The 55,644-nt window shown below is 44.3% G+C and carries 64 protein-coding genes, 3 tRNA genes and 1 pseudogene (2 of these 68 only partly in view); 25 read left to right on the top strand and 43 right to left on the bottom strand.

All coding sequences use genetic code 11. The features are described 5' to 3' along the window. Together rimK and IPO96_02935 are read right to left on the bottom strand one after the other, a co-directional pair. Positions 1-190, bottom strand: partial view of a 30S ribosomal protein S6--L-glutamate ligase gene (gene rimK / locus IPO96_02940; GenBank protein QQS64516.1) — the 5' end (the start) only. It extends 722 nt beyond the left edge of the window; the window shows 190 of its 912 coding nt (coding positions 1-190); it begins with the start codon at positions 188-190; the stop codon falls past the left edge of the window. Further along, positions 187-684, bottom strand: coding sequence for an ATP-dependent zinc protease (locus IPO96_02935; GenBank protein QQS64515.1), 498 nt, complete (start codon positions 682-684; stop codon positions 187-189). The genes rimK and IPO96_02935 overlap by 4 nt, the downstream gene beginning before the upstream one ends. A 50-nt stretch (positions 685-734) precedes the next feature. Between IPO96_02935 and IPO96_02930 the strand changes: the two genes are divergently transcribed. After that, the gene (locus tag IPO96_02930; protein ID QQS64514.1) at positions 735-1,955 is read left to right on the top strand and encodes an ATP-grasp domain-containing protein; all 1,221 of its coding nucleotides are present in this window, start codon (positions 735-737) and stop codon (positions 1,953-1,955) included. 31 nt (positions 1,956-1,986) lie between these two features. Next, on the top strand, positions 1,987-2,769 hold the full coding sequence (locus IPO96_02925) for a Type 1 glutamine amidotransferase-like domain-containing protein (GenBank protein ID QQS64513.1): 783 nt from the start codon (positions 1,987-1,989) through the stop codon (positions 2,767-2,769). On the opposite strand, the gene IPO96_02920 is transcribed toward IPO96_02925, so the two are convergent. The 9 genes from IPO96_02920 to IPO96_02880 all read right to left on the bottom strand — a co-directional run bounded on the left by IPO96_02920 (position 2,766) and on the right by IPO96_02880 (position 11,571). Further along, positions 2,766-3,911, bottom strand: coding sequence for a DUF1704 domain-containing protein (locus tag IPO96_02920; protein ID QQS64512.1), 1,146 nt, complete (start codon positions 3,909-3,911; stop codon positions 2,766-2,768). The two genes, IPO96_02925 and IPO96_02920, sit on opposite strands and share 4 nt — an antisense overlap. Positions 3,912-4,094: 183 nt before the next feature. Beyond that, complete coding sequence (dnaJ, locus tag IPO96_02915) at positions 4,095-5,204, bottom strand: molecular chaperone DnaJ (GenBank protein QQS64511.1); 1,110 nt, start codon at positions 5,202-5,204, stop codon at positions 4,095-4,097. Next, positions 5,205-5,801 (bottom strand): NYN domain-containing protein, encoded by a 597-nt coding sequence (locus IPO96_02910; GenBank protein QQS64510.1) that lies wholly within the window; start codon positions 5,799-5,801, stop codon positions 5,205-5,207. It abuts the gene before it with no gap. A 174-nt stretch (positions 5,802-5,975) separates the two neighbouring features. Beyond that, on the bottom strand, positions 5,976-6,245 hold the full coding sequence (locus IPO96_02905; GenBank protein QQS64509.1) for a hypothetical protein: 270 nt from the start codon (positions 6,243-6,245) through the stop codon (positions 5,976-5,978). A gap of 296 nt (positions 6,246-6,541) precedes the next feature. After that, positions 6,542-8,452: a molecular chaperone DnaK gene (dnaK, locus tag IPO96_02900; protein ID QQS64508.1), complete on the bottom strand. Its 1,911-nt coding sequence runs from the start codon at positions 8,450-8,452 to the stop codon at positions 6,542-6,544. A gap of 417 nt (positions 8,453-8,869) precedes the next feature. Next, positions 8,870-9,883: an IS1249 family transposase gene (locus tag IPO96_02895; GenBank protein QQS64507.1), complete on the bottom strand. Its 1,014-nt coding sequence runs from the start codon at positions 9,881-9,883 to the stop codon at positions 8,870-8,872. Between the two features lie 78 nt (positions 9,884-9,961). Then, positions 9,962-10,582 carry an IS982 family transposase gene (locus IPO96_02890; GenBank protein ID QQS65412.1) on the bottom strand — a complete coding sequence of 207 codons (621 nt, stop codon included), beginning with the start codon at positions 10,580-10,582 and terminating at the stop codon, positions 9,962-9,964. Then, positions 10,521-10,718, bottom strand: a complete 198-nt coding sequence (locus IPO96_02885; GenBank protein QQS64506.1) for a hypothetical protein — start codon at positions 10,716-10,718, stop codon at positions 10,521-10,523. Before IPO96_02885 ends, IPO96_02890 begins: the two co-directional genes overlap by 62 nt. Positions 10,719-11,157: 439 nt before the next feature. Further along, complete coding sequence (locus IPO96_02880; protein QQS64505.1) at positions 11,158-11,571, bottom strand: hypothetical protein; 414 nt, start codon at positions 11,569-11,571, stop codon at positions 11,158-11,160. A 134-nt stretch (positions 11,572-11,705) separates the two neighbouring features. Here IPO96_02880 and IPO96_02875 point away from each other — a divergent pair, with 134 nt between their 5' ends. From IPO96_02875 to IPO96_02865, 3 genes and pseudogenes are all read left to right on the top strand, one after another. Further along, positions 11,706-11,954, top strand: coding sequence for a hypothetical protein (locus IPO96_02875; GenBank protein ID QQS64504.1), 249 nt, complete (start codon positions 11,706-11,708; stop codon positions 11,952-11,954). 100 nt (positions 11,955-12,054) lie between these two features. After that, complete coding sequence (locus tag IPO96_02870) at positions 12,055-12,675, top strand: prepilin-type N-terminal cleavage/methylation domain-containing protein (protein QQS64503.1); 621 nt, start codon at positions 12,055-12,057, stop codon at positions 12,673-12,675. A 272-nt stretch (positions 12,676-12,947) separates the two neighbouring features. Then, positions 12,948-13,851, top strand: a pseudogene (locus tag IPO96_02865) (IS982 family transposase). Between the two features lie 34 nt (positions 13,852-13,885). On the opposite strand, the gene IPO96_02860 reads toward IPO96_02865, so the two are convergent. Genes IPO96_02860 through IPO96_02835 form a run of 6 tightly spaced genes read right to left on the bottom strand, consistent with a single transcriptional unit; the run spans position 13,886 to position 17,055 of the window. Beyond that, a complete protein-coding gene (locus IPO96_02860; protein ID QQS64502.1) occupies positions 13,886-14,101 on the bottom strand; it encodes a hypothetical protein in 216 nt (71 codons plus the stop codon). Between the two features lie 30 nt (positions 14,102-14,131). Next, on the bottom strand, positions 14,132-14,599 hold the full coding sequence (locus IPO96_02855; GenBank protein QQS64501.1) for a nucleotide exchange factor GrpE: 468 nt from the start codon (positions 14,597-14,599) through the stop codon (positions 14,132-14,134). Further along, positions 14,599-14,859 carry a hypothetical protein gene (locus tag IPO96_02850; protein QQS64500.1) on the bottom strand — a complete coding sequence of 87 codons (261 nt, stop codon included), beginning with the start codon at positions 14,857-14,859 and terminating at the stop codon, positions 14,599-14,601. The genes IPO96_02855 and IPO96_02850 overlap by 1 nt, the downstream gene beginning before the upstream one ends. Positions 14,860-14,861: 2 nt before the next feature. Further along, positions 14,862-15,566 (bottom strand): HTH domain-containing protein, encoded by a 705-nt coding sequence (locus IPO96_02845; protein ID QQS64499.1) that lies wholly within the window; start codon positions 15,564-15,566, stop codon positions 14,862-14,864. A 47-nt stretch (positions 15,567-15,613) separates the two neighbouring features. Beyond that, positions 15,614-16,351: a hypothetical protein gene (locus IPO96_02840; GenBank protein QQS64498.1), complete on the bottom strand. Its 738-nt coding sequence runs from the start codon at positions 16,349-16,351 to the stop codon at positions 15,614-15,616. A gap of 20 nt (positions 16,352-16,371) precedes the next feature. Further along, the gene (locus tag IPO96_02835) at positions 16,372-17,055 is read right to left on the bottom strand and encodes a hypothetical protein (GenBank protein ID QQS64497.1); all 684 of its coding nucleotides are present in this window, start codon (positions 17,053-17,055) and stop codon (positions 16,372-16,374) included. A gap of 94 nt (positions 17,056-17,149) precedes the next feature. On the opposite strand from IPO96_02835, the gene IPO96_02830 reads away from it, so the two are divergent. After that, positions 17,150-17,419 (top strand): hypothetical protein, encoded by a 270-nt coding sequence (locus IPO96_02830; protein QQS64496.1) that lies wholly within the window; start codon positions 17,150-17,152, stop codon positions 17,417-17,419. Between the two features lie 136 nt (positions 17,420-17,555). On the opposite strand, the gene lepA is transcribed toward IPO96_02830, so the two are convergent. The 4 genes from lepA to tilS form a co-directional block, all read right to left on the bottom strand. Continuing rightward, the gene (lepA, locus tag IPO96_02825) at positions 17,556-19,352 is read right to left on the bottom strand and encodes an elongation factor 4 (GenBank protein ID QQS64495.1); all 1,797 of its coding nucleotides are present in this window, start codon (positions 19,350-19,352) and stop codon (positions 17,556-17,558) included. Between the two features lie 47 nt (positions 19,353-19,399). Further along, positions 19,400-20,983: a murein biosynthesis integral membrane protein MurJ gene (murJ, locus tag IPO96_02820; protein ID QQS64494.1), complete on the bottom strand. Its 1,584-nt coding sequence runs from the start codon at positions 20,981-20,983 to the stop codon at positions 19,400-19,402. A 66-nt stretch (positions 20,984-21,049) separates the two neighbouring features. Continuing rightward, positions 21,050-22,918, bottom strand: a complete 1,869-nt coding sequence (gene ftsH / locus IPO96_02815; protein ID QQS64493.1) for an ATP-dependent zinc metalloprotease FtsH — start codon at positions 22,916-22,918, stop codon at positions 21,050-21,052. Positions 22,919-22,951: 33 nt separating this feature from the next. After that, complete coding sequence (gene tilS / locus IPO96_02810; GenBank protein ID QQS64492.1) at positions 22,952-23,842, bottom strand: tRNA lysidine(34) synthetase TilS; 891 nt, start codon at positions 23,840-23,842, stop codon at positions 22,952-22,954. 14 nt (positions 23,843-23,856) lie between these two features. Between tilS and IPO96_02805 the strand changes: the two genes are divergently transcribed. Beyond that, entirely contained in the window at positions 23,857-24,468 is a 612-nt protein-coding gene (locus IPO96_02805; GenBank protein QQS64491.1) for an HD domain-containing protein, read from the top strand. A gap of 2 nt (positions 24,469-24,470) precedes the next feature. Further along, positions 24,471-25,442: a DUF21 domain-containing protein gene (locus tag IPO96_02800; protein QQS64490.1), complete on the top strand. Its 972-nt coding sequence runs from the start codon at positions 24,471-24,473 to the stop codon at positions 25,440-25,442. Between the two features lie 71 nt (positions 25,443-25,513). Here the strand turns inward: IPO96_02800 and IPO96_02795 are convergent. Next, positions 25,514-25,590: transfer RNA gene (locus IPO96_02795), tRNA-Met, on the bottom strand. A 161-nt stretch (positions 25,591-25,751) separates the two neighbouring features. On the opposite strand from IPO96_02795, the gene IPO96_02790 reads away from it, so the two are divergent. Both IPO96_02790 and IPO96_02785 read left to right on the top strand, forming a co-directional pair. Continuing rightward, positions 25,752-26,399, top strand: coding sequence for a hypothetical protein (locus tag IPO96_02790; protein QQS64489.1), 648 nt, complete (start codon positions 25,752-25,754; stop codon positions 26,397-26,399). A 448-nt stretch (positions 26,400-26,847) separates the two neighbouring features. Next, positions 26,848-27,840 carry a TerC/Alx family metal homeostasis membrane protein gene (locus IPO96_02785; GenBank protein ID QQS64488.1) on the top strand — a complete coding sequence of 331 codons (993 nt, stop codon included), beginning with the start codon at positions 26,848-26,850 and terminating at the stop codon, positions 27,838-27,840. A 1-nt stretch (position 27,841) separates the two neighbouring features. On the opposite strand, the gene IPO96_02780 is transcribed toward IPO96_02785, so the two are convergent. Both IPO96_02780 and IPO96_02775 read right to left on the bottom strand, forming a co-directional pair. Beyond that, entirely contained in the window at positions 27,842-28,090 is a 249-nt protein-coding gene (locus IPO96_02780; GenBank protein ID QQS64487.1) for a hypothetical protein, read from the bottom strand. Continuing rightward, complete coding sequence (locus IPO96_02775) at positions 28,091-29,299, bottom strand: DEAD/DEAH box helicase (protein QQS64486.1); 1,209 nt, start codon at positions 29,297-29,299, stop codon at positions 28,091-28,093. Between the two features lie 215 nt (positions 29,300-29,514). Between IPO96_02775 and IPO96_02770 the strand changes: the two genes are divergently transcribed. From IPO96_02770 to IPO96_02760, 3 genes are all read left to right on the top strand, one after another. After that, a tRNA-Met gene (locus IPO96_02770) sits at positions 29,515-29,589 on the top strand. A 313-nt stretch (positions 29,590-29,902) separates the two neighbouring features. After that, entirely contained in the window at positions 29,903-30,379 is a 477-nt protein-coding gene (locus tag IPO96_02765; GenBank protein QQS64485.1) for a hypothetical protein, read from the top strand. A 217-nt stretch (positions 30,380-30,596) separates the two neighbouring features. Next, positions 30,597-31,226 (top strand): class I SAM-dependent methyltransferase, encoded by a 630-nt coding sequence (locus IPO96_02760; GenBank protein ID QQS64484.1) that lies wholly within the window; start codon positions 30,597-30,599, stop codon positions 31,224-31,226. A 137-nt stretch (positions 31,227-31,363) separates the two neighbouring features. On the opposite strand, the gene IPO96_02755 is transcribed toward IPO96_02760, so the two are convergent. From IPO96_02755 to IPO96_02740, 4 genes are all read right to left on the bottom strand, one after another. After that, complete coding sequence (locus IPO96_02755; protein ID QQS64483.1) at positions 31,364-31,864, bottom strand: hypothetical protein; 501 nt, start codon at positions 31,862-31,864, stop codon at positions 31,364-31,366. A gap of 297 nt (positions 31,865-32,161) precedes the next feature. After that, on the bottom strand, positions 32,162-32,689 hold the full coding sequence (locus IPO96_02750) for a superoxide dismutase family protein (GenBank protein ID QQS64482.1): 528 nt from the start codon (positions 32,687-32,689) through the stop codon (positions 32,162-32,164). A 265-nt stretch (positions 32,690-32,954) separates the two neighbouring features. Beyond that, the gene (locus IPO96_02745) at positions 32,955-33,416 is read right to left on the bottom strand and encodes a septum formation initiator family protein (protein QQS64481.1); all 462 of its coding nucleotides are present in this window, start codon (positions 33,414-33,416) and stop codon (positions 32,955-32,957) included. Positions 33,417-33,466: 50 nt separating this feature from the next. Then, positions 33,467-33,542: transfer RNA gene (locus IPO96_02740), tRNA-Ile, on the bottom strand. A gap of 324 nt (positions 33,543-33,866) precedes the next feature. On the opposite strand from IPO96_02740, the gene IPO96_02735 reads away from it, so the two are divergent. Continuing rightward, complete coding sequence (locus IPO96_02735; protein QQS64480.1) at positions 33,867-34,199, top strand: helix-turn-helix transcriptional regulator; 333 nt, start codon at positions 33,867-33,869, stop codon at positions 34,197-34,199. A 275-nt stretch (positions 34,200-34,474) separates the two neighbouring features. Here the strand turns inward: IPO96_02735 and IPO96_02730 are convergent, their stop codons facing one another. From IPO96_02730 to IPO96_02710, 5 genes are read right to left on the bottom strand one after another with little or no spacing between them, the layout of a single operon-like run. Further along, the gene (locus tag IPO96_02730; protein QQS64479.1) at positions 34,475-35,461 is read right to left on the bottom strand and encodes a tRNA-dihydrouridine synthase; all 987 of its coding nucleotides are present in this window, start codon (positions 35,459-35,461) and stop codon (positions 34,475-34,477) included. Further along, positions 35,461-36,789 (bottom strand): hypothetical protein, encoded by a 1,329-nt coding sequence (locus IPO96_02725; GenBank protein ID QQS64478.1) that lies wholly within the window; start codon positions 36,787-36,789, stop codon positions 35,461-35,463. Before IPO96_02725 ends, IPO96_02730 begins: the two co-directional genes overlap by 1 nt. Positions 36,790-36,811: 22 nt before the next feature. Beyond that, the gene (locus IPO96_02720; GenBank protein QQS64477.1) at positions 36,812-37,108 is read right to left on the bottom strand and encodes a hypothetical protein; all 297 of its coding nucleotides are present in this window, start codon (positions 37,106-37,108) and stop codon (positions 36,812-36,814) included. A gap of 45 nt (positions 37,109-37,153) precedes the next feature. Beyond that, a complete protein-coding gene (locus tag IPO96_02715) occupies positions 37,154-38,269 on the bottom strand; it encodes an ABC transporter permease (GenBank protein QQS64476.1) in 1,116 nt (371 codons plus the stop codon). Further along, positions 38,266-39,027, bottom strand: a complete 762-nt coding sequence (locus IPO96_02710; protein QQS65411.1) for an ATP-binding cassette domain-containing protein — start codon at positions 39,025-39,027, stop codon at positions 38,266-38,268. The genes IPO96_02715 and IPO96_02710 overlap by 4 nt, the downstream gene beginning before the upstream one ends. Before the next feature lie 337 nt (positions 39,028-39,364). On the opposite strand from IPO96_02710, the gene IPO96_02705 reads away from it, so the two are divergent. Then, complete coding sequence (locus tag IPO96_02705; protein ID QQS64475.1) at positions 39,365-39,964, top strand: hypothetical protein; 600 nt, start codon at positions 39,365-39,367, stop codon at positions 39,962-39,964. 71 nt (positions 39,965-40,035) lie between these two features. On the opposite strand, the gene IPO96_02700 is transcribed toward IPO96_02705, so the two are convergent. Beyond that, a complete protein-coding gene (locus IPO96_02700) occupies positions 40,036-40,695 on the bottom strand; it encodes a hypothetical protein (GenBank protein QQS64474.1) in 660 nt (219 codons plus the stop codon). 215 nt (positions 40,696-40,910) lie between these two features. On the opposite strand from IPO96_02700, the gene IPO96_02695 reads away from it, so the two are divergent. After that, on the top strand, positions 40,911-41,108 hold the full coding sequence (locus IPO96_02695) for a hypothetical protein (GenBank protein ID QQS65410.1): 198 nt from the start codon (positions 40,911-40,913) through the stop codon (positions 41,106-41,108). Positions 41,109-41,342: 234 nt separating this feature from the next. On the opposite strand, the gene IPO96_02690 is transcribed toward IPO96_02695, so the two are convergent. Continuing rightward, the gene (locus IPO96_02690) at positions 41,343-42,569 is read right to left on the bottom strand and encodes an MFS transporter (protein ID QQS64473.1); all 1,227 of its coding nucleotides are present in this window, start codon (positions 42,567-42,569) and stop codon (positions 41,343-41,345) included. A gap of 60 nt (positions 42,570-42,629) precedes the next feature. Between IPO96_02690 and IPO96_02685 the strand changes: the two genes are divergently transcribed. From IPO96_02685 to IPO96_02675, 3 genes are all read left to right on the top strand, one after another. Continuing rightward, the gene (locus IPO96_02685; GenBank protein QQS64472.1) at positions 42,630-43,913 is read left to right on the top strand and encodes a hypothetical protein; all 1,284 of its coding nucleotides are present in this window, start codon (positions 42,630-42,632) and stop codon (positions 43,911-43,913) included. 1 nt (position 43,914) lies between these two features. Then, a complete protein-coding gene (locus IPO96_02680) occupies positions 43,915-44,124 on the top strand; it encodes a hypothetical protein (protein QQS64471.1) in 210 nt (69 codons plus the stop codon). A 214-nt stretch (positions 44,125-44,338) separates the two neighbouring features. Then, a complete protein-coding gene (locus tag IPO96_02675) occupies positions 44,339-45,073 on the top strand; it encodes an endonuclease/exonuclease/phosphatase family protein (protein ID QQS64470.1) in 735 nt (244 codons plus the stop codon). A gap of 135 nt (positions 45,074-45,208) precedes the next feature. Here the strand turns inward: IPO96_02675 and IPO96_02670 are convergent, their stop codons facing one another. Together IPO96_02670 and IPO96_02665 are read right to left on the bottom strand one after the other, a co-directional pair. Then, on the bottom strand, positions 45,209-45,553 hold the full coding sequence (locus tag IPO96_02670; protein ID QQS64469.1) for an NUDIX domain-containing protein: 345 nt from the start codon (positions 45,551-45,553) through the stop codon (positions 45,209-45,211). Continuing rightward, on the bottom strand, positions 45,550-45,882 hold the full coding sequence (locus IPO96_02665; protein QQS64468.1) for a nucleoside triphosphate pyrophosphohydrolase family protein: 333 nt from the start codon (positions 45,880-45,882) through the stop codon (positions 45,550-45,552). Before IPO96_02665 ends, IPO96_02670 begins: the two co-directional genes overlap by 4 nt. A gap of 47 nt (positions 45,883-45,929) precedes the next feature. On the opposite strand from IPO96_02665, the gene IPO96_02660 reads away from it, so the two are divergent. Then, entirely contained in the window at positions 45,930-46,835 is a 906-nt protein-coding gene (locus tag IPO96_02660; protein ID QQS64467.1) for a mechanosensitive ion channel family protein, read from the top strand. A 13-nt stretch (positions 46,836-46,848) separates the two neighbouring features. Here IPO96_02660 and IPO96_02655 read toward each other — a convergent pair whose 3' ends face one another. From IPO96_02655 to IPO96_02645, 3 genes are all read right to left on the bottom strand, one after another. Beyond that, the gene (locus IPO96_02655) at positions 46,849-47,463 is read right to left on the bottom strand and encodes a hypothetical protein (protein QQS64466.1); all 615 of its coding nucleotides are present in this window, start codon (positions 47,461-47,463) and stop codon (positions 46,849-46,851) included. Then, positions 47,463-48,113, bottom strand: coding sequence for a hypothetical protein (locus IPO96_02650; protein ID QQS64465.1), 651 nt, complete (start codon positions 48,111-48,113; stop codon positions 47,463-47,465). Before IPO96_02650 ends, IPO96_02655 begins: the two co-directional genes overlap by 1 nt. Before the next feature lie 577 nt (positions 48,114-48,690). Further along, on the bottom strand, positions 48,691-50,967 hold the full coding sequence (locus IPO96_02645) for a hypothetical protein (GenBank protein QQS64464.1): 2,277 nt from the start codon (positions 50,965-50,967) through the stop codon (positions 48,691-48,693). A gap of 82 nt (positions 50,968-51,049) precedes the next feature. Between IPO96_02645 and IPO96_02640 the strand changes: the two genes are divergently transcribed. Together IPO96_02640 and IPO96_02635 are read left to right on the top strand one after the other, a co-directional pair. Beyond that, positions 51,050-51,388 carry a four helix bundle protein gene (locus IPO96_02640; GenBank protein QQS64463.1) on the top strand — a complete coding sequence of 113 codons (339 nt, stop codon included), beginning with the start codon at positions 51,050-51,052 and terminating at the stop codon, positions 51,386-51,388. Positions 51,389-51,405: 17 nt separating this feature from the next. Continuing rightward, positions 51,406-51,600 (top strand): hypothetical protein, encoded by a 195-nt coding sequence (locus tag IPO96_02635; protein QQS64462.1) that lies wholly within the window; start codon positions 51,406-51,408, stop codon positions 51,598-51,600. A 168-nt stretch (positions 51,601-51,768) separates the two neighbouring features. Here the strand turns inward: IPO96_02635 and IPO96_02630 are convergent, their stop codons facing one another. From IPO96_02630 to IPO96_02620, 3 genes are read right to left on the bottom strand one after another with little or no spacing between them, the layout of a single operon-like run. Next, the gene (locus IPO96_02630; protein ID QQS64461.1) at positions 51,769-52,608 is read right to left on the bottom strand and encodes a hypothetical protein; all 840 of its coding nucleotides are present in this window, start codon (positions 52,606-52,608) and stop codon (positions 51,769-51,771) included. 25 nt (positions 52,609-52,633) lie between these two features. Next, the gene (locus IPO96_02625) at positions 52,634-53,125 is read right to left on the bottom strand and encodes an RNA-directed DNA polymerase (protein QQS65409.1); all 492 of its coding nucleotides are present in this window, start codon (positions 53,123-53,125) and stop codon (positions 52,634-52,636) included. Then, positions 53,022-53,615, bottom strand: coding sequence for a hypothetical protein (locus IPO96_02620; protein ID QQS64460.1), 594 nt, complete (start codon positions 53,613-53,615; stop codon positions 53,022-53,024). Before IPO96_02620 ends, IPO96_02625 begins: the two co-directional genes overlap by 104 nt. Before the next feature lie 181 nt (positions 53,616-53,796). Here IPO96_02620 and IPO96_02615 point away from each other — a divergent pair, with 181 nt between their 5' ends. From IPO96_02615 to IPO96_02605, 3 genes are all read left to right on the top strand, one after another. After that, positions 53,797-54,057: an RNA-binding protein gene (locus IPO96_02615; GenBank protein ID QQS64459.1), complete on the top strand. Its 261-nt coding sequence runs from the start codon at positions 53,797-53,799 to the stop codon at positions 54,055-54,057. Between the two features lie 191 nt (positions 54,058-54,248). Beyond that, positions 54,249-54,863, top strand: coding sequence for an excalibur calcium-binding domain-containing protein (locus IPO96_02610; GenBank protein QQS64458.1), 615 nt, complete (start codon positions 54,249-54,251; stop codon positions 54,861-54,863). Positions 54,864-54,912: 49 nt separating this feature from the next. Beyond that, positions 54,913-55,644, top strand: the 5' portion of a protein-coding gene (locus IPO96_02605; GenBank protein QQS64457.1) for an acyl-ACP desaturase. 315 nt of this gene lie beyond the right edge of the window; only the first 732 of its 1,047 coding nucleotides appear in the window; the start codon lies at positions 54,913-54,915; its stop codon lies beyond the right edge, outside the window.

The following is a 55,644-nucleotide window of genomic DNA, read 5'->3' as shown; positions in this document are numbered from 1 at the left end:
GCGGGATAACCGCATCGAATTCGGTCAAGGCCTCACCTCGGTACATCACTACTGGCTTATTTTGGGCAATCGAAGCATAGCATTCACTATATTTAACCACTACTACTTCATGCCCACGGAGGCGTGCTTCTTCTTTCAGCCTCTTAGTGCTGTAGTTACCTGGACCGTTTGAGAGGATAGCAAATTTCATATTTCTTTATTATACAACAATTCTTCGTCAAGTGGAAGTGCAATATGATTTTTCTTAAGATCTACACGATTAATAATGCTTATAGATGTATCGACAAGAAATCTCTTATTAAGTAGTTTTCTTCCCATAAGTACCGGGTATGGCTTCTTACTTCTATCGGCCAGCGTAAACGAAGTTGTAAATTTTCTACCCGCTACAACTGTTTTTAAACGTATCTCGTATCTTTTTTCACGATGCCCAAACGAGTTTTCTATCGTTACTTCTTTGAAATTTTCAGTCTTGTATGAATGATTTTGTTTTACCGATGGATGGTGGGACATGATATCTGCCACTAGATACACCCTACCCGCTTCATTAATAATCTTAATATTCTCAGCGTGTATTGCAGACCGGTATGCGCCTGTATCGGTTTTGGCTGGTATGTTGAACATACCGAGGTCGGGTAGTTTCATCACCTCTGAGCGGCCGACGGTTTTTCTTTTTGTCAGTAGCATGCCTCATATTATACGCACTATTGGCGTTTTGAAAATGATAATATGTATCCATGCATATAGCTATTGTTGGCAAAAACTACAAAGGACTAAGAAACTACCTAAAATCCAGAGGGTACACGTACACGGTATTAAGAGACAAGATCAAACAAGACGGAAAGCACAGAAAAAACACAGTCTACATAGATTTTAACGACCTAGAAAACGAAATTCGCAAGATAGAACAACTGCCAAAAATCGATGCCTGCATGGCCGTGTACGAACAATACGTCGAACCTTGCGCTGTAATAGCACGTGCACTAAAATTACCAGGTTTACCAATCGAAGCAGCCGCTGCTTGTACCGACAAGTCAAAAATGCGGGAACTATTTGCCAAAGCCCCCAAAAAAATCAGTCCAGCGTTTAAGAAAATTAGTTCGGAAAACGATCTGATAGAGTTTGCAAAAAATAGTAGCTTTCCTTTAATTATTAAACCCACAAATCTAGCCAAAAGCCTACTAGTTACAAGGTGTGATGATTTGGAAGAACTAATCGGCGCCTATAATGCGGCCAAAGAAATAGCTCCAAAGATTTACGCGAAGTATGCCCCTAGGGCTTCCTTAGAAATGATAGTAGAAGAGTTTATGGAAGGTTCAATTCATTCTATCGATGCTTACATTGATAAGAACGGTAAGGTAAGCCTTTTGGACGATATCGTTGACTATCAGACTGGTTATGATATTGGCTTTGACGACAACTTCCATTATAGTCGTGTGATTCCTAGCAAGCTAAGTCATTCGATACAAAAAGAGTTCAGAGATGTAGCAGTAAAAGCTGTAGAGGCATTGGGTATGAAAAGTTCAGCGGCTCATATAGAGATAATTGTTACCATAGAGGGCCCTAGAGTTGTTGAGATTGGTGCTCGTAACGGCGGATATCGGGAGCGAATGCATGAACTAGCCAACGGAATAGACATTCTGGGCAATCAACTATCAACTATTTTGGATCAACCCTTGGATATTACTCCGAAAAAAAACGAACCGTGTGCAGTACTAGAGCTATTCCCAAAAACACCAGGGATCTTTTCTGGAATTCAGAATGAGGATTTACTGAAAGGCTTGCAGTCGTTTAACTATTTGTCCATTAAGCCCAAGATCGGAGATTTTGTTGGTAAATCATCCCAGGGCTACAAAGCCTCGGCAGTAATTGTACTGCACTCCAACGATAGTAGCGTCTTCCAGAATGATTTGCAATTTGTGAATGATCAAGTCTGCGTAACTACCAAATTAGTTTGACTATTTTTCTTATTCATGCTATTCTATATTTATGTCCAGCCTCGATTCTTTGAAAATTGTTTCCATAGGTGGCGGAGCGAACACTGGTGAGTTACTTAAACTTAGCATAGATTTGGTTGGTAAAGAATCAAAAAAGAAGGCACTTGTTGTACCGACTGCAAGACCCAATCCTGAAGGTGTAACTAATACGTACAAAAAATTTGGCGGTTTCTACCAAGATAGGGGTATCGAGACCGCTTTAATGCACGACTTCTGGTCATTCCCAGATGACACTCGCCAACAAGAGATGCTAGATGAAGCCGATATCTTATACGTATCTGGCGGTGATACAGCCACAATGATGAGAGTATGGGAATACTTCGGCTTCACTGATAATCTGAGACACTATATCATGGCAGGTAAAGTTATTACTGGTATATCTGCAGGAGCAATAGCACCATTTAGATGGGGACACAGCGACTCAAACAGCTACCCTGAGCCAAAGAACAAACACTGGTCATTCATACCAGTTGCCAGCTTAGGAATAATTAATGCAGGCATAACGCCTCACTATAATACAACCCCTGAGGGTAAGATTACCTCGAGAGAGGATGATTTTCATCGAATGTTCAAAGAACTCGGCGAGAACTTTGGTACACGGTTTGGCTTCGGGATAGACAATGATGCAGCATTAGTCATTAATGATGGAAAAATCACTCCAGCGACATCTTCGCCGAACTGTGGAGTAAGCTTAATATCAGTCGACAACAACGGCCAACTAGAGAAACATAGGCTAGGTGAAGACGCTGGAATAATCGACTTAGCCGGTATTTAAGAATAGCGGGTTAACGCTTCAACTTTTTTTAGATGGCTGGGCAAAGTAGGGTCAAACTTTGCACAATCGACAAAATCCATTATCTGTTCAATGCTCAGACCTTTTGCAAGTTTCTTCTCTATATAGCTGCTAGCCTTGATAAAACCAGATAGATAAACAATGTCTTTAGTGTAGATTCCTACGTGCTTTTGACCGTTTACTCCTCTAAAAACTCGGTTTGTGTGAGCTATGACTTTCTTAGCCAGATCTTCTGTTGTCATCTTTTCACTTGCAGGCAACAAAGAATTTCTTACCAATTCTCTAGAGTATACAAACTCAAGTATCTCGGCTCTAGGCTTCTGGACACCATCAATTATTCCGAGGGCCAGCGCTACGTCTACATATCTATCAACGATGCGATCGGGCAGATACCCGCACACAGAAAACTCTTTTAGCATCGAAAGTCCTTCCTCGAAAACCAAATAATTTGGTAGGCCGACTCTGCATTCTTCAGATATACTAGCACCATTAACACTCCTAACAACGTGGCCTAGTAATTCATGGGCGACATTGCCAGTGAACTCCTTTTTGTGCATAGCTGCTCTACCAAGTCCAACTTTGATTAATCTATCCTGAGCATTTACAGAAATCGCGGAGCTTGTTTTTTCAATTTTTACCTTCCATCTATTCCACTCACCCGCGAAATTACTTTGTATATCTTCGAGCAGCATCTCATATCCTCTGAAAACATCTTGCGGTTTAAGCCACAGGGGCGCAATGCCTTCTGCCTTTTTAAGGACAAAACCATATTTATAATCGAGATACTCCTTTACTAAACCTGCAACTTTTATGAGATTATCGGATACGATTTCGTTATTTACCGAAGTGGCATTATATTTTCTAAAATACATATTTAGGTTTGCATACAGGGCATCATCTAAGTTCGTACTTTCGAATCTTGCTCGTTGCAAACCAAAGAGTCGAGTAGCTAAACTCACGTCAGGTAAGCCAAAAAGCCTTATGGAACTTTGTGTATATGCATTAGATTTTCGTGTTACCTCAGATCTAGTTTTAGCGAGCTTGAGTTTCTCGGCTGCTTCTATTAGTCTTTCGGAGGCTTTTTTATATTCACTACTAATATCTAGTGTCGTTTCTTGGACCATTATTAGTACTCAACTAGCGTTCTTTACTCTCTGGTATGCGAGGTAAATTACGGCTATCAATACGATCAAAATCAACGCAATCATCGTGAAAAAACCGTCTCTAATTTTTGCTTTGTTCATATATAAACTTTAGCATTATAATGATCAATTTTGAACCCTAAGTCCGCTATAATTCGTGATGTTTTAGGCGAACCAGCCGGATTTTTTGGATTTGGTTTTGAACTGCACCAAGAGTTCACGCTGTTCCCGGCTAAGATCGGTTGGGGTATCAACCACTACCGTAACTATGTGAGCACCACGCCCGTCACCACGCATGTGTGGGACTCCATGACCACTCAGTTTGAAGTCTGTACCGCTCTGCGTACCAGCAGGGACTTTCATGCGTACAAGTCCGTCGACAGTGTCAACCTCAATCTCGGTTCCAAGAGCAGCATCTATCATTGTCACGTGTTCTCGACTTAAGATTAAATCACCTTCGCGCGTGAACTTTTTGTGCGGCTTAACTCTGATATTTACGTACAGATCGCCTTTGGGGCCGTTAGCTATAGCTTCGCCGTGCTCACGTAAACGAATGGTAGCGCCGTCGTCGATGCCTGCGGGTACATTCATCTTAATCTTTTGCTCACGACGTTTGACACCAGCACCCTTACAGACAGAACAAACCTTTTCGGGTGTTTTGCCGCGGCCTTTGCAGTCAGGACAAATGCTAGCCTGCTGAATATTGCCAAAAATTGTTCTGGTCGCCGTCATAACCTGGCCGTTTCCTTTACACGTTTCGCAAGTTTTTAGTTCGTGGCCTGGCTCGGCGGTTGTTCCTTTGCAGTGTTCGCAAGTATCGTCGAGGCTCAGCTTCAGCTCGGCCTCAGTGCCAAAAACCGCTTCCTCGAAACTAAGATTTAGCCCCGTTTCTACATCGCGACCACGCGCCTGCCTTTGGCCTCGACTTGAACCGCCCATTCCTCCACCAAAAAAACTACCAAAAATATCGCCCAGCCCTAGATCACCAAAGTCAAAATGCATTTCCTGTCCGCCGGCTCCACCGAAACCGCCGCCAAAAGGATTACCACTAGCCCCGCCGACACCAGCATGACCAAACTGATCGTACCGCTGTCGTTTGGAGGAGTCTTTTAACACCTCATATGCTTCATTTACTTCTTTGAATTTGGCCTCATCACCGCCCTCTTTGTCTGGATGAAGCTCAATCGCCTTGCGACGAAAAGCCTTTTTGATCTCGTCATCAGAGGCGTTTTTTGCAACACCAAGCACTTCATAATAGTCTCGTTTTTCTGCCATTTATTGATTCCCCGTAAAGTGTTTAATTATTGTTGAGTCGTCAAATGTAATCGTCTTACTCACCTGTGCGGCAACTGATCTATTTAGACTGCCCGAATAACATAGATAGCTAACCGTAATACCTGTTTGTAATTTTGCGTTTAAGGCCGGTATCAAGTCACTATCGGATGATGCCAGTACAATTGCTTCCTTCTGCTGTGATAGAACCAAATCAGTCGCGACCCTAACATCCACACCCTTTTCTTGGAGTACTAATGTTTTTTTACCACAATGAATGCACTTGTTCGACTCTCTAACGCGTAGATAGCCCGCTTTTATAATCTTTACATTGTTGTTTGTAAGATCTGCTAGCCATTTTCGGTTCGACAGGTTGATAAGGTCAATATTATTCTTAAGCTTAATTGGTAATTTATAATTGGGTTTCTTGATCTTAGTTGTGTAATAGGCTATTTCTATGTCTTTTTGCTGCAGAACGTCTTCTATAAAAGCTCTCAAATCAAATTTGAAGTACGCATTCTTCTCGGAAATTAATGATGACTTTAGCAATACAGCAGCAATCTGATGCCGAAAGTTCTCCCCATCAACTAACACTTTCATAAAACATCCTCCAATAAAAAGCCCCGCTGAGACCGAAGTCAACACGGGGTGCTGTGACATTATGATAGCAAATTGACCCATTAAAGTCAATATTCTTGGGGCTATAGATCTTCGGTGACATACACATATTTTAGCACTTTAGACCTTCGAGTGCCAAATTAAAACCTGGGCTTTTCAACCCCGTTTTTCTACACCGTTGGCCAGCAAAATATCTGCTTGTTTGTGAGCCTCTGCCAGGATCTCCAGCTCGTCCACTTCTGGCTTTTTGTATGCCCGATCCCAATAATAAAAGAGCGCAGAAACCAGACCGATAATTAACCCGGCACCCATCACGACCGCCGAAATTACTAAACTTCGATTATTACCTGGGCTGGCAATACCACGACCGTACATCAGCATCACTATACCCAACAAACAACCAATCGAACTAAGTATTCTTCTCATGGTTATATTTTACTAAAAATTGCACAACTTTTTTTATCTGCAACATGTAGGGCTTTGTAACTACCCAAAACGGCAGACCCCCCCCCCCCCCCCCCCCCTCCATCCCCCCCTCCCCCCCCCGCCCCCCCCGGCCCGCCCCCCCTCCTTCCCTTTCCCCCCCTGTTTAATTCCCCCCCCCCCCCCTTTCTCCCCCCCCCAACTTTCACACCTTCTTTATGGTTTCCCCCCCCCCCCCCCCCCCCCCCCCCCCCCCCCCCCTGTAACAATCCTTTTCGCGGCTCTTGGACTCCAGGAGACTACTTTTCGTCTTTGTCGTCGACGACTTCGCCTTCGACGGGTTCGTCTTTGTCTTTGTCGTCAGAAGATTCCTCCTCTTGGCTCTTGTCTCCTGTCTCTTGGCTCTGATACATTTTGGCGCCAATCGGCATTATCTTGTCGTTGAGTTCTTTTAGGGCAGCTTCGAGTGCATCTTTGTCGGACTTTTCGTCGGCGCTCACCTTGCGGGCGGCTTCTACAGCCTCTTCGAGCGTCTTTTTGTCGTCATCGCTAAGCTTGTCGCCGTTGTCGTTCTTTAGCTTTTCAGCTTGGTAGGCAGAGTTCTCGAGCATGTTGCGGGCTTCTACTGCTTCGCGTTTTTTCTTGTCTTCTTCGGCGTTAGCTTCGGCTTCTTTGGCCATTTTCTCAACATCGTCTTTACTAAGATTGCCGCTGTTTTGAATGGTAATGCTCTGCTCTTTGCCAGTGCCTTTGTCTTTGGCGGTAACATTCAGAATACCGTTGGCGTCGAGGTTAAATGTTACCTCAATTTGTGGCACACCGCGCGGCGCTGGAGCAATCCCGTCTAGGATGAAGCGGCCCAGGCTTTTGTTGTCGGAACTCATTTCGCGCTCACCTTGCAGGACATGGATTTCTACCTGATTCTGGTTGTCAGCAGCAGTACTAAATGTTTCACTCTTGCTGGTAGGAATAGTAGTATTGCGCTCAATCAACTTGGTTGTCACGCCACCTAAAGTTTCGATACCCAGCGATAGTGGGGTTACATCTAGCAGCAGCACATCTTTGACGTCGCCGGCTAGTACACCGCCCTGAATTGCAGCACCGACGGCTACAACTTCATCTGGGTTAACGCCCTTCATTGGTTCTTTACCAAAAATCTCTTTTACCTTAGCTTGCACGGCAGGCATGCGGGTCATACCACCGACAAGTACTACAGAGTCTATGTCTTTGGCGGTAAGTTTGGCATCTTTAAGAGCCTTTTTGCATGGTTCGGCAGTTTTGTCGATTAAGTCTTTGACGAGACTTTCTAGCTTAGATCGTGACAGCTTGTACTCGAAGTGCTTAGGCCCGTCGGCATCGGCTGTCAGGAATGGCAAGTTGATGTCAACTTCTTGTGCGGTCGAAAGCTCAATCTTAGCCTTCTCAGCTTCGTCTCGTAAGCGCTGCATGGCAGCCGTGTCATCGGTTACATCAATGCCAGATTCCTTCTTGAACTCATCGCTTAAGTGATTGACAATGACGCGGTCAAAGTCGGCACCACCAAGATGAGTATCGCCGTTGGTACTTTTAACTTCGAAGACGCCATCACCAAGTTCGAGAACAGACACATCGAACGTACCACCACCGAGGTCGAACACCACAATCTTTTCGTCGCCTTTGGCCTCTTTGTCCAGGCCGTAAGCAAGTGCTGCTGCTGTTGGCTCGTTAATAATGCGCTTAACTTCGAGACCAGCAATTTTACCAGCATCTTTGGTAGCTTGGCGCTGACTGTCATCAAAGTAAGCGGGCACGGTGATCACTGCTTCGGTGACTGGGCCGCCCGTGAATGCCTCGGCGTCTGCTTTGAGCTTAGCCAATATCATGGCGCTGATTTCTTCTGCGCTATATTCTTTATCGCCCATTTTAACTTTTGTGCTGTTGCCGCTTTTGATAATTTCGTAACCCATGAGTTTGAGGTCTTTTTGAACTTCTTTGTCGCTAAACTTTCGACCAATGAGTCGTTTAACCTCATAAATTGTGTTCTTAGGGTTTGTTACCTGTTGTCGGCGGGCAACCTGACCGACTAGTCTTTCGCCTTTTTTGTTAACAGCTACTACACTGGGCGTCGTACGAGCGCCTTCGCTGTTAGCAATGATTTCAGACTTACCTGACTGCATAACTGCCATGGCGCTGTTAGTTGTTCCGAGATCGATACCTATTATTTTACTCATTTCGCTTCGCCTAAAGGCTTCAGAAGACAAACCTACGGTTTTTCTTCTGACCGTGCCGGGTCGAAATAAATTCGACTCGGACTACACTTTTCCCTTTAGGACTCTCCTTTCAAATATTTTAAATTAGCACTCTACTGTGTAGACTGCTAATATTGTAGCAAAAACAAAAACTAGCAGTCAAGACCTTTGAGTGCTAGCTATCATTTTACTTTTTTTAACCCCAGCTTCACATAACTCCTAATCTGTAGTCTCATCCAATTAGCAGAGGTTGCGTCAGCAGCCTCTGTTGTGGTTTTGTGTAGTGTATTGAGGGTTTCTTTGGTTGTAGCTGGTAGCATATTAATCCGCTGAGTAGGTTGACTACGAAGTTGTTAGGGCTTCGGTGTCTAGTGTGTTCGATCTGTTGGGTATTTTAGCCTACCGGCAATTTCGTGTTGGTTTTGGGCTCTCGGTTCTCGTATAAAGGTACCATTCTACTAAGCGTCTTTGATGCTCCTCTTTCATGCCTCGGTGCAATTTAAGTTTGGTTCGGAGCTGGGAGTTAATACCCCCTTCAAGGTAATTGGTTGTTCTGGGGATCGGCTGTTGGTTTGTTTGGGTTAGCAGACCGCTGTCAAGGTATGTGAATAGCTGTTGATCTCTCACAAGCTTACTAAGTTGTCGGTGGGCACTTCTCAAGCGTTCATGACTATAGCGCCATTTGCGTTGACCTGGCCTTGGATTTGGGTTGACCGTGCGCTCCCGTATAAAGTCACCATGGAGTTCTTCCCAGACTTCTAGCTTAGATTGCCAGCGAATAACATCCTCTTGAGCGTGTAGTCCTTTGAGCAGAATTTTGGTTAGCAGCAGTAAGTACTTACCAGCTTCGGTTTGAGGGAATAGAGTCAGCTTGTTTCGGACATTCTGCCAAACATGGAAGTGACAGCGCTGTATCTGTGCTGTCGGCCAGTTTCTTGCAATGGAAACCAGAATACCTTTTTGACCATCACAAACAACTACCGTTGGTGTGGGTAGTGTGCTAAGGAGCTTGTCCCAAGTCGTACCAGCTTCGTATAGCGCCCAACACCAGCTAACAACGTACTGCGGCGTACGAGCAATCAGACAAACAAGATTACCAACTCGAATACCGTCTAGTAGCAGGATTGGATAGACTTCACCACTTAGTATTGGCTTGGGGGCAACCTGCCAACACCATGCAGTCTGTGCTCGCCAGGTGCGAGCCGCTACACCAAGCTCTTCCTGAGATTGTTTACCAAGGAGCCAATTAACGAACCGCTCCAGCAGCAAGGACTTAGATAGATCTGGTCTGGCACGGATACAAGTACTAGTGCAACTTGAGCATCGCCAGCGAGATGTGCCAGCATTCGTCCTACCCCACTTTTGCAGCTTATGTTTGCAGGTGCTGCAATACCTAAAACCTCGTTGTTTCATACAATAAGTAATGTCTGACGACATTACTTATTGCTAATTAACAGAGGTAAAACTGATTAAAAACCAACACGTTTTTGCCTATAGCTCGGTATTTTTGAGCTGATCGTTGATGGTCTCGATGATGGATCGCTTTCTCAGCATCAGTTTATCCCAGAGGCTCATCAGATGATTCTTCATGTTGCGTCTAATGCCTGTGATGAGATGAACACCCTTTTGGAGTGGTGAAAGAAATAGCTCGTGTCCAATGTAACCTTTGTCAGCATAGAGTTTGCCCGTTAGCTTTTCTGTCAGTTTGAGCATCAGTGCTTGATTGTTGTCTGGGGCGTGACCTGGTGAGAGCAGGAATGAGATGATCTCACCTCGTTCATTGAAGGTCAGATGCAGTTTCAAACCAAAGAACCAGCCCATGGAGCTCTTGCCTCTGGTTGCAATGCCTTTGAAGACTCGATGCTTCCAGATCCGCTTGTTGTTACAAACATCCAGTGTCGTACTGTCCACGAAGTTGACGAGTGTGGCTGGTGCGAGAAGACTGATCATGAGAGCAAGGAGTGGCAACATACTCTCACGCATCAGTCTGAGGAATCGTGTATAGCTAACCCTGTTTGGGAAGGCATCAACCAGATGCATGCAGATATGTTCAAGGTAGTATTTCTTGAACTGACGATAGCCGCTGGCATGAAACCAGATACAGATAGTCAGTCATTACTTCAGAGAGTGTCATGGCACCCTGTTTGTTACGAACCCGTTCTCCAGATTCAATCTGTTTTGATCTCCACTCAGGCTCAAATTTCTTGCAGAACTCGTCAACGATGTAGAATAGTGTTACTAGCTCCATATACGTGTCTCCTTTTTGTTTTATGTTTTGTTACAGAAACAGAATAACAGGGCTGACGCCCTGTTATCTACAAAACAAAATGGGGACTCTTATGTGAAGCTGGGGTTATACTAGGCGGCGGGGCTTGTCTCATTCAACATTTTTCCTCAAAATAGGTTCTAGCGGAGTTGGCCTCGGACACGCAACACCCTCGGCCGAGGGGTCGGGGTGAAACGAGCCAAGGACTTACTGCAAGGCAATCAAGTCTTGAAAACTTGTTTTCAAAGATGTTATTGCGGGCCGGCTGAAAGTCGGTCGAACCTCTCACGACCCTCCGTAACTTCCGTCTTAAAAAAAGACTTTCTCTATGGTGCAGAAAGTCGAAGTATACTTCGATCTTTATCACCAAACTAAGGCTTAGATATTGTTAGTATCCGTATGCTCGAACAATCGTAGTTTTTTAATTTTTTCTTGGTTCTAAGAAAACGATTACTACGGTCAAGATCAAAATCAGCAGTCCGCTTATTAAAAATGCTTTAAAAGAAGTAGCCAGCAACTGATCGGAAGCGTTTTCGATGAAGACGAAAGCTTTACTGGGGCCATTTGATGCGACATGTGGCATACTTAAGTAATTGAATGGCACTAAGATCAAAAGCAGAATGTAAATTTCTTTAGCTGTTTTAGTAGTAGACATTTGGTTATTAATTATCTTTACGGCGCTCGACCTTGCGGCTAACAACAGTAATACTACAAATGGCAACAGAGGGATCGCAGTAAAAATAAACAAATCTTTTTGAAAAGCTATCATAGCACACAAAAACCCTACTCCAAACACTGCTAATTTTGATAAGTATAATTCTTCTTGCTGTTTCACTAGCTAATAATACACGAATTGTGTTAATGTTAATACTATAATGATTAAAAAAATACTTGTAATATTAACTATTATACTAATTATATACTTAGCCAGTTTAAGTATTACTAAATAAAGTAAAGGATAAATTAGTAATGGATATTATCGCAAAAATGACAATGTACAGTTGTTCTAGAGTACTCGACTTTAAAGATGTGATCACACTACTTTTAATATTTGTAGCTATAATAATAATTGCTAAAGAGACTAAAGCTAATAAATCAATTTCAAATCCTGAAATGAAAAAATCCTTACATCAAAAAAATGTAAGAATGATTTTAGTTTTAGCACTTATAATCGTCATTTTCAGGTCTTTTGCGCCTGATATGTATAAATGTCTTTAGAACTAAGTAATGAAACCTAGTCCTATATACAAACATTAAGCTGTAGGATTATACTGGGGGCAAACGATTTCAAACTTTAAGAAAGGTGTGGGCTGCTGAGATGAAAAATAATCAAAAGGGTTTTGGGGTTGTAGAAATACTGGTTGTTATTGTAGTGATTGGTTTGCTTGGTACTGTTGGCTGGCTCGTCTATAACCGCCAAAAAACTAAAACAACTGAATACCCAACCTCCCAAACCAACACTATTGAGCAGAAGGAAGAGGCTACTGCTGAGCCCACGAATAAAACTGACCCTAACGGGGGTTACTTTGTAGTGAAAGAGTGGGGACTGCGCTTCAAGGCCCCTAGCGGCTTGACTGACATCAAGTACACAATTCACGGTGATACATTGGCTTTCTTTGCCAAGCCTACCGGGACAGATGTTCAGTATAGGACTGATTATGACAAGTACGCTGACGGTCTTTCAGAATACGCAATAGGTAACCTATACAGATCTACTAATAGCACAAAGCCTTTTGCTGGCGATATGATCAAAGAAGGTAAGAAAGTTGGCCCCTACTATTATTACACTGGCTGGGCTTTCAGTAGTCTTGCTACAGGGGCAGCTTGTGTTGGTACATACGGTGATGCTGAAAGCAACTGTCAACCAGAAGGTACAGCGTTCCAGCTAGTCAATCAGGGCGATACAGCACTGCTTAATACGATCGAGCTAGCTCAGTAGTTTGATTTTGGTAAGATTTCGGTCAAGTCCTGGCAGCTTAATTGCTAACGTCGATAATTTTCGTAAGTCAGCATCACTCATATTGGCGGACTCATTAAAGGTGCTATTAAGTGGCTTTGGCTCAAGCGTTGATAGGCCACGCTCGATCTTTCCAGCATAGTAGGTAACCCCAGCTTCACATAAGAGTCCCCATTTTGTTTTGTAGATAACAGGGCGTCAGCCCTGTTATTCTGTTTCTGTAACAAAACATAAAACAAAAAGGAGACACGTATATGGAGCTAGTAACACTATTCTACATCGTTGACGAGTTCTGCAAGAAATTTGAGCCTGAGTGGAGATCAAAACAGATTGAATCTGGAGAACGGGTTCGTAACAAACAGGGTGCCATGACACTCTCTGAAGTAATGACTGACTATCTGTATCTGGTTTCATGCCAGCGGCTATCGTCAGTTCAAGAAATACTACCTTGAACATATCTGCATGCATCTGGTTGATGCCTTCCCAAACAGGGTTAGCTATACACGATTCCTCAGACTGATGCGTGAGAGTATGTTGCCACTCCTTGCTCTCATGATCAGTCTTCTCGCACCAGCCACACTCGTCAACTTCGTGGACAGTACGACACTGGATGTTTGTAACAACAAGCGGATCTGGAAGCATCGAGTCTTCAAAGGCATTGCAACCAGAGGCAAGAGCTCCATGGGCTGGTTCTTTGGTTTGAAACTGCATCTGACCTTCAATGAACGAGGTGAGATCATCTCATTCCTGCTCTCACCAGGTCACGCCCCAGACAACAATCAAGCACTGATGCTCAAACTGACAGAAAAGCTAACGGGCAAACTCTATGCTGACAAAGGTTACATTGGACACGAGCTATTTCTTTCACCACTCCAAAAGGGTGTTCATCTCATCACAGGCATTAGACGCAACATGAAGAATCATCTGATGAGCCTCTGGGATAAACTGATGCTGAGAAAGCGATCCATCATCGAGACCATCAACGATCAGCTCAAAAATACCCAACAGATCGAACACACTAGACACCGAAGCCCTAACAACTTCGTAGTCAACCTACTCAGCGGATTAATATGCTACCAGCTACAACCAAAGAAACCCTCAATACACTACACAAAACCACAACAGAGGCTGCTGACGCAACCTCTGCTAATTGGATGAGACTACAGATTAGGAGTTATGTGAAGCTGGTTTTTTAAAAGCCTTCTTCGCTACCGGTATTTTGCCTGTACATGTAGGCCTCTTCACGAGTGATGCTGGATGGTTTTAGTTCTTGTCTTTTAGCATCGGTGTAAGCGAAAAACTGTTCGGCAACCTGAGGACCTAGGATTTGCGCAGCCTCAGCTCTAGAAGCTTCATCGGCGGCCTCAATCTTTTTTCTTTCTTCTGGTGAAATTGGGTACTTATCCATGCTGACATTATAGCATTAATGTTTATTTTGTCAACTCTTGACTCTTACCATGGCGTGGCGGATGACTTCGTCTCCAATTAGCCAGCCGCTTTGCAGCTCTTCACTGACGACTTCGTGCTCACCTTCGCCTTCGGCACTAACGGCCTCGTGAAAAGCCGGGTCGAAGCTCTCGCCGACCGTTTTTATGCGCTGTACACCTAGTTTTTCTAGGGTGGTGCCAAACTGCTTAATGATTCCTTCAATACCTTTAACGAAATCATTGGCCGCAAGCTCTGCTGGCGTGTGCTGTAGCGCCCTCTCAAAATTATCTATTACTGGCAACAGTTCTTTGATAACAGCCGACTTGTAGAAGCTGGCCATTTTGGCACGATCCTCGTCGGCACGGCGACGTACGTTGCTAGCGTCGGCTCGTTCACGCTGTAGGGCTTCGGTGAGCTGAGCTACTTCTTGGGCTAGTTGCTCGGCAATTTCTTCGAGATTAGGCTGCTTTTTAGCCATTATGAACCCCTAAGGGCTTTATTAACAGCTGTTTCGAGCGCTCGAAAATCGCGCCCGGCAGCCTTAACAGCATCTTTTTGTGCTAGGTTCATAGTATCGGTGAATTGACCACTTAGATCTCCCCCAAATAGTTCATCTGCCGCTGCTTTTAGGTAGTTTGATGGCCTTCTTGCGCTAGCTGAGTCTAGCATCTCTGCGAGCCTTAATGTATCAAAGCACTCGCCGTATACACGATTCCTAGCTAACTTATCTCGCCCCATAGTTACAGAGCTCCTTCTAGCATTTGACCAGCTTGTGAAACCAAGCTCATCACCTCGCGGTAGTTTTGACGAGTTGGGCCGACTACACCGATGAAACTACGGTCGCTATACGGGCTTCTGAAACGACTAATGATAAGCGAAGCGCCAGCAGAGCGGCCAATTGGGTTCTCGTGGCCGATAAATACATTCAGTGGCTCATTTGGTGCTGCTTCGCGTAGCCAAGGCTCGATATTGTCGAGTAGGCGGGCGACTTCTTGAACTTGGCGCGGACTAACGAACTCTGGCTGACCAAACAAATTTGAAAGCCCGCTCATGTATAGCTGATTACCGATTGTCGCAAGACTTAAATTGTGAGTCAGCTCCACTAAAGTGTCGACTGCGTTTCTGATTATTCGCTCATTACTTCCGCCACCACCAACTCTAGCCGACAAAGCGCGATTTGAGCGTGAATCAAGCACTGGCTGCTCGCCGCCTTCGGTAATGCTGTTGACATAGTAGCGATAGCCTTTATCGGTCGGCACCCGGCCAGCGCTTGTATGGGGTTGCGCGATAAACCCTAGCTCTTCGAGCTCAGCCATTTCGGCGCGGATCGTAGCGCTGGAGACTCCAAAAACTTTGGCTAAAAGTTGGCTGCCAACTGGGCTAGCAACTTCGGCGTACTGCTCGATTATACTCGCTAGAATTTTCTTTTGACGCTCAGATATCATAAGCTGATTATACTTTATTTTGGCACTCTAGGCAACCGAGCGCCAGTCTAACGATTCGAGTGATGCTGTTTTATGTCTGCTAAGATTTCTTTGGCGGCAGCAACTGCTTCATCATGATGATCGTCAAAACGACGTCCGTGCATGATTTCATTGATCATGCTCGCCGACTTTTCACTTGAGTCATTTATCACAAAAATGAATTCATCGTGCCCCAGTCCTACTTCGAGTTCGTCGATTGCTGTAGAGATTCTTTTGGCTTTTTCTTCTTCAGTCATTACCTCACGTCCAAGCAGTCGCGACATCCATTCTTTGTAACTTGGCGGAACAATAAAAAAGAATTTGGTGTCTGGCTTATACTCAGCAATCCGCTTAGCACCCTTAATCTCGATTTCGTTGATCGGTATTTTTCCGCTTTTGGCTGCTTTCTCTAGCTCATGGCTGTTCGCACCAGAAACTTGTTGCCTATGAATAATCTCTGCTTCGATATAGTCGCCACTTCTTAGCCCATCTAAGAACGCATCCTCACTTACAAAGTTATACTGTAGCCCGTCAACTTCCATACGCCCATCACGAACTTTCGGAGGCCGAGTGGTATCAGAAACTATGATGTAGTAACCACCGATATTCATCAGCTGGTTCATGATAGTATTTTTCCCAGCACCTGTAATCCCTACCATTATGCCAAGTGGCATTGAAGCCAAAGTATTAAGAGTCGCTTTGCTAGGAGAGTAGTTTGCAAGTACGTTTTGAAAATCTGCAATTTTTGTTAGAGTAACGTCAGTCATAACTTACACTAACATATTCTCTATACCTCGCCAAGTCTTCCAATAAGCAGTTCAGCTGTTTGGCGTGCCAGAAAATCTCGGTGCTCAGCAATTGGCTTACCCTCTGCTATCAGCTTGATGTCATCTACTGCATCTTCAATATTGTCGTTCAGCACGAAGTGATAGGTAGGGTCGGCAAGAGCTATTGGCAAGCTTTCGCGCGCTTCTGTAAAACGAGCTTCTAGGTCACTACTGCGGGCTGAACCGATGCGGTGCATCCACTCGACGTAGCTCGGCGGCAAAATATAAATCGGCAAAATATCGGCAAAACCAAGTGTCCGAAACTGCGGTATGGCCTTGGCAATTATTGCCATAGCACAAACGCCACCATCAGGGTACTGGTTGGCACGCGTACCATAAAACTCGTGGTTAGTGTTGATGACAAACTGGACATATTGACCCTGCTTTATATCTGTTAAAATCTCTTCGTAATTGTTTTTGAAATGATAGTCATGGTCGTCTTTTTCACCTTCTCGCTTGTCACGTGTAACATCGCTCAAAACGTAGGGTAGACCGCTAGCATGAATCAGGGTTGTCTTGCCAACCCCAGTTGGTCCGACAAAAGAAATCACTCGAACGTGTTTCAATTTTTCTAAAACGTCAGCAGCCGGCTTGTAGTTTATCGCCAGCTGAGTTGCCCATTGAATAAATTCGGTCTTTTGCATCCATAACCATTATCGCATAAGATCATGTTTACCGGGAAAACACTTGTGCTTAAATCATGTTGATTTAATAGCTAGCATGTTTTATATTTATACTATGGATTCACCAGAAGAACTTGAATTAGCTTGGCAGATATTGAGTGATTACATGCGCCAACAAACGACAAAAACTTGGTCTGAAGTTACTATTAATCCATTTGCAAGTCCACCAAGGGTGGAGGTATTCATTAACAATGGTACTAGTAATGATGCCCGAAAAACTGCTCAAGAGGTTTTTGCAGGATTAGGTATAAGTGCTTTAGTGAGCGGTGTTCGCATTATAGAAACTTCGCCACCTGAACTTTATAATTCTGATTCTGGAAATTAAATTTGTTTCTTATTATGGGTACTGAAAGCCTCGCTAGGGATATCGACTTTACCGAAGCGCTTCATGCGGCCACACCCCAAAAAACATGTTTTTTGGGGACCCCGGCAATCAAAAGAACGCATGAAGAGCATAGCTATTAATCGCGCTTTAGTAAGACTGTGAAAGCCTCGCTAGGGATATCGACTTTACCGAAGCGCTTCATGCGTTCTTTGCCCTTCTTTTGCTTTTCGAGTAGTTTTTTGCGGCGGCTAGCATCGCCACCGTAGAGTTTGGCCGTTACATCTTTGCGGTAGCCTGAGATGTCTTCACGTGCGATAAACTTACCGCCGATACCGGCTTGGAGTGCAATCTGGAAGTTCTGACGAGGGATAATCTCTTTCAGCTTTTTAACAGTGTCACGCCCCAGTGCTTGAGATTCCGAGCGGTGCGTCATGACACTGAGAGCATCTACTCTATCCCCAGCAACATAGAAGTCTACCTTTACTAAATCTTCGGCGCGGTAACCGCTGAGTTCGTAGTTAAACGAGCCGTAGCCGCTAGTTATGCTTTTGAGTTGATCATAGAAGTCGGTCAGCAGGTTAGCGAGTGGCGCATCAAAACTTATTAGCGCCAATTGGGCGTCAACATAGGACAGATTTTTTTGAACCCCCCGCTTAGAAGATATGAGCTGAATAACAGATCCGACGAACTCTTTAGGGCAAACAACTTCGCCCTTTATCCAAGGCTCTTCGATCGAGTCGAACATGGTTTGATCCGGCAGCTCACTAGCCGACTTTATATGTAGCCGATCGCCGTTTTTCATACCTACGTAATAATCTGTTGAGGGGTTTGTGACAACCAAGCTTAGGTCATATTCGCGGGCCAAACGCTCCCGCACAATGTCCATATGCAGCAGTCCCAAAAAGCCGATTCTTACTCCAAAACCGAGCACAGGCGAATTTTCAAGACTGTATTGTAGTGCCGAATCACTGAGAGACAACTTCTCGATGGCATCTTTTAGGTTCTGGTAATCTTCGTTGCTCTCTGGGAAAAACCCAGCGTAAACAAACGGCGTCACTTCTTTGTAGCCCGGCAATGGGGACGAGGCAGGCGCCTTGACAAGTGTTACCGTATCGCCAACCTTAGCCTCACGAGTTGAACGCAGGTTAGTCACAATGTAGCCAATCTCGCCTTTAGCTAGCTGCTGGTCTGGCTTCATTTCTGGGCTCAAGTGCCCAACTTCTAAGGCCACACCATCGGCACTGCTACCGATCATATGAACTTCAGAACTCTTGCCAATTGCACCGTCGACCACTCGAACATAAAGTACAACTCCGCGATAATCATCGTAGTAGCTGTCAAAAATAAGAGCCTTTGTTTCTGGATCACCATCGTCTGATGGAGCTGGAATCCGCTCAACGACAGCGCGAAGTACTTCCTCGACGCCCAGCCCAGTTTTAGCGCTAATAAGAATAATCTCTTCCTTGGAGCAGCCAAGTAGACTTACCACCTCCGTGCTAACTCTTTCAACATCGGCGGCCGGCAGATCGATTTTGTTAAGCACGGGAATGATTTTGAGATCTGCCTCAATAGCTAAATAAACATTAGCGAGCGTCTGTGCTTGTATACCCTGCGCGGCATCCACAACCAAAATCGCGCCCTCACAAGCCTGCAGACTACGGCTTACTTCGTAGCTAAAATCTACATGACCTGGGGTATCGATAAGATTCAGCTGATACTTTTTTGCTCCGTCAAGTTCATAATCCATACGCACAGGAGCAAGCTTAATAGTGATACCCTTCTCACGTTCTAGATCCATTTTGTCGAGCAACTGCGCCTTCATATCTCGCTTCTGAACTGTTCCAGTCAACTCTAGTAGTCGATCAGCCAAAGTCGACTTGCCATGATCAATATGCGCGATAATACAAAAGTTACGAATGTGTGATTGGTTCATAATGTTATTTATACAAAATTATAACAGATTTCACCTCTGTTAGCTAATCACAATTTGATCGGTTTGAAGATGGCTCTGGCAACATCATTGATAAAAGCCCTGGCCTCTTCAATTCTTAATAGATACGAAAATACCAGATGCACCAAAATACTGACCAGTGTAATTAGTCCTAACTTAGAACCAAGCGTGACGATACCACGGTCTGCTTTATCCAAAGGCAGCAAGCTCATCATGATAAATGTTGCCGTCATGGTGAAGCCGGTAACAGAGGCGATCTTAACAATACCTTCCTGAAAATAGCGTCCGAAGATACGATGATCTCGCTTAATCATGATAATTAGCAGAACAAGCACTTCACTAGCGGCAACTATCGATTGGGCTAGCGCCAACCCTGCGACTCCGTAAGCGCTGGGACGAGCCAACGAGAACGCCAAGTAGATGTTAAGGCCAATCGCAAATAACGAAACATAAAGTGGAGTTTTAGTGTCTTTTTGGGCATAAAACCAGCGTGAAAGCATCGAATAAATAATACGGAAAAAGATAGCTCCAGTCAGGTAGCCAAAGATCAGCGCCACGTCACGGGCGACATTACCGTATATTAAACGTGCTAGATAAGCGCGGCAGAAAAAACAAATTACCAAAACTGGCATGGTCACCCAAATGATTAATCTTAAAATACTGGTAAAGTCCTTTCGAAACAGATCTGTCCGGCCACTAGCGAGCCGCTCAACTAACCTTGGAAATGCAGCAGTAGAAATTGAGTTACCAATAAGCATAACCGGTACGTTCATCAGTGTCAGCGCATAGTTGTAGTAGCTAACAGGACCTACGCCAAGCGTTTGAGCACGGTTAGTTTCGACAATCGAGTTAATCTGGTCGACACCTTGATCAAGCGAACGGGCAGGTAACTTTTGTAGCACACTTTTAAAAGATGCGCTGCGCCAATGGATTTTGCGATGATACTCAAAGTTTAGGCCTAGCAGCCCCAAAACCGCTATCAAAAGCTGAAGCGAAGCCCCCACGAGCGCGCCAATGCCCAGACCAACTATCCCAATCGAGTCCCGAAAAATAAAAATACTAGCAATGATGCTGAGGTTATAAACTATCGGCGCAAAAGCAAAAAAGAAAAACCTTCCAATCGCTTGCTGCACACTGGTTATGACTCCTGAAAGTGAAAACAAAAGCGGATTGATTGAGATAAACTGCATGATTCTAACAGCGTCGCTAAGATGGTTTTGCGGCAGATCGGGAGCTATAGCATGTACTAGCGGCTTGGCAAAAATGAACATAAAAATGGAAATAGCGCCCATTACAATTATCAACGCATTGAGCAGGCTGCTAGTCAGCTCCCAGGCTCCTCGCCTGTCGCCAGCTTCTAACTTATCAGACAAAAACGGGATAAAAGCCACACCCAGTGCTCCAGCAGCAATCGTGTAGAAAAAGAAATCTGGGATCTGAAAAGCTGCAAAAAACGCATCACTACTGCCGGGATCAACTGATGTAAAGTTGGCGCTTATAAGACGGTTACGCAAAAATCCGAGGGCCTGGCTCAGTAGCGCCGCCATTATCAATAATCCAGCTGCGCCGCCGAAAGAAACTTTTTTGTTAGCACGATTAATGATTTTTCGCATCTTACTCTAGTTTAAAGGAGATGAGTCTAATCAACAATCAATTTGTCGATTAGTTTTTTACAAAAATTAGTAAAGTTTGGCGCTAGCTGGTAGTGACGTAGTTTTTAAGATTTTCTCAACTTCTTCAGCTTCAATTGTTTCTTTAGACAAGAGTTCATTTTTTAGTGCTTCTAGACTCTTGCGGTTTGCTTTGAGTACCTGCATGGCACGGTCTGCCGCCTCTGTTATGAGAGCCTCGACTTCGTCATCAATCAGTTTAGCAGTTTCGTCAGAGTATTGCCGCTCATGCATCATCTTGTCGAATACCATTGCATCATCAACATGAAAAACTTGATTACGCAGCTTCTTGCCCATTCCTTGAGAGACGACCATTTCGCGCGCTAGTTCAGCTGCCTTTTGCAGGTCGCTGCCGGCACCAGTTGTGACGTGATCGCCGCCGTAAATTAGCTCTTCGGCGATACGACCACCGAGCATACGAGCCAAAATGTCTTTGTATTCAACGATCGAATGGTAGCTCTTGTCTTCAGGCGGAATAAACCAAGTTACTCCACCGGTATTGCCGCGCGAAATGATAGTAACTTTATGAACCATGTCACTGTCGGGCAAGACATGGCCAACCACGGCATGGCCCGCCTCGTGGTAAGCGGTCATGACTTTCTCTTTTTCGCTCATGATTTTGCTCTTGCGCTCTGGCCCGATGGCAACTTTTTCAAAGGCCGCAGTAACATCATCTTGGGTGATTGTCTTGCGGTCGTGCCGAGCAGCAAAGATAGCTGCTTCATTGGCAATATTGGCTAGATCCGCACCTGAGCTGCCAGCTGACTTTGCGGCCAGAGCGTCAAGGTCAACATTTTTCTCGAGTGGTTTTTTGGCAAAATGTACTTTCAAAATCGCCTCACGGTCTTTGCGATCAGGCAGACCGATGTTGACCCGGCGATCGAAACGTCCTGGTCGTAACAAAGCTGGGTCTAGCACATCGGCCCGGTTAGTTGCAGCCAAAACTATGACGTTTTGTCCCTGTTCGAAGCCATCCATCTCAACCAGAATCTGGTTTAGCGTTTGTTCGCGCTCATCATGACCACCACCCATACCGGATCCCCGACGCCGACCTACTGCATCTATTTCATCAATAAAAATGATGCAAGGTGAGTTTTTCTTGGCTTTGGCGAAAAGATCTCGAACTCGGCTAGCACCAACACCTACAAACATCTCGACAAATTCAGATCCAGAAATACTAAAGAAAGGTGCGCCGGCCTCGCCAGCAACGGCTCGAGCAAGCATGGTTTTACCGGTTCCGGGAGGCCCAACCAACAGAACGCCCTTGGGAATACGTGCTCCTAGGCCTTCAAACTTCTTAGGAGTTTTCAAAAACTCAACGACTTCTTCGAGGTCTTGTTTGGCCTCGTCGCTGCCTGCAATATCCTTAAAAGTAACTTTTTCTTTTTCACTGCCGTAAAGTCTGGCACTACTGCGGCCGAAACTCATGGCCTGATTGCCTTGGCCTTGTGCATTACGCATCATCCAGACCAGAAACAGCATCAAAAATACCGCTGGCAAGACTGCACTGGCGATATTTATCCATGTACTACTAGCATTATTTTGCGGCTTAACAGTGACTACAGTTTTGCTGTCCTGTTTTAGTCCCTGCTCATACAAACTAGAACCCTCGAACATAGTAGATTGCTGTGCTGGGGTCTTATCGTCCGATTTGTTGTAGATAAATAGCTTGCTGCCATCTACTTCGATTTTGCCAATTTCGCCCTTATTAGCTCGTTCGATAACTTCGGATATACCGACAGTTTGAAGCTTTTTGTCCTGCAGATCGCTACTGCCTAAATATGCCCAGCCAAGAAGCACCATAAGTAAAACGAAAATAGTAGTTTTGACCCGTCGATTTGGCTGTTTGCCGGCGGGAAGTTTCTTCTTTTTATCCATATAAGTTTTGATTATACAGATTAACCCTCGCACTTAGCTAGAGATAATTTGTAGGCTTGCTGTCTTACTGACCAACCAGTGGCTTCCATCCAAATTAATTTTCTTGCCCGCTGGTAGTGTTTTTATGGCAATTACGCTGCGCTCGATCATCTTTCGATCAGGTTCGGCAACACCGCACCTCAGCAGAATGTGACGCATTATATAATTCAGTTGAGCATAAGTAAACCAAGCTGTTCGGCTGCGGATTATTGCCCCTGTATCATCAAAGATGAAGCCACAGCACTCTGTCATTATTTCATCGATCTGATCTGACAAAACTGCTGAGTTGGCAATCAGACTCAATAGTTCTCGGCGCTTTTCGGTCAGTTTCGGCATCAATTTGAGCCGGACGTAATTACGCAGGTATTCAGTATCTAGGTTAGTTGGGTCTTCTCGCCACTTTAGATTATTTTGTAGTGCATAATCTATAATCTGCTTTTTGCTATACCCAAGTAGCGGCCGAATTACTCGCTGGTCACTGCGAAGCGAAGCTAGTCCAGCTACTCCTGTCCCGCGTAACAGATTGAGAATTGCCGTCTCTAGCACATCATCCTGGTGATGGGCAGTAACTATTTCGGCATCATATTTTAGAGCAAGCCTCTCTAAAAACTCATAGCGCAGCCTCCTTAGGCTTGCCTCATCATGATACTTGCCAGACAGTTTGGTCTTCTCAAATATCAATCCATAGTGTTCGGCTAGTCTCTTGACAAATTTGGCATCGCTTTCTGAACTTTGGCGGATATTGTGGTCGACATGCGCCACAATTAGCTTTGCTCCTTTCGAATGGTTGCTAGAATTCAGTAGATGCAACAGACTAACCGAGTCTACTCCTCCGCTGACAGCAACTATGTAAGCGCATTTATTCAGAACAACCTGCAGGTTCATGTCATAATAGTAACGTGAAATACGAGGAATCTGCTAAGAGGCTAATGGATTTTCAAAAGTTTCTGTTTGATTTTACTCAGATGGACAGGCTGATATACTTCCCCGATTCAAAGCGCCAAGATAGACTCGAGAACAATGCTGAACACTCATTTAGTTTGGCTATGGCGGCCTGGTTCTTGGGCTCAAAATACCCAGAGCTAGATACGAACTTGCTTGTTAAATACGCGCTGGTTCATGACCTTGTAGAAATCCATGCTGGCGACGTCCAAGCCATTGGCCGCAGTGAGGCTGAACAGGCCGCCAAACAAGCGCGTGAAGAGGAAGCCTTACAAAAACTAAAAGACGACTGGGCTGATTTTGCCGACATGACCGGACTAATCGAAATTTACGAAAAGCGCCAAGATCCTGAGAGTCGTTTTGTTTATGCCCTAGACAAGATAATGCCAATGATCCTAAATCTTTTAAGTAATGGCAAAACCTGGAAGAAGCGTAACTTCACAAAATCAGAAGTACTACACGCCAAAGATAGCAAGGTTGGCGCTAGCCCCGAAATTGAAAAACTCTGGAAAGTCTTCAGAAAAGTTATCGATAGTAATGATTCATACTTTAACGAAGGCAGGGCTTGATTTTGGAGATTTTACAGACTAGTCTTTTGGCCGCTGCACTGATTTTAACTTCTGCCATTTGTTCAGGGCTAAATCTTTCGTTGATGTCTTTGGACTTGAGCGACCTAAAACGCAAGGCTCGTTCTGGAAATTTGCAAGCTAAGGCAGTTCTACCACTAAGACGTAACAGTCACTTGAGCCTAGCTGCTATCTTACTTGGTAATGTTGGTATGGCCGCAGCGACTTCTTTAGTACTAGGCGATAAGCTAGGTGGCTGGGTAGCCGGTATCGTCAGTACGCTTTTGCTGGTTACGTTTGGAGAAATTCTGCCACAAGCATTGTTCATCAAACATTCTCTGACAATCACAGCTTTTTTTGCGCCATTTACCAAAATCTTAATCTTGTTAACCTACCCTATTTCCAAGCCATTGCAACTCCTACTAGATAAAATGTTTGGACGACATCGAGCGCACCTTCACACCCGAGAGGAGCTAGGTCTAATAATCGGCGAGCATGAGGAAAGCAAGCACTCAGAGCTCGATGATGACGAAGTAGAAATAATCAAAGGCGCATTAGAGTTAAGCGAGAAGAAAGTCATCCGAATCTGTACACCGATTAAAGATACATTCTTTCTTACCCCTGAGACTTTGATAGATCGCACAAAAATCGAAGAAATCAAAGACAATAACTATAGCCGTATCCCTGTTTTTAACAAGGCCAAGACTGAAAGCCATGGTCTGTTACTAATGAAAAGTTTGGTAGACATTGATTTCGACGAACGAGCCTACAGTGTTGCCGAATTGCCACTGATAAAGTTACCTGTCGTTGGCAGTCAAACAGCACTTGATACACTGTTTCGTAAGTTTATTGCTGCCAAAACTCACCTTATGGCCGTCGAGAAAGACGACAAGTTTATCGGCATTGTTACTATCGAAGATCTCATAGAAGAAATATTGGGGCACGAGATAGAAGACGAATCCGACAGTCACCGCTAAATAAAGCTTTTGGGCTTTATACTTATATCGTACCAAATAAAAATCTCACCACTGTTGGTGAGGTCTTTATTTGGTAGCAGGGACGAGATTTGAACTCGTGACCCCAGGCTTATGAGTCCTGTGCTCTAACCAACTGAGCTACCCTGCCGCTATAATATGGTGACAATTCTATACAAATGACTTTCGCCAAAAGTACAGTTTGTTTAGCCAATATAACAGATGTAAATATAGCAGAAAACAATTTAAATTCATAGTCCCCTAACTCAAAATTCTCATGGTATAAAATCAAGATAATGCTATAAATGCTCTATGGCTCGTCACTTCGAATTTCCATCTTTACCCTTTTTAGATGATACTTTTCAGAAGAGACTTTTACTCGAACTGGATGCGGGCGACATTTCGTCCGACCCAGTTGTTATGTGCGAACTTGCTTTAAGGGCTCGACCAGACATAGATATGTTCTTTCGTCGAAGAGCAAATTACTGCGTTAATACCTACGATTTTGCCTCTGAGGAACTTGCCTTAGTGTTTGCTCGAGGGTTTTTGGGTGGAGCATGCTTGGCTTTAGGCGGTATCTTAACTCTAAAGTTTTGCGATTCTGACTTCATCGAACCGGAAGCGTTCGTTGACAACATCGCACCACGACTACCACACAAAACGAAACGTGAGCGCCAGCGTTTTGGCAAAGTTATTCATGGCAATGCCATAGTTGACCTTTCAACTAAAGAAATCGAAACCAGCGCTGACCTTCCGAGACGCTATGCACAAACCTACTTAGATGATGCAATTTATCTATACGGATTGCTAGAAAAAGAAATACAGACTGCAAGACTAGATGGTAACTCTGAAGAACATTGCGACATATACGCCGATGGCGTAAATCATGGCCTTGAGACAGTGATTGCAATGTTTGTCGAATGCCATGACGAACTGGTCCTAAGCCAACTTGAAAGTTAAAGACCGCGGAGGGTTAATCCCGCGGCCTACTGTTCTTCAGTAGTTATCTACTTAAACAGTTTGTCAAAAACTTTGACCATAAAACTGGTTGAGTTAGATTTTTCGTAGCTCACTTTTGTTTTCCTTTCTTTTTAGACAAGATTTTTAAGGTCTTATCTGAAGCATCTGTACTTGCACGAACAAATATCAGATTGTTTTTAAATTTTTGTTTTTGTAAGTTTGTACTTACATTTTAAGGCTTTGCAAAGCGCTTACGCAAATAAATTTTGTTGCAACAAATGCAACAGTTAGTAATCTGTTTTAAGATTTTTACTAATTTGTTGATTTTGTTTTGCTGCACGTTTTGTTTTATCTGCAACACTATGTATTATACACGCTTATGCTTTTTTGTCAACTGTATTTTCAAATTTCTTTTGTAGACTTGCGTTATTACAGATACAATTAAGTTATGTTTGTAGCAGTTAGCTCAGCCACCCAAGAAGCCGTAAGGCTACAGATTCCTGGTTGGCACTGGGCGCTTTTGATCAGTTGGTTTGCCTTTTTGCTGCTGATTGATCTAATAGTTCACCGCAAAGATCACGCCCCGTCAATGCGAGAATCAGTGGTGCAAACCATAATCTGGGTTAGTTTAGGCGTAGGTTTGGGTTTTGTAATGTGGTGGGCTTACGGAGCTGCCGCCAGCGCCGAGTATTTTAGCGGCTTTGCTATTGAGAAATCTCTGAGTATCGATAACGTTTTTGTTTGGTCTATTATTTTGAGTTATTTCCGTGTACCTGCAAAGTATCAACACCGCGTTCTGTTCTGGGGTATCTTCGGGGCGCTTGCGTTTAGAGCAATCTTTATTTTTGCTGGTGTTGCCATACTAGACAGGTTTGAGATAGCGCTGGTGCTATTGGGTCTTTTACTTCTCTGGACTGGCTACAAGATTTTCCGTGGTGGCAGTGACGAGTTCAACCCCAAGACTAGCCGCCTGATCCATTTCGTCAAAAAGGCTTTCCCTGTCAGCCACTCGATGGACGGGCATCACTTTTTTGTACGCGAAAAAGGCATAAGACACGCCACTATACTTTTCTTGGCACTCTGTGCAATTGAGATAACAGACATACTCTTTGCGATTGACTCCGTCCCAGCTATATTGGCTGTCGCCCGTGATCCGTTCATTGTATTTGCCAGCAATGCGGCAGCAATCTTAGGCCTCCGGGCGCTATACTTCGTTTTTCATGGCATGAAGGAAAAATTCTGGTTACTCAATCGGGGCTTAGGCATTATTCTGGTGGGTGTAGGGATAAAAATGCTTATCAGCGCCGACAAGGTCTTTGGCATGAACTGGCTGGGGATTCACATCCCTACTGTCGTTAGCTTAACCTTTATCTTAAGCGTGCTACTAATGAGTATCACTGCTAGCTTTTACATACCCCAGCCCGAAAAAAAATCTGAATAACTTAGCGCTTTTTGGTCATAAGACGCAAGTTAGAGATGTACTGCTTCGGGTCAGTGCCAGGGTGGAGCTGTAGATAGGCCATGTGCTTAGCAACAAATGACATCTCGTGGTCAGGGTAAAGGTTGGTGTTGGCGCTAAAACTGGACTCGGTGTTGTAACTGACATTTTCGGCCATCGCCTCAAGAAGTTTTTTGGCTTCGATGCCCTCTTCACTCTCATAAAAGTTAATACGTTTTTTGTGGCCAGACATTTAGCCCTCCTTTTTTACGAAAGTAAGCGCATGCCCTACTTTGCCGGCTCGACCAGCTCGACCTATTCGGTGGATGTAGTCTTCATAAACTTTTGGTACTGAATAATTAATCACATGGCTAATGTCAGCCACGTCGATGCCGCGAGCTGCTACATCGGTAGCAATAAGTATATTTACTTTGTTTTCCTTGAAGCTAGCAAGCGCCCTTTTGCGTTGGCCTTGGGTTTTGCCGCCGTGGATAGACTCTGTTTTGAAGCCTCTTGCCAACAGTTCTTTGTGCAACTTTTCGACGTTGCGCTGAGTTTCGTCAAAAACAATGGCTTTACTTACTTTGCCGCTGATAAGCAGATCGTGCAAGCTTTCCATTTTTTCACTCGTACCCGAATAATGGACAACATCCTGATGGACGTTTTCGCTAGCTGAGCTGGCTTTGATCGAAACAGAAACTGGCTCGTTGCCAAATTTCTCAATTAAGCTTTGGACCTTAGCATCCATCGTCGCTGAGAAAAAGAACGACTGTTTTTGGGCGGCGGTTTCTTCTAGGATACTCTGAACATCGTTAATAAAGCCCATGTCGAGCATACGATCGACTTCGTCTAGGACAACGAGGTTAAAGTTGGCCAGTCTGAGGCTGCCTCGTCGCATATGGTCTTTGATACGACCCGGGGTGCCAATAACCACTCGCGGATTACTGCGCAATTTACCAAGCTGTTGGCCAATGCCGGTGCCACCAATGATCAGAACAGAATTCATGGGTACCCCTCGACCTAGATCGCGCATTTCTTCGTCAATTTGTTGGGCCAGTTCACGAGTTGGTGCGATTATGATTGCCTTGGCATGTTGGCTAGTAATAAGCGCCTGTAAGACCGGAAGCGCGAATGCAGCTGTTTTGCCCGTACCCGTTCCAGCTAAACCAATGACGTCTTTGCCAGCAAGACTAATAGGTATGGCCTGATCCTGGATCGGCGATGGCAACTGGTAGCCTTTGGCGCTTAGATTACGCTGCAGGACGGCATCAAGCGCAAAGTCTGTAAAAGTGTTGGTTGGTACGTACTTTTCTTCTTCTTTGACTACTGCAGTGGCTACGAAACGGCTTGGGTCGATGTATTGACCAAAACGTGGGCCGGATTTACGTTGGTTGTTGCGTGGAAAGTTTGGCCTACGACTACGCGAGGCCCCTGCTCTTTTGGAGCGGTATGCATATGACATTTATATCCTTAATTTTGGTTACTATGCTGACTCAATCTATAAGAATCAGATTGCCAGAATGAGCCGCAAGTAACTATTTTGGATAAAAGACTTACCTAAACAATGGGATCATTTAAAACAATTACTATAATATTAGCATAAAACCTCTTGATTGACAATACTTATCCGATTTGTTATCATAATACTCTAGCAAACAAATAAGCTTCACAAGTTATCGCGGGGTGGAGCAGTGGCAGCTCGCATGGCTCATAACCATGAGGTCGCAGGTTCAAGTCCTGCCCCCGCTACCAAGAAAAGAGTCCCAGTTTATCTGGGGCTTTTTTCTTGGTTGTAGGTGTAGTACTTAGCCAGCGAACTCATTGAGGCCGCAGGTGAGAAGCGCCAGTGGCGCTTCGGAAACCCGAAGTCCAGATTGGCAACTTGTTGACAGTCTGGCGAGAGCGGGTCGGGACTCGGCTGAATCCGCCAGCAGGCGGATTACCGAGATCGTGACCAAGTCCTGCCCCCCGCTACCAAGACATCCGGATTAGGACGGTTTAGAACCGTTCTTTTTGTTCTGCGCGGGCTTGTATAGTTTACTTTTTAGTATATAATATATGTAGCATGGCTGAATATTCTATTGCAAAACGTAATGCCTATTGTCCCGATGTAATCGAGGGCGTAATTGCCTACGACAATGGTATTCGTTATTCAGAGTATGAAGTACAACTAAACGATAGTTGGGAACGAATTAGACCCTTGTCATCCTCAAAAGTCATAGCACTGTTTATCGATGAATTAGACGCTCTTTTTGAAATATCTACAATCGAAGAAATGCGGGCCGAAGATAGATTCGCTGGAGTCTTGACTTTTGGAGTGCATCCAGCTAATAAAGCTGCCTCACAGCCGGTAGGGACATCACACCTAGATATAATTGCAAATGAACTACATATACCTCTGCTTCAACTTGAGCGCCCAGCAGAATTGCAGAGAATTGAAAACTGGAAGGAGTGGATCTTTAATAATCCTTTGGCATCTTTTTTTGACCAGCAGGTTAAAATAGATTTAAGTACAGAAAGTGCCCTAATCGACTTCGTGTAGAGGGCTAGCGACTTCAAAAGGTCCGATTACATCTTAAAAGAAATGGTTAATTCTTCCTTAATTTGATTCCAAGCGATCCTATCCATGCCTACCAAGAAAAGAGTCCCAGTTTATCTGGGGCTTTTTTCTTAGACTGTAAAATAAATCATGCCTAGATTCAGGGACTACATAATTCAAAGTCCATCTTTTGATACGCGGGTTTTGATATGCTGTTTGTATGGACGATTACATTTCAAAAACCATAAAAGCTTACGACGACACAACAACTTATGAAAACAGCACCAGACTTATGTTACCCAAAGGTGAAATAGATCAATTTTTGGATATGCTTGAGACCGGTTCGCTAATACTTGACGCCGGCTGTGCGTTCGGCAGAGACACAACCTACATGCAAAGCAGAGGCTACCGGTTAAAGGGCGTAGACCTTTCGGCTGCTTTAATAGAACGAGCAAAAAAGCTCTGCAGCGACGTAGACTTCAAGGTTACTGACGTCCGAGCAACAGGTTTTAATGAAAATACGTTTGATGGTATATGGTGTAACGCAACTTTACTACATCTCGATGATAGTGACGTACTGCTCGCACTTAAGGAATTTAATAGAATCATGAAACCGGGGGCCATCCTCGCTGTCTCATTCAAAAAAGGTGAAGGTACAAAAGAAATTTTAGAGAAGTTTACAAGTAACTTTACTAGGTTCTTTAATTTCAAAACCCATGAAACCTTTCTCGAGCTATTAAAAGCTGCTGGCCTCAAAGAGGTTAGCTGGCACTACGTCAATGACCTTAGTAGGTTTGGTAATGACAACAGAGATCTTGACTGGTTGTATTCTTATTCCCAGAAACAATAGCAGATAAAAATAGAACAACAAAATCTGGAGTTTTAGCATCTGAGAATTCTGGAAAAACTATGGTCTGCGGATGCACTCCGCAGACCATAGTTATCCGTAACGGCGTTCCTCTATACCTAGGCTAAGGCTGCTCTTGCCTACTGATCACCGCCCCTAAGACCGTGCCCGCCGTGGCCATGACCTCGAGCACCTCCCATGAGGAATCTTAGATACTGCTTGTCGATACCATTGTCGCTAGCCCACTTATCCAGCTCAGCTCGCTTTGCTTCCATGGCTGTCTTTCGCTCAGCTTCGGTTTTGTTCTGCATAGCTTCACGATCAGCGTCTCGCTGTTTTTGCAGCTCATCGCGCTTGGCTAGTAACTTGTCCTTCTGCTCGGCTGTCAGTTTGCCGTCAGTGACTAGCTGCTCTAGCTTAGTCTTAACTTCGGCAGTTTGCTCAGCCTCGCGAGCTGCATGCTCCTCATCAAAGACTGCTTTAACATCAACTTTATTGAGGTTAAACTTGGTAGCGATTTTATCAACCAAGCTGTCAGCACCAGTAGTAGAACTAGCCGCCGAGACCAAGCTAGCTCCCGCTACTCCAAACATACTTGCAGCCGTTACTGCACCCACCACAAACATTTTACTTTTCTTCATTTTATCCTTTCTCTATAGCCCCACTTTTTGGGACCTACGCCTTACTATGCCAGCCATATCTAAAAAGCTGCTTAGTAGACACTTAAAGTTTGCATAAATACTGTGGAAAACTCATAATATACCATCCCCCCTACGCTCCAAGACACTCCAAGGACTATCCTTGGAGTGACGTTCATTCAATACGCATGATCTGTTAAACCCTTTCCAAGGATAGTCCTTGGAAACTTGGAAAGGGTTAGAATATACTAAAACAGATCTTGATGGTAATCCCTGCGGGTTAACAATACAGGCTAAGGATTATTGACGTTCTATTTTGCCGCAAGCTAGACGAGGGCCGCCACTGTGGCCAGAACCAGACTCTCCAGGTGTATAAGGGTCCTCATTTGCATGTATCATGACGGACGTGCCTTCTGGTGCTGATTCAGCCGATAATATGGAGACAGGGCCGTCGCTTAAAGTAACACGAGTTGTAATCGTCCTCATTGTGCCGTGCCCAGATGTGTCGACTTCGAGATTTGGCAGATCGCCAGCGTGATAGCCGTGGTTGGCATCGGGGTCAGAATTGCCCGATACCCCTGGATCAAAATGCCCGCCGGCGCACTTAAATCCTTCACATTCGCAATCACCTTTTTCGTGAATATGCATAGCGTGCTTACCTTGCTTCAAAACCTCAGGATCACCACTAACATCTGCGGCTACTACTACGTACTTCCAGCCTTTTTCCTCGTATTCTGTAAAACTAACTTGACCTTCTATCCCAGGGCCTGCAACTTTGGCAATTGCTCTAGCTGTTTCTGTGGCTCGATTCAAAAAATCTAGATTCATAGTACTCCCCTAGTTTTACTTCTTACATTATAACAGTGAACGTGAGGGGAAAACTCTAAATCCTAAGCTCTAAATTATAAAATAGTCCCTAGACCCTAGTCCCTGGTCCGTAGCCTTCCTAATCACTCTAACCTCTAACCTAGCACAGTACACGGTACGTATTAGTTTCATTCGATACACAGTAAACAGTCTTCAGTAAACGGTATTCAGCAGTTTTCTATAAACCATAAACTATTAACTCAACCCCAGCCGCCCTACGCATGATCTACAAGCTATTTTGTCTACCGAAGAAAAAATCCATCCATGATTCAAAATTAGCTTGGGTTCGAGATTTTTTTACCTCAGTTTGCGGTGCAGCTTCTTCGACTTTTGCTGAGGACTCGGGTATTTTTACCTTAGAAAGCGCCAATGACTTGGGGATAATGTAAACCGTCTCTCCGGGTGCTGCCCGCCCCAATACCCTTCTGGCTTCTAGCTCTTTGTATTCATCTGTTTTAAAGTATTCGTTTTTGAGCTTCTGAGTTTGGTTCTCTAGCTCCAAAACCGCATTTTCTTGTTCGATTTTACTAGCACGTTTTGAGAGCTCATAGTTCTGCTGCACCGCTTTAGAGCCACTCCACGTCACCGCCAAAACCATGACAACAAAAACCATTAAACCAATGTTGCGTACATCGTTCAGCTCATATTTTTTGATCAGCTCATAGACTTTTTCGAATTTTTGCCGCATGTAACAGTATTATACGGCTTTTTGGCAACAGTAAGGAAATTGAATACTTTTGGTGGGGGTGGTTGGAATTGAACCAACGACCAACAGGTTATGAGCCCGCTGCTCTAACCCCTGAGCTACACCCCCAAGGCTAGAAACTTTAACTAACAGATAGAGTATAACAAAAAATGATTCAGGGGTCACTACCCAAATCTAACTGTAACTGATTTCATATTATGCTCTGTTGTTTAATAGCGTGGCCGGCATGTTATCACTTTTGATAGGAAAAAACCGACAAAAAACTTGTTTTTACTCTCTTAGCGTGAATTTTTAAAGAAAGTAAATAAAACAAACTCCTATTACCCAGCAACTTCATTTTGTATAGCTAATTAAACCTAGACACAAAATTTAATAAAACTGTTTAAATACGACTTTACAATGTATAGTATATAAGATTAATATAGAAGGGAAATGGCAATTATTACCCGACTAACCAAAGCTAAGCCCAAAAACAAACTGAACTCTATTGATGCCACTCTTCAGATTTTGGGTGACAAATGGACAGCTCTAATACTTGCTCAAATTTCCGAACAAGGCTTGCCCTTTAGCAAGTTGGAGTCTAGCTTAGTCGGAATAAGCCCACGCACGCTAAGTGCCCGCTTAGACAAACTTCAAAGAGAAAAGATCGTTGAGAAAACACTTTATTGTAAGCACCCTCCGCGATATCGCTACTCTCTGACACATAAGGGTCAAGGCCTCTGTGACATCTTAGACATGATGTCGAGCTGGGGCTCAAGAAACTAGGTTAGAGGTTAGAGTGTTTAGGGATTAGGGACCAGGGTTGAGTTAATAGTTTATGGTTTATAGATAAATACTGATGACTCTTTGCTGCGTACCTCGTACTCCGTACTGCGTACTGTTCAAATAGAGCCAAGAGTCAAGAGTCATGAGCCAAGAACTAGGGACTAGGGACTAGGGACCAGCAAGTATTACCCCGTACCTCCTACGGACCAGGGTCTAGGGTCTAGGGTCTAGGGTCTAATTCATACTTGATACTATCTTTGTTTATAATTTAGAGCTTAGGGTTTAGAGTTTTCCCCTCGTTCCAAGTCCGCCTTTGTCGGACTAGCTATCAGCTCTAGAGCTTCGTCGACGCTGTTAGTTTGCATGATTTGTTCACGAATAGCTTTGGCGCCGTCGAAGCCGTTGATATAAATTTTGGCAAACTTTTTCATGGTTTGATAGCTACGTTCACCATTCGGCCAAGTGGCCTTAAAAAGCTGGAGGTGTTTTACAAAAAGCCCGATCTTTTGGTCTGCGTCCATCGCATTCCACTGACTGTTGCCAGCAAAAGCAAACGGATCGTGGAAGATTCCACGCCCAATCATCAGGCCATCAACACCGTATTTTGCAGCCAGCTCCTCGCCATGACAGCGGTTTTCGATATCACCATTTAGGACAATCTTGGTGCTAGGTGCTAACTTATCACGCAGCTTAACGATTGGCCTAATTGCCTCATAGTTGGCCGGCACATTGCTCATTTCTTTGCGTGTCCTCACGTGGACAGTTAGCATCTGCAAGCCCTCTTTGAGTAGAAGCTCGTGCCAAGAATAGTCTATCTCGTTAAATCCGAGCCTTGTTTTGACACTCAAAAACCCGTCACAGCCAATTCCCCGCCTGGCAGCCCTAATCAGCTCTAGGGCCGCTTCTCGGCCTTCAGGACGGATCATAGCGCTACAGCAATCGTTCTTGACGACGGTTTTCTCTGGGCAGCCAAAGTTTATGTCTATACCGTGAAAGCCCATTTGCATAAGCTCGTGAGCAGATTTCTCAAAATGCTCTGGCATTTTGCCCCATATCTGAGCTATTACCTGGTTTGATTTGTCGTTATAAAGCGTGCGAGTATAGGTGGCTTTACGGCCAGCACTTTGCAAACTCTCGCAGTTGATAAACTCCGTCATAAAAAGGTCAGGGCTAGCACAATCAGCCACGATTTGCCGAAAAACGCAGTCCGTAACATCGTCCATCGGCGCTAGGACAAAAAAGGGCTTAAGTAATTTCTGCATTACACAGTTACCAAATCTAGCTCATTGCTTAAGCCTAGAATGGAGCGAGCAACAGTTGAAGAGGCTAGCAACAATTCGTCTTTTTCATCAGCTCCTGTAGCCATATCTTCTAGGCGGGCTCTGGCAAAATCACGACGCATTTCCTGATCAGCAATCGCTTCTTCAAAGTCATTACGCACATCACCAACTTTCAGTTTTTTGGGCTGTGTCTTAATTCGTCTTGCGATAGCCTTGGTGAGCTTCAATGATGTATAGGGGCCTTCAATGACTTTATTTTTTTGACCTATTAGCTCATCAGGGACAGCTTCTTCATTTCGTGTGCTACGAAGAGCTGAACCTCGCAAACCTTCTACTGTACCGGTGAGGGCAAGCTCTCTTAGATCTCTAAATCGTATCAATACTGCGTAAGCTGGATGGCTCTCGCCAAATTCTTGCTCAAGGTAAACGTCTGGGTTAGGCGTATCTGCGACTTCTAACTGGAAGGCTTTTAAGAGTTGTAGTGAGATCTCAGCATCCGTTAGAATGTCCTGCAACTCGTATGCACGACTGACGGCTGCCTGAACCCCAAAGTCTCTGCCTTGAGCGCCATGTTTTGCTATCTGGGAAAGATAGATTTCTATGGTTTGGTTTCTGATACCAAATGGATATACGGGGTTGTCCAGGTAATCCAACCAAGCCAGAACAATTGTTTTTTCGTGATTTGTAGCGGGTATAAAACCGGCCCGAGGATCATTTTTTATTACTTGTAGCTTAGTCCATGTGTCGAGTTGATCATCAATAGGCTTGGGCTTATCATTATCGTCTTTAGATAGATCCGACTTTTTACGTACTGATGTAACCAAGTCCTGTCTTTGTCTGACAGAAGCTAGCAATTCCTCTCGTATTTTTGCACGCTGTGAATTTTGGTGTGTGAAGCCATATTCCTCAGCAAAAGACCTGTAGCCAGACCTTGCCTTCTCCCACGCATCCCTTTGGGTTATCTTGCCAGCATCTAACTCTACAAACAACCCCTCGGCGCGCATGTATTCAAGTTTTGCTGCTTTGTCTAGTTCTACGCGTCGTAACTGCGACCTAAGCAACACATCCTCAGCCCCAGCTTGTCCGCCGTACTGCTTTGCTAGAGTTTTTTTACCGTCTTTGGTACTTCCATACTTTATAAACGTTTCTAGTCTAGCTATCTCTGTAAAATAGTCTAAAACGTTAACTAGCTGCAAGTTCCTTACTAACGGTTGAACTTCATTGCTAGCCTCTGCTTGAGGGAGAAAAAACTCTCCACCAGCTGTTGGGAAGAGAGGATCTTGCATTGGGTTTGGTCGAGTTTTTGCCATCTTATGTTAGCCTAAGAATAAATTAATACCTGTTAGGCTGGTGCCGAGCAGCCGCTTCTTCCCTCAACCTAGTTCTACTAGCACTTGCTAACCTAGCCGCTTCTCGAGCTTTTTGCTTATCTTCTTCAGGTAGGTCTGGGCTAATTCCTAGACTAGTATCAATTTTTCGTCTTAAATCAGTCGGCATGGTTGCGCCGGGTATACTTGCATCCATAGTAGCTTCCACTATTAGTTCGCCTGCACGAACGGCAGTAGTTAACAATTTGCCCATATCATCATCTGCAAAAAGTCTTGGTTGATTGGGATTAACTTTAGGCATAAATATACTATATCACGCTTAAGCTCTGTTTGCAAGGTAGTCCTGCTACTCCCAGCGGAAGACGCGGAAGGCAATGAGATAGACTACCACTAACCAGGCCGCTACTAGCCCGACCTGCGATCCAATTTCGGTCAGGTGCTTACCTTCTGTTGCGATAAGTCTAACTCCGTCGATAATCGGAGTTAGAGGGATATAATCGCTAACTTTTTGTAGCCACTCTGGCATGATGAATCTTGGAAAGAAGGCGCCTGAAAGAAAAATCATCGGAAAAGTGATAAGATTTCCGAGCGGAGCTACCTGTCGCTCATTCTTAGCCCAGCCACCAAGTGCCAAACCGATACCAAGCATCATGACAGTACTAAGCATCAAGAAAACGATCAACTCGAGATAATTTCCAACTACTTTTAGATCAAACAGCACAATGGCAACGGCGAACTGAATGGCAAAAGAGAGTATCCCTACCGCCACTTGTGATGCTGCGGTTGATAAGAAATACTGCCACACTCGCAATGTTGTAGTATGCAGTCGGCGCAAGATTCCTTGTTTTTTTAGCTCTGGAAAGACATTCATAGGTCCAAATATACCAACTCCTAGGATAGAAAAGCCTAGCAGACCAGCAAAAGTATAGTCCAGCCTAGACAGTCCCTTGTCGTTACTAGCCTCGGCCTTTACAGTGAACGGCTCACTGACCGTCCCAAAGCCCTTGTTGATGTCCTTCATGACGCTCTGCAGTACAGAGGTCAGAGCCGTTCCAGCCTGGTCGTTGTTTTGGGCGTACAGTACTTCTGCTTGACCGCTTGGTGTGGTCTGCCCGGCAGTGATTTGACCAAAAGACTCAGGGAGAATAATTATGCCATCAAGCTCGCCCCGCTTCATTCTTTCCTTGGCCTCATCAAGATTATTTGCCTTGTCACTTACCTTGAAAACTTTTGCTTCGCGGATGTTTTTGTCAAAATCCTTAGAAAATTGGCTGCCAGAGTTATTGAGTAACGCGATGTTGAAACTTACACTTGTGTCTTTGCCAAAAAGTCCACCGAATATAAACAGAAAGATGAGAGGAAAAATGACCGTAAAGAAGATGGCTAATCGATCGCGAAAAAACCGTTTAGTATTGATTTTAGTAAAAGCATAGACGGTGTATAGTTTACGCTTGACACTCATACTCGTAGCTCCTTACCGGTTAAATCGATAAAAACATCTTCTAAGTTTGCTTGTTCTACGTGCTGCTCTTTCTTGAACCCCTTGCCAAGCAATTGTTTGATAAGATTCTTAGGTGTATCGAGCTTGATAATGCGGCCGTTGTCCATGATTGCAATACGGTCGCAAAGTAGTTCGGCTTCGTCCATGTAGTGCGTCGTAAGTATAACCGTAGTGCCGCGCTTTTGGATGTCGCGGATCAGGTCCCACAGATTGCGCCGCGCCTGAGGATCAAGGCCTGTGGTTGGCTCATCAAGGAAGAAGACTTTAGGGCGATGAACCAGAGCTGCCGCAATTGAGAAACGTTGTTTTTGGCCGCCACTGAGATTCTCTATGAATGAATCTTTTTTATCCAGCAACTGAACGCTATCTAGAAATTTCTTGGTGTTTACCTTTTCGCCGTAAGCAGCCGAAAACATTTCTAGCAGTTCTGTGAGCTTAGTTTTGTCTTGGAAGCTCGGACTTTGTGGCTGTACACCGATAATCCGGCGAATTTCGTAAGGTTTTTCCGCAACGTTTATGCCGTCGATGAAGGCCTCGCCGCCATCGATTTCTCGTAGAGCTTCAAGCATTTCCAGAGTTGTAGTCTTGCCGGCCCCATTAGGACCTAAAATGCCAAAAACTTCGCCTTTTTTAACGCTAAAACTTATGCCGTCTACGGCTTTTTTGCCACTGTAAACTTTTGTAAGATTTTTTACCTCGATTATGTTCATAACTTTTATTCTAACACGCCGAGGTTGGAGGAACGAGGAACGAGGGGAAAACTCTAAACCCTAAGCTCTAAATTATAAACGAAGATAGTATCAAGTATGAATTAGACCCTAGATCCTAGACCCTGGTCCGTAGGAGGTACGGGGTAATACTTGCTGGTCCCTAGTCCCTAGTTCTTGGCTCATGACTCTTGACTCTTGGCTCTATTTGAACAGTACGCGGTACGGAGTGCGAGGTACACAGCAAAGACTCATCAGTATTTATCTATAAACCATAAACTATTAACTATTGACTCTCACCTACACAAACTCTAGCGGTTAGCGGCTTTTTTTCTGTACAATATAGCTTATGGCTAAACGCGACATTGTACAGAAGAGAGTTATTGCCTTCGCTGTTAGCGGCCTGCTTGCAACCTTATTCGGACTGTTGACGATCAGTTCTCTGGTAAATAATAGCAAGGAGGCTAAGAAGCGTTATGATGAACTGATAGCGATTGATCAATCTGGCGGAGATGTCGAAACCGCACTTACAAGACTACGCGAATTTATTTATGCTCATATGAATACCACAATCGGCAGTCCTACAGGGGTTTATCCGCCGATCCAGCTGAAAGGTACCTATGATCGTTTGGTAGCAGCGGAGCAGGCTAAACTACAAGCTAGTAGTGCAACAATTTATAGCGACGCCCAAGCTGAATGTGAGCGTCGTTTTCCCGGAGCTTTTTTCGGTGGCCCCAGGATACCATGTATAACAGAGTATGTCTCGAGCCACGGCGTTATTCTCAAAGATATACCAGACGGACTCTATAAGTTTGATTTTGTAAGTCCTCGTTGGTCACCAGATGTGGCCGGCTGGAGCTTACTGGCACTTTGCATAGCGCTCATGTCCTTATTCATCAATGGAATTATTCTCTGGTGGTACCGAAGCAAGATTCGCCGATCACTGTAGCGATAAAATGTTGGGCCGATAAGCTAAATCCCCGCCATAAATTCATGGCGGGGATTTCTTAAGAATTAAATCTATCTGTTTGTTGTTGGTGTTGTAGTAGTAGTTTTGTTTGTCGTTGGTGTGGTCGTAGTCGTAGTGTTGGTCGTTGTTGGTGTAGTGCTGTTAGTATTCGTCTGTTGGCTTGTAGCTGCATCTGGGTTTGCTATATATGCTTTGATTGCTTTTACGACCTGCCCGTCGTCTTTGAGATTTTCCCAAAACTGAACCTGGTCACGATTAATGAACATCAGATCTTCAGGCCCGTGTAGTTCGTTTCCTAGTTTAGTCAAACTTATGTCGTTTGCAGTTTGTTGTTGGCCTGGCTGGACTTGTTGGTTAACCCTCAAGTAATATATGTCGCTGAGAGCTACAAAAGAGCTGTTAAACCGAACAATCTTACCGAAGTATACTTGACCGCCAGTTAAGAAAACTGCTTGGTACTTATCTGTATTGACATTACTGCCCTCAGTACTTGTTCGATTGCCGCTTCCGAAAACCAGAAGTCCAATCACTCCCGCCGCGACTAATGCGGAACAAACCAGCATAAATACACTAGCAAGTTTCCCAAAATCTAAAGAAAAGCCTTTTTTCATATTTTTTTCTTCTCTAAATGAGTTAGGCTGAGACATTGTTTGTTGCTGAACTGGCTGATCCTGGTTCACAGGCCTATTGCCACGTGGCGTAAAATCCATAAGTGTTAACCACCCCTTACATTATTTGTTTACTATACAGAGATTAGTGTAATGCATAAGCGGCTTCAAGGGCAATAGTTGTTGTAAGATTAAGTACTATTTAACACCTTACAACAGAGGTGTGCTATAACCTTAAGCACAAAAAGTGTTGACAAGTGTTTTAAGAAGGAGGTATGTTGGTGTTACAAACTAATTTAAGAGGGGAACTAAGAGAGATGGCTTATAAGCACACAAACTCTAAGGGTGTTACTTATCACCTAAACTGTAAGGACGTTACGCTACGTGGCGGCAAAAACCAAAGAATCTATTATTTTTCTAAGGATTCACGCCCAGAAGCTTGCGACCTACCAGCAGGCTATAGCGTTAACGAAAACCCACGTAACGGTTTCCTAACTGTTAAGCGCGGCAAATAGTTTTAAGCTTGTCGATTGCCCCCTATTCAAGTAATAACTTAGCTTGTTAGGGGGCTTAGCTTTTGCAGAAACACTATGGGTAAGGGTTTATGGAAGAAACGAAAGCCAAGACACATGAGTCATGTTCAGTGAGTACTGAGCCAAAAGCTAGGGACTAGGGTCTATGGACTAGGAGCTAAGAGCTAGGGACGAGTTTAGACTTACGCCAACTACCAACTACCAACTACCATTTTGCTAAGGATTTTCGTCCCTGCTAGCCTTTTTCAATGAGGGGAATTTCTGAGCGAAAATCAGTAGCACCAACACGCTCATGCCCAAAAAATGCCATCTCATAACAACTATCGCTGGCAAATTTTGACTGAGCAGAAACAAAATTGCCCAAAATACTGCACGAAACAACGACGATACCAACTCATTTACAGCAAAGAAGACAATTCGATAACCTTCGTGATTCTCGGCCTCATCATGATAGCCTTTTAGATAAGGCATACGCATACCTGTTGTAACGGGATCGTTGATGAAGTTGATTGCAAAAACCGAGCTGAGACTGCCAACAAAAGGCCTGAAAAGATAGACGGCAGCGTTCGACAGAGCGCTAAAACGAAATAGTTCCCCGCCCTTTTTGTCGTCAATCAGTCGTCCGATAGTATGGGTAAAAATTAGCCCTAGCGCGACGCTTAGCGCTGTCATCAGGCCTAATTTACCAAAAACATTATCACCAAAAACTGCAATAGACACAAAAAGTGGCCAGACTATCTGGCAAGACTGGGTGTCTAGATCATAAGCCGTCGAGGCTAGACTAGTACTGAAATTCGTTTTGTAAGGGAATCCACGAAAGGTAATTTTTTGTTTGAGCCTAACTGGCTCTTTGGTGGCGAGAAGCGGTAATGACGACAAGACCATGGTAACAAGTGCTAAGAAAATAGTGTAGCGTGGGTCAAAAAAGTTTGCGATTAGCCCACCAACTAGCGGTCCGATTATAGCACCTACCCTCTCAAAAACATTAACGTAAGATAGTTCTTTGCCGGCATGGTCAGGGTGTCGCACCTTCGACAAATCAGTGTGAAAAGCCACCCAAAACAGTGAGAGGGCTGCCGAACCTACCATTGCAACGCCGTAAAGCGACCAATTTAGAGTCTTCAGACTCATTAGCATGCTAAGATACAAGATTTGAATAATTTGGGACAGCAAAATACTATGCTTGGGCCCAATTCTAGCTATCACAAAAGCAGCCATCGGCGTAAAAAACAGCCGCGCGACAAACCAGCTAAAAAAGAACAGAAAAATCTGCGATAAGTTATAGCCGATTGAGTACAAATACACCGGCACAAATACGTTTACCAGGCTGAGTGCGAGCGAGCGAAGGAGTTGACTGGCGTATATTTCTGCCAGCTCGTCAAAGCCAAGATTACGCCAGTAATGGGTTTGTGGTACAAAACGCTTTAAAAACTTTCTTAACATTTTTTGTTTTTACCTAACTCGACTCTTATTTTAGCACCCTTTTTCGAGTATGATTAGTCTATGCATATCTACTTCGTTGGGATTGGTGGCACAGGTATAGGCCCGCTGGCGATTATCGCTAACCAGTCGGGGTACAGGGTCTCGGGTTCTGACAAACAAGCGAGTAAGTACTTCGACTATGTACAAGAACAAGGTTTATTAGACGCGGCGATTGCTAAGGACGAAAGTCATCTGGCTAAAATCCACGCCACAGCCAAAGTCGACTGGGTGGTTACTACCAGCGCCGCCGAAAAAGAACAAGCAGATCATCCAATACTTGCTTGGGCACGGCAAAACGGCATTAAAGTCACCAAAAGAGATGAGTTTTTGAGCTGGCTTATAAGTGAAAAATCTCTCAAGCTCATTGCCATTGCTGGTACGCACGGCAAAACTACAACCACTGCAATGATGGTCTGGCTTTTCAAACAACTTGGACAGCCTATCAGCTACTCGGTTGGCGCAAAGCTATCATTCGGCGAGATGGGAGAATACAACCCGCAGAGCCAGTACTTCGTCTACGAATGTGACGAGTACGACCGAAACTTTTTGAGTTTTCAGCCTCATTTGTCACTGATATCCGGCATCGCCTACGACCACCCAGACATCTACCCAACAGAGCAAAAATACTTCGAGGCGTTCCGTCAATTTGTTGCGCAATCAGCTACTACAATCTGCTGGGAGATTGACGCCGCAAAGGCACAGCTTCCGTTTAATTCCGACATCATACGCATGAATGAACAGCCGCTTGGTTTGGCCTCTCTTACTATGGCTGGTGAGGTTAATCGACGCAACGCAAGGTTGGTTATGCAGGCGGCCGCTGAACTTTTCCCAGAGGAGGATCTTGTAAAGTTGGCCGATATCATGAACTGCTTCCCTGGAGTTTCACGCCGTTTTGAGAAAATTAGTGAAAATATCTACTCTGACTACGCCCACACACCAGAAAAAATCGCTGGAGCCCTGCAGATGGCTAAAGAAATGGCCGGAGAAAATTTTGTAGTTGTCTACGAGGGCCTACACAACACCCGCCAGCATTTTATAAAAGCTGAACTTAAAGAGTTATTTAGTGGTGCTAAGAAATTTTACATCGTCCCAAGTTACCGCGCACGTGAAGATGAAAGCCTAGAAGACCTAACACCTACAAAACTATGCGAGTTAGTAAAGCAGCCGACGGATAAACAACCTGCCGAATTGAACGATGAACTAAAGTCTGAAATTGCTGAACATGTAGCAGCCGGCGATTTAGTTTTGTGCCTATCAGCAGGTGGTGGTGGCAGTTTAGATGAGTGGCTAAGAAAGAATTTCTAGAATGAAAAACAAAAAAAAAAAAAAAAAAAAAAAAAAAAAAAAAATTACCAAAAAAAAAAAAAAAAATTTTTTAAAACCCCCAACCCCCAAACAAAACCCCCCCCACCCCCCCCAGTTGGGGGGAACCAAAAAAAAAAAACAAAAAAAAAAAAAAAAAAAAAAAAAAAAAAAAAAAAAAAAAATTAAAAAAACAAAAAAAAAAAAAAAATAAAGAAAAAACACCAACCAAAAGCCCAAAAAAAAAACCAACACAACCCCCCCCAACAACAAAAAAAAAAAAAACAACAAACCCCCCCCCCCCCCCCGCCAAAAACCACTTTTTTTCAACCAAAAAAAAAACCACCACACCTTTTTAAAAAAAAAAAAAAAACAAAAAAAAAAAAAAATATGAGGGGGGGGGGGGTTTTTTTAAAGGGGAAAAGTTTGTGAAAATAATTCAGATAAACATATGGTACGGAAAATTGATGTGGCCTTTAGTTGATTTTATCCGAGAGGAGAAGCCAGATATAGTCTGTATGCAAGAAGTTATTTCTTCAGATGTTGATACCTACAGCTTACTTTTCACACTAGAGGAGATTAAAAAGCTAACTGGGATGAAAAATTCGTTCATGTCGCCCACACTCGACTACCGTTTTATGCACGGAAAACTAAGCTTTGGTAATGCAATAATTACAAACTTGCCTATCAGTAAAACCCACGAGGTTTTTACTAATGGGGCTTATGTGTCGGACGCAAATGACAAAACTGATGATTTACTTGAACCAAGAGTCCTCCAACACGCTGTACTAAAAAGTAAAGAGGGCAAAGTTAATATACTAAATACCCACGGTTTGTACGTTGAAGGCACTAAGAATGGAAACAATAAAACTCTATTACAAAACCAGTTAATAGCATCGTACTTGAAGAAACTTAGTGGGCCAACGGTGCTTTGTGCCGACTTAAACCTAAAACCGACTAGTCCATCAATGCGAGAATTTGACTTCTTACGTAACCTCTCAACTGAGGGCAAGCTGAACTGTACCTACCAACCTTCTTTGAGCAATCAGACAGATGTATGCGACTATATTTTTGTAAACAGTTTGGTTAACGCTTCTTCTTTCAAGATGGACGACAGAGTAGTTTCTGACCACAAAGCTCTTATTCTAGAATTCGACATTTAATTTCCCCAGCCATATTCGCTATAAAACTCACCTTTGGCAATGTGCTCAAGCGCATCGCGTTGGGGCGGGACTATATTCCCAGGTAGACTGTTAAGATCTAACCAATCTAAACGTTCAGATTTGTGCTCCTCGGCGTTATGCGGTTCCCCTTCCCATTCGTCTGCCTCGAAATATACATCTATCCAGTCCATGAACTTCTGTGAGGCAATATCTTCGCCGTGGCGGTGTACAACATGAACAACTCTTATGCGGCTGCGATCGATTTTGGATTTTGACACCTACTTCTTCATTAGCTTCGCGGATAGCAGCGTCAGTAAAGGGCTCAAACCATTCTCCTTTGCCGGCCGGTAAACCATAGTGCCCATCCATCCAACCAGTGTTTTTGCGGAGGACCATAGCTACTTTGCTGCCTCGCCTTAAAATTACAAAAGCGGCTACGTATGGCCGGGCTACCTCCGGGTATATATCCTCAAATTTCATCGATCATCTCCACTTCCCTGTAGCTTACCGCGCTCCAACCGACTGGCCAACTTATCGATGTTGGCCTTCGCAAGATCATCTAGAGAAATTCCAAGATCGTGAGCAATAACTGCGATGTACCAGAGTACATCACCCATCTCTTTTTTGACTTTTTCGCTGTCCAGAAGTGCAAAATCAGCATCCTGATCACGAATCCACTTTTTGAAGATAGCTTGTACCTCGCCAGCCTCATCGGCCAGGCCTAAAACTTGTTGCATCAACTCCTTGAACTGATCTTCTTTTCTTAGATTTGTTCGAAGCGCCAAAGCTTGGTATTCATCAAAAGTCATTAACTCTCCTCTTTATACATAATACCCGATACTTTATACTTAATACTATGAGATTCGGGTGGATTTTTGAGAATTTTGATACGTTCAGGACTGAGCTTACCAACTGGGTTGGCCGAAATTACGACGACATAATTAAAGTCCTACTGATAATAATTTTCTGTGCATTTGTTAGTAGTATCGCCAAAAAGTTTTTGACTAAGCTGCTTAAACTGACTATCCGCGAAGATCTTTACCAAACTGCCAAAGACCGTGATAAAAGACTAAAAACACTAGCCGGACTTGGTGCAGGGCTTGTGAGGTTCTTTGTTTGGGTAACGGGGTTTATAGTGGTAATCAACATTCTTGGGATCAATACCGCGCCATTTTTGGCTAGCGCTGGTGTACTTGGCCTAGCACTTGGTTTTGGTGCACAAAAGCTAATCAACGACCTTGTAAGCGGCGTTTTTATCATCAGCGAAAATCAGTACCGTATCGGCGACTACGTCGAGCTAGAAGGTGTTAGCGGCACTGTCGAGGATATCACAATCAGAACAACTGTGCTGCGCGATCTATCTGGCGCAGTCCATCATGTACCTAATGGCTCAATAAACGTTGCTACTAACATGAGCATGGGTTACGGTCAGATAAACTTAGACATCACAGTGGCTGACGATACAGACCTAGACCGCTTGCAATCAATTATCGATCATACTGGCAAAAAGATCGCGGCACTGCCTGAGCTTGAGCACGATGTGATTGAAGCGCCTCATTATGTGCGTGTTGGTGATATCAATGGCTATGGAGTATCCGTAAAAATTATGGGTAAGACTCTTGGTGGTCGACAACTAGAAGTAAAGAGTAGTTTCCTAAGTGAGCTCAAAAAGGCACTACGAGAAAACCAAATAACACTCGCCTACATTCCTAATACATCTACTAACTCTAGTAATTCAAGAACGAAGACAAAAAGAAAATAATCTGCTCAAAAGCCTAAAGGCCTAGAGAAGTATCACTCAAAACTGTATCCGCGAAGTCTGCTTCACTAATCCCATCAATATCTTTTTGTGAGTCATTTACAACTGTTTCTACATCAACACTGGTTGCCTTAGTCGCAGTAGTAGTAGAAGTAGTAGTCGCTGGTTTAGCTGATGAAGTTGCAGGTGCTGCGGCTTTATTCGACTTTAAATACACAAAAACGACAGCTGCAGCAAGAATCAAGCCAATCATAGTGGCGACTAGCACAAGTAGTTTGCGCGAGTGCTTGTGATTGGTGCTTGGCGCAGCGCTGACTGGCGCTACTGGGCTACTTGTCGCAGAATTTGAGGGTGCAGCCACTGCAGCCTGAGCAGATGACTGCTCACCCGCAACAATAGGTTCTTCTGCAGCCTTACTCTCCGCAGGCGGTTCAGCAAAACTAGTTGGTGTCGTAAAGTTGTCTGATGTCGGTGAAGGAGGTGTAACCGCAGAAGCACTTGAAGGTGTTACATCGGCATTTGCAACTACAGGCGTTTGGGTGGAGACAGGTTCAGCCGATACTGGCGCGGCTACCACCTCATTACCTACTTGTGTTGCTGGAGTAGTGGCTTGATTTTCTTCAGGGTTCATTAGTTTGCTCCTTCTGTTTTAGTTTCTGTGCTAGCACCCAGTGCTTTTTTGACTTCAGCAAGTATTTTGACGGTAGTTTGAGTATAGTAGTCACGGAAGTCTTTGGTCTTAGATTTTACAGCGTCACGAGCTGCACGAGAAGCTTCGAGTGCTGCTTTAAATGCAGTTGGATCAGTGGTACAGTCGTTGCCTACAAGGTCATCTAGAACCTGCTTGTAGTCCTGAAGTGCAGCATAAACAGCATCAGCTTTAGCTGACAGGGCAATCTTTTCTGCTCTAACTTTTGCTGCCTGGTCACTGTTGCCTGCAGCCTCTAACTTAACGGCTAACTTCTCTAATCGGTCAAGTACTCCATCGTAAACTTTTTTACGACTTGCTTCAAAATTAGCCGCTTTTGTAGCTTGAGCTTTGACTAAATTCTGAGCAGCCTTGCATTTATTCTTTATCTTGGCTTTGTCGGCTTCACTAAGTTGGACTTTTAGTTTTGCTTTATCTGCTTTTAGGCGATCTTCGAGAGTCGTGCCAGTTCGTTGACGATTCTCGGCGATAGTCGCTACTTTATCAGATCCTGACATTGCCATTACTGTCGACGGTATGACCAAAGACGCCAGCAGAGCAAGCAAAGATACTTTGTACGATACTTTTTTCATTATGCTTATCCTTTTTAGTTCAAATTTATTGTAGCATGAATTCATTTATCGTAAGTCACTCAGCGGATTCAATAATTGCAGATTAGGCGAATAGTAATTCATAAATCACAGGAATTACGCGTTTGCACCTTTTTGGCGAAAATCTCCGTTCCGCGCTCACCGTACGTTAAGTACGGCTCGGCTTTCGGTACTCGATTTTCATCCGAAAATGCACTAAACGCGTAATTCCTGAATCATAAGCTCGATTTATTAAAAATACCGATCAATATTGTCATTTATTATGCGGCCCACATATTCATAAGCCTTGATCCAATAGCCTATAAAAAATTCACACGTCTACTCACAATGTTTAACACCTATAAATCATCAAATTCACATTTCGCCCCTCTGTATAAGGACGGACCTTATACAGAGGGGTTGGGTGTGAATATCGGTGTTTAAGGGCGGCGGGTTAATTATGGAATTTTTCGATGAACTATGATTGGTATCGGTATAATGGATCCATTACTGCTTAACTACCCCTAGCCGCAACTAGGTTGAAGAAAAATCAAATCTATCCTTGGTCTTCTGACGGACTCTAGTTTTGGTAGCTCTCGGCCCCACCAGTGTTTGTGACATCCGTAACTTTTCTGGCTTCGCCGCCGAGCAAACTTAGGACGTACTCAGCAGACTCGTTGGCCGTAACAACTCGATAAGTTATAGTCGAATCACTTAGCCACCGAGTAGGCTGACGTAATCCAGCAACTGTAGCTATAACCTTCTCTGAACCCTGAGCATCTCTAAGCAGTAGCACTCCTTTTCCATCCCTCGTCTCTGTTCTAAGCGATACATTGTTTGGGCCATCATGATAGTCCATGCTCCGGAGGTTTGCTGGCGCTCCGCTTAGTTTCACTGCACTCCCAGTATTTTTTAGCTCATACCAAGTGTTCTGTGAGTTGAAGGCTACACTGTCGTAGCCTGTGCGTACAATACTCCAGACTTCCTTGTCTAAAACAGTTTGCTGATCTTTACCGTCAGGTTTTATTTTACTAAATTTGACACTATCTATATTTACTGCGTAGGCTGAGGGCGCATACAAAACAGACCCATTAAATATTGAGATTTCATTAAAATAATTAGCGCTGGCAAGTTCTTTGTTTTCGTAAGTCTTGTAGTTATAGCTTTTTAGCTTGCTGCGGTTAGGAAGGGCGGCACTACCTCCTTCTTTGACTTCCGCATAAATCAAATTATCTCCAATCCAGTCTATCAGTTGAATACGTTCAGATTCGCTAATTCGATTGTTCTGAGCGCTACTATCTACGATAAACAGTCCATTGAGTAAAAATCCATCGTTGTTGCGGTGACCCTCTCTTGTACTGACTACCGCGGTGACATTGTCGGTCTGATGAGCAAGTATGCTATAGTCTTCTCGCTCTTTGCCGGTTGACTCAAGTAATAATTTTTCATTTTTGCCGTCGGCATCTATCTGGTAAAGATTATAGCTACCCGTACGTTTACTAACATAGATCAGCGGTCGTGATGGCACCATAAACACATCACGGCTCAATTTGTCTGTAACCGTAAACAATAGTTTTTCTTCTCGGTAGCCGTCGGCTTTTATTGTAATCTCTGCATCCTTGTCGGAAGGCTCAGTGACTAGTCTTATTTCACCCTTGTCGTTTGTCTTCGCACTAAATTCTCCGCTAGTTGCTTCGGCCTTGGTGATAGGATTTTCACTGGGGTAATCTTTGAGATTTAAAACATACACCGTACCAGTCGCAGTTAATCCCTCTGGCGGCATTGGGTTACTGCCCCAGCCCAAAACAACATCTCTAGCGATGCTACCAAAGCCGCGTTTTTTGATTTCGAGTGGTGCTTTACCGAGTTTGAGCTTTTCAAAAACTGCTTTACCTTCTTGATCGGTTGTGGCTGTCTGGCCCTGTAGACTAACACTGACATTCTTAATCGGAAGGCGTGTCGAACTATCCTGAACAGTGACTGTACTACTTGATCTTATGCCTAACAAATTTAAGGCTGCATAACGGGAAGCAGGCAGTAAACAAATTATTGAAAATAGTAATACCAAGCCAAAAGCCACGCCCCACTTGACTGCAGGTAAACTAAATATTTCTTTTAGGCGATTCGGCTTGGCAGGCTTGGCTTCAACGACTGCCAAAGAATTGCGTGCGGCATCTTCAGCTTCCAGAAGAGCATCGGACTCTTCGGCCACAATTTCATCAACTGCCGCGTCAATTTCGGCATCAGCAAACTCAGTTTCTGGATCTATTGTGCTAGCCAAATCGAGCTGTCCAACTGGAGTATTTGCAGCCGCCTCTAGATCAAGGTCTTCAATTTTTGAACCCTCCCCGAAAATGTCGATTCCATTTTCCGGCACCTCAGAAGTTGTTGTTTCGTTAATCTCTTCTTCTGGGATTTGCCGATCTTCATTTTGCAACTTGGCATCCTTCTGCTTTTTTGTTGTGGCTGGGGCCTCGGCTGGATTTACCTTGTCTAACTCGGTTTCGTTGCTTTCGAGCTCCGAGACTAAATCATCTCCAATCGTTTGTTCATTACTTAGGCCTGTTAATTCTTCTTTGGGCTGATTATCTGGTGCTTCTGGGGCTGTCTTCACCTCGTTCAACTCTGGCTTTTTGGTCATGACTGGCTCATTTTCATGGACTGGCACAGCACTAACCCCATCTTTGATAGGACTAATCTTTTTGCCTTCTTTTCTGACAGTGATAGAGACTTCAGGTGCACCAGAAACATCTTCTTCGCTTACTGGTAACGGTGTCAGAGCATGGTCTTTTATGACTTTAGCCGATTGTGACTCGTCAGAAATTTTTATCTTCTTAGACTTTTTGGGCGCTGCCATCTGGCAAAGTACTCCCGTTATTGTTTATGCTTATATTACTCTTATCTTACCACGCTCGAGAACGTTAGCATATAATTAATGCATGTTTGAACTAGGCATAATACTTAAAGTTCAAGAGCTGTATAACGCAACCTGCAAGATTTGCGATAAGCTAGATCCTAGCAAAAAGCAAACCATAGGCAGACACACAGAAACTTCACTTCTGGACCTGCTAGAGCTACTAATCATGGCCAAACACGCACCGAAGGCTCATAAGGCAGTTTATCTGATTAAGGCTTCAGCCAAGCTTGAGATCGCTCAGTTTTTGCTGCGTAGTCTGCTTGAGCAAAAGCTAGCCAACGAAACCACGCTACATCAGATAAACGCCAAAACACTCGAGATAGGCCGGATGCTCGGTGGTTGGCTGAAATCTGAGAAGTAAAAAACCCAGGCTATCTTATGGGCCTGGGTTTTAGTAGTGTTTTGCCTTGCCGAAAGGCCGACGCCAGCGTTGTCATTCGCGTTGCCATTGTCCCTGTCGAAGTTAGCCCAACCATCATCCGAGTTGACGCTCGCGACGATCGAGCCGCCGCCCACAGTTTGTTCGCTACCTACTTCGAGCAACCTAATGTTCGAGAACATAAGGTGTTTTAATTCATTTTTGTAGGCAGCCGCACGCGGGGCAAAATACACTTTGTTCTTTGATTCCCGATCAGCGTAATTTCAGAGTTATATACCCAAACTAGCGATCATCTTGGCAATACAAAGCTAATTTCAGTTTAGCAACAAAAAAAGAAGAAAATAAAGATTAAAGCTCAAAGTCTAAGAGTCTTTTCGCCCCGCCGAAAGGCCGACGCCAGCGAGGTCATTCGCGTGGCCACTGCCCCCGTCGAAGCGAGCCCAACCACCATCCGAGTCGACGCCCGCGACGACCGAGCCGCCGCCCACATTGTGGCGTCCCACGCCTAGATCGCGCATATAGTCTCTAGATAGCGGTAATGCACCTGGCTCTGGTCGCAAGTTCCGTCTGAATGCAGTAACCAAAAACGCGTAATCACGGTAACTAGCTCCTCTAAGATCGAGTTCGGGGAAGGTTGCTTCAAAAGCTGAGATATCTTGAGTCAACGCTGAAGTTTGAGTAGTCTTGGCACTAGGATCATACATTTCTTTGGCGTGGTCATCAGCTGGTAGGCCTCGGTGATGCAAGACTGGGTCATAGTCACCTGAGCTTACGCTCAGTAGCAGGCCTCTTAGGGCTACCCTTTTAGCAGGGCCAGCAAGTAGTTCTGGAGTTAGGCTGTCAGCCTCTACACCTGGTACCCATAATTTATCGTAAATAGATGCCTCTTCTACGCCTTCAGGTCTAACTCCATCCATTAGGGCTATTAAGCTGTTAAAGGGTAGATTAGTTCCTGGCACATCAGGCACGATGCGCATAGCCAAACCAGTTTGTTCGAGCGCCACAAGGTCAGTCGTAAAGTCGTTGCGTAACTTAGCCTCATCGCCGCCGCCATTAAAGCCGCCAGCCATACGAATAAGCTCGATACCTCTATCGACTTCTGTCGAAACATCGATAGTTCCTTTGGCAAATCTATTGACATCAAAAACTGGCTTTGGCTTCTCGGGTATCCAGAGACCTTGGACTGTATGACTTTGTGACATTTGATAAACTCCTATTAATTAGACGCTAGTATACATCATTACTACATATTTTGTCAATAATTTGTAATAATTCCCAGTTAATTTCCTTATGCAGTACTTCAAGAAGCAATAATGATCGGTAGCTGGCTACATTTTTAATGCTTACTTTGGCCACTGCAATTTTGCTGGTTTGTTTATCAACTATTAAAAATTTGGAAGTGATCACATGTCCTAAGAAATGTAGGCCCTGCTTAACAGCTACTGCAACATCATTAGTTTGGTGTAGGCTCAGCCCAAGCTCTGTTTGCAAAAATTCTTTTGCCCGCAGCCTCTGCTCATATGCTTGTTTTCTTGTTTTACAAATTAGGATGAAATCGTCGCCGTAGCGTAAATATGCCAAAGGTTTTAGCCGGTGGCGCACATAGCGGTCGAACTCATTTAGGTAGATGTTGGCAAAAATTTGAGACGTCAAATTGCCAATAGGGATGCCAGCTGATGGCTGATGGCTGATGGCTGATGGCTGATGGCTTCGAATTATAACTTTGGATTATCTGCTCGCACAACCAAAATAGTTCACTGTTTGGATCTATTTTTCTAACAATAATGCTCAATAGCTTGTCTTGGTCTACGTAGTCAAAAAACTTGGTAATATCAGCCCTCCAAACATAGCATTCATAGTATTTTTGCAGCAATTTTTGCGTTCTTACTAGAGCCTTGTGCAAGCCTTTGCCCTCGCGGCAAGAAAAGACATCGGGCTCAAAAGAATTATCAAAAATCCCTACTAACTCGTCGTAGACATAGCGGTGAACAACACGATCACAGACCGAAGCCACCGCTAAATCACGACGTTTCTTTTCGCTTATTACAACTCTTTTGTACGAGCCGTGTTTGTAAGTCCTCGTTTCAGTGTCACGAGTAAGTTGCTGAAGATTCTGCTCGACATAATAGGCAAATTCGTCAATCGAAGTACTGTATTTTTTAGCCTTTACGAAGCTTTGCCAGGCTCTATAGATATCGATGTAGCGCATGCAATTATTCTATATTCAGGAAATCCATATTCCATATTCTGGTTTCTTATGTTATGATTAGTCTAATTTTGGTACGCTCCGAGAAGATAATAGTGCAATATATAGCAATCACGAACGATCTCGCGGAAACGGAAATCTAAAAACACCAGAATTAGGGGTTAAAGGACCCGAGTTAAGCGAGATGAACGCAAAACTATACATTAGCAACCTAAGTTACACTCTCACTGAGGACGAGCTACGCGAAGCGTTGGCACAGTACGGTGAAGTAACAAGCGTACGTATCATTACGGACCGCGAAACCAACCGCTCACGCGGTTTTGGCTTTGCTGAGTTCGCTAATGCCGACGACGCAAAAGCTGCTATGGATGGCCTTAACGGTCAGCAAGTTGGCGGACGTGAACTACGTGTTGCAGAAGCACGCGAAAAAGAAGACCGTCGCTAATCTAAACCTTACGGTTAATTAATAAACTCCCCCAACTGGGGAGTTTATTAATTAGAAACAAGAGTCATGAGACACTAGACACGAAAAGTAACGTCTAAGCTAGTGATTTAATGTCTTAAATATTTGGGTAGTTTTTGTTTCGTGCCAGATAGTGATATAGTAATTCTAAAGAGAAATAAGGAGATAGAAATATGGCAACCACGCCCGTAACACCTAATGATGAAGCTGCCAAAATTGCTAAAGGTCGTGAGCAAAATGCCCATCCAGGCTTTTTCTTGCGTTCTGCAACCTGGCTACTGGCACGCTTCCCGCTGACCCGTAACCGCTACCAAAACTGGACGCCAGGACGCCGGATTTTGGTTGGTTGGATATTGTGGATTGTACTACTGCCAATTATCCCAATTGTTGCTGCTATTATTTGGTATTTACACGACCCAGAAGGCTTCAAGAAGAGTCCTTGGGCCAAAGCTTTAATGGCTCTTGTAGTAGTTTGGGCTGGGTATTTTGGCATGGTAGCTACTAATCCTGCTCAAATCGACCAAAACGGTAAATACTCACCTATCCAAACCGCGCCAGACGGTGAGAAAGCCACTCTAGACCAAATCAATGCTAAGCCTGAGTCAGCAGTCACAGAAGAAGCCAAGAAAAAGGTAGCTAACCAAACAAAGAGCAACCCTACCAATGGAAAGAAATTTGAAAACTGTACCGCAGCCTTTGAGGCTGGTGTGTTCGACATCAAACGATCAGATTCGGCCTACCAAAACAAGCTTGACCGCGACAATGACGGCATAGCTTGCGAGAAGTAAGCCTTATTAATTTTTCAAATTTGTCAGCATAATAAAGGAGACCCAGCTTATGTCAGCGGTAGAACGGCAGCTCCAGGCGATCAACCCATCGATAGCCGAAATTATGCAGAGGCATGAATCACATAGCCGGAGCCCGTTGAACCCTCTTGAGGTACTTGCAAGTGCAGCTGGCACTACCCAAGATTACGGCGCTTTGATTGGCCCTCTGAGATCTGGCCTGAGTGGACATTTTGAAGAATTAGACAGCCTACAGCTAGATTACAAACCCGTACTGGCGGCCAGCTACTTGGTCAATCTACTTACCGAAGATAACCTGCCGGAGTACAAGGTACGCATCGATAAAATCGCCGAAAAATCCCCGGAGTTATCGGCTTGGCTAGGCCGCTGGACGGCAGAAGAATACTCTCACGGAACCTTACTGCGCGACTATGGGCTGCTCAGTGGTTTGATTGGGGGTAGTGACGCCGTCATTGACCACGACTCATACCAATCTAGCCGCAACTCTCAACTTGCCAAAGGTACCAACGTTGCGATCGACAGCCTGGCCAAAGGCTTTGCCTACACCGCTCTCCAAGAAGATGCAACCTTTCAGGCACACAACTCAGAGGCTCTGCTTCTGGACAAGATCGGCGGGGTATCTCTTAGAAAAATAGCTGGCGACGAAGCCAACCACCATCAAGCCTACAGCAGTATGGCCAAAGCCATGCTCGACCATTTCCCGGATGAAACAGTCATAGCAATAAGAGATGTGTTCTTCGATTTTTCGATGCCTGGCGAGAAG

The organism is Candidatus Saccharibacteria bacterium (assembly GCA_016700315.1).
GTDB lineage: Bacteria > Patescibacteriota > Saccharimonadia > Saccharimonadales > SZUA-47.
This window is presented reverse-complemented; position numbering and strand designations above follow the sequence as displayed.

Excerpts from the sequence above, each read along its gene's own strand:
- IPO96_02615 (QQS64459.1), top strand. The coding sequence starts at position 53,797 with ATGAACGCAAAACTATACATTAGCAACCTAAGTTACACTCTCACTGAG.
- ftsH (QQS64493.1), bottom strand. The coding sequence starts at position 22,918 with ATGGATAAAAAGAAGAAACTTCCCGCCGGCAAACAGCCAAATCGACGG.
- IPO96_02720 (QQS64477.1), bottom strand. The coding sequence starts at position 37,108 with ATGCCTAAAGTTAATCCCAATCAACCAAGACTTTTTGCAGATGATGAT.
- IPO96_02755 (QQS64483.1), bottom strand. The coding sequence starts at position 31,864 with ATGAAGAAAAGTAAAATGTTTGTGGTGGGTGCAGTAACGGCTGCAAGT.
- IPO96_02725 (QQS64478.1), bottom strand. The coding sequence starts at position 36,789 with ATGGCAAAAACTCGACCAAACCCAATGCAAGATCCTCTCTTCCCAACA.
- IPO96_02610 (QQS64458.1), top strand. The coding sequence starts at position 54,249 with ATGGCAACCACGCCCGTAACACCTAATGATGAAGCTGCCAAAATTGCT.
- IPO96_02760 (QQS64484.1), top strand. The coding sequence starts at position 30,597 with ATGGACGATTACATTTCAAAAACCATAAAAGCTTACGACGACACAACA.
- IPO96_02620 (QQS64460.1), bottom strand. The coding sequence starts at position 53,615 with ATGCGCTACATCGATATCTATAGAGCCTGGCAAAGCTTCGTAAAGGCT.
- IPO96_02665 (QQS64468.1), bottom strand. The coding sequence starts at position 45,882 with ATGACTTTTGATGAATACCAAGCTTTGGCGCTTCGAACAAATCTAAGA.
- IPO96_02750 (QQS64482.1), bottom strand. The coding sequence starts at position 32,689 with ATGAATCTAGATTTTTTGAATCGAGCCACAGAAACAGCTAGAGCAATT.
- IPO96_02640 (QQS64463.1), top strand. The coding sequence starts at position 51,050 with ATGTTTGAACTAGGCATAATACTTAAAGTTCAAGAGCTGTATAACGCA.
- IPO96_02730 (QQS64479.1), bottom strand. The coding sequence starts at position 35,461 with ATGCAGAAATTACTTAAGCCCTTTTTTGTCCTAGCGCCGATGGACGAT.
- IPO96_02695 (QQS65410.1), top strand. The coding sequence starts at position 40,911 with ATGGCTTATAAGCACACAAACTCTAAGGGTGTTACTTATCACCTAAAC.
- IPO96_02850 (QQS64500.1), bottom strand. The coding sequence starts at position 14,859 with ATGGGGCGAGATAAGTTAGCTAGGAATCGTGTATACGGCGAGTGCTTT.
- IPO96_02635 (QQS64462.1), top strand. The coding sequence starts at position 51,406 with ATGGGCCTGGGTTTTAGTAGTGTTTTGCCTTGCCGAAAGGCCGACGCC.
- IPO96_02835 (QQS64497.1), bottom strand. The coding sequence starts at position 17,055 with ATGCAAAAGACCGAATTTATTCAATGGGCAACTCAGCTGGCGATAAAC.
- IPO96_02735 (QQS64480.1), top strand. The coding sequence starts at position 33,867 with ATGGCAATTATTACCCGACTAACCAAAGCTAAGCCCAAAAACAAACTG.
- IPO96_02715 (QQS64476.1), bottom strand. The coding sequence starts at position 38,269 with ATGAGTGTCAAGCGTAAACTATACACCGTCTATGCTTTTACTAAAATC.
- IPO96_02845 (QQS64499.1), bottom strand. The coding sequence starts at position 15,566 with ATGATATCTGAGCGTCAAAAGAAAATTCTAGCGAGTATAATCGAGCAG.
- IPO96_02840 (QQS64498.1), bottom strand. The coding sequence starts at position 16,351 with ATGACTGACGTTACTCTAACAAAAATTGCAGATTTTCAAAACGTACTT.
- IPO96_02895 (QQS64507.1), bottom strand. The coding sequence starts at position 9,883 with ATGAAACAACGAGGTTTTAGGTATTGCAGCACCTGCAAACATAAGCTG.
- murJ (QQS64494.1), bottom strand. The coding sequence starts at position 20,983 with ATGCGAAAAATCATTAATCGTGCTAACAAAAAAGTTTCTTTCGGCGGC.
- IPO96_02920 (QQS64512.1), bottom strand. The coding sequence starts at position 3,911 with ATGGTCCAAGAAACGACACTAGATATTAGTAGTGAATATAAAAAAGCC.
- IPO96_02685 (QQS64472.1), top strand. The coding sequence starts at position 42,630 with ATGCATATCTACTTCGTTGGGATTGGTGGCACAGGTATAGGCCCGCTG.
- IPO96_02855 (QQS64501.1), bottom strand. The coding sequence starts at position 14,599 with ATGGCTAAAAAGCAGCCTAATCTCGAAGAAATTGCCGAGCAACTAGCC.
- IPO96_02655 (QQS64466.1), bottom strand. The coding sequence starts at position 47,463 with ATGAACCCTGAAGAAAATCAAGCCACTACTCCAGCAACACAAGTAGGT.
- lepA (QQS64495.1), bottom strand. The coding sequence starts at position 19,352 with ATGAACCAATCACACATTCGTAACTTTTGTATTATCGCGCATATTGAT.
- IPO96_02780 (QQS64487.1), bottom strand. The coding sequence starts at position 28,090 with ATGTCTGGCCACAAAAAACGTATTAACTTTTATGAGAGTGAAGAGGGC.
- IPO96_02930 (QQS64514.1), top strand. The coding sequence starts at position 735 with ATGCATATAGCTATTGTTGGCAAAAACTACAAAGGACTAAGAAACTAC.
- IPO96_02870 (QQS64503.1), top strand. The coding sequence starts at position 12,055 with ATGAAAAATAATCAAAAGGGTTTTGGGGTTGTAGAAATACTGGTTGTT.
- IPO96_02645 (QQS64464.1), bottom strand. The coding sequence starts at position 50,967 with ATGGCAGCGCCCAAAAAGTCTAAGAAGATAAAAATTTCTGACGAGTCA.
- IPO96_02905 (QQS64509.1), bottom strand. The coding sequence starts at position 6,245 with ATGAGAAGAATACTTAGTTCGATTGGTTGTTTGTTGGGTATAGTGATG.
- IPO96_02885 (QQS64506.1), bottom strand. The coding sequence starts at position 10,718 with ATGGAGCTAGTAACACTATTCTACATCGTTGACGAGTTCTGCAAGAAA.
- tilS (QQS64492.1), bottom strand. The coding sequence starts at position 23,842 with ATGAACCTGCAGGTTGTTCTGAATAAATGCGCTTACATAGTTGCTGTC.
- IPO96_02935 (QQS64515.1), bottom strand. The coding sequence starts at position 684 with ATGCTACTGACAAAAAGAAAAACCGTCGGCCGCTCAGAGGTGATGAAA.
- IPO96_02875 (QQS64504.1), top strand. The coding sequence starts at position 11,706 with ATGGATATTATCGCAAAAATGACAATGTACAGTTGTTCTAGAGTACTC.
- IPO96_02650 (QQS64465.1), bottom strand. The coding sequence starts at position 48,113 with ATGAAAAAAGTATCGTACAAAGTATCTTTGCTTGCTCTGCTGGCGTCT.
- dnaK (QQS64508.1), bottom strand. The coding sequence starts at position 8,452 with ATGAGTAAAATAATAGGTATCGATCTCGGAACAACTAACAGCGCCATG.
- IPO96_02790 (QQS64489.1), top strand. The coding sequence starts at position 25,752 with ATGGCTCGTCACTTCGAATTTCCATCTTTACCCTTTTTAGATGATACT.
- IPO96_02925 (QQS64513.1), top strand. The coding sequence starts at position 1,987 with ATGTCCAGCCTCGATTCTTTGAAAATTGTTTCCATAGGTGGCGGAGCG.
- IPO96_02660 (QQS64467.1), top strand. The coding sequence starts at position 45,930 with ATGAGATTCGGGTGGATTTTTGAGAATTTTGATACGTTCAGGACTGAG.
- dnaJ (QQS64511.1), bottom strand. The coding sequence starts at position 5,204 with ATGGCAGAAAAACGAGACTATTATGAAGTGCTTGGTGTTGCAAAAAAC.
- IPO96_02775 (QQS64486.1), bottom strand. The coding sequence starts at position 29,299 with ATGTCATATGCATACCGCTCCAAAAGAGCAGGGGCCTCGCGTAGTCGT.
- IPO96_02830 (QQS64496.1), top strand. The coding sequence starts at position 17,150 with ATGGATTCACCAGAAGAACTTGAATTAGCTTGGCAGATATTGAGTGAT.
- IPO96_02690 (QQS64473.1), bottom strand. The coding sequence starts at position 42,569 with ATGTTAAGAAAGTTTTTAAAGCGTTTTGTACCACAAACCCATTACTGG.
- IPO96_02670 (QQS64469.1), bottom strand. The coding sequence starts at position 45,553 with ATGAAATTTGAGGATATATACCCGGAGGTAGCCCGGCCATACGTAGCC.
- IPO96_02910 (QQS64510.1), bottom strand. The coding sequence starts at position 5,801 with ATGAAAGTGTTAGTTGATGGGGAGAACTTTCGGCATCAGATTGCTGCT.
- IPO96_02630 (QQS64461.1), bottom strand. The coding sequence starts at position 52,608 with ATGTCACAAAGTCATACAGTCCAAGGTCTCTGGATACCCGAGAAGCCA.
- IPO96_02700 (QQS64474.1), bottom strand. The coding sequence starts at position 40,695 with ATGGATTTTACGCCACGTGGCAATAGGCCTGTGAACCAGGATCAGCCA.
- IPO96_02785 (QQS64488.1), top strand. The coding sequence starts at position 26,848 with ATGTTTGTAGCAGTTAGCTCAGCCACCCAAGAAGCCGTAAGGCTACAG.
- IPO96_02765 (QQS64485.1), top strand. The coding sequence starts at position 29,903 with ATGGCTGAATATTCTATTGCAAAACGTAATGCCTATTGTCCCGATGTA.
- IPO96_02860 (QQS64502.1), bottom strand. The coding sequence starts at position 14,101 with ATGGATAAGTACCCAATTTCACCAGAAGAAAGAAAAAAGATTGAGGCC.
- IPO96_02705 (QQS64475.1), top strand. The coding sequence starts at position 39,365 with ATGGCTAAACGCGACATTGTACAGAAGAGAGTTATTGCCTTCGCTGTT.
- IPO96_02745 (QQS64481.1), bottom strand. The coding sequence starts at position 33,416 with ATGCGGCAAAAATTCGAAAAAGTCTATGAGCTGATCAAAAAATATGAG.
- IPO96_02680 (QQS64471.1), top strand. The coding sequence starts at position 43,915 with ATGAAAAACAAAAAAAAAAAAAAAAAAAAAAAAAAAAAAAAAATTACC.